The organism is Alkalibacillus almallahensis, from assembly GCF_011761495.1.
In the GTDB taxonomy this organism is placed as follows: domain Bacteria; phylum Bacillota; class Bacilli; order Bacillales; family Alkalibacillaceae; genus Alkalibacillus; species Alkalibacillus almallahensis.
Genome location: NZ_JAASRU010000003.1, coordinates 1 through 57,671, shown reverse-complemented (window position 1 = coordinate 57,671; position 57,671 = coordinate 1). Strand labels below are relative to the sequence as shown.

59 protein-coding genes and 1 riboswitch (1 of these 60 running past the window's edge) are annotated in these 57,671 nt (G+C 40.3%); of the genes, 28 read left to right on the top strand and 31 right to left on the bottom strand.

Annotated elements, in window-relative coordinates:
• The 3 genes from FHR85_RS03720 to FHR85_RS03710 all read right to left on the bottom strand — a co-directional run.
• Positions 1 to 370, bottom strand: partial view of a phytoene desaturase family protein gene (locus FHR85_RS03720; protein ID WP_167261239.1) — the start only. 1,088 nt of this gene lie to the left of the window's left edge; 370 of the gene's 1,458 nt are visible here — the first part of the coding sequence; it begins with the start codon at positions 368 to 370; its stop codon lies off the left edge, out of view.
• Positions 360 to 1,883 carry a phytoene desaturase family protein gene (locus FHR85_RS03715; protein WP_167261237.1) on the bottom strand — a complete coding sequence of 508 codons (1,524 nt, stop codon included), beginning with the start codon at positions 1,881 to 1,883 and terminating at the stop codon, positions 360 to 362. Before FHR85_RS03715 ends, FHR85_RS03720 begins: the two co-directional genes overlap by 11 nt.
• Before the next feature lie 332 nt (positions 1,884 to 2,215).
• On the bottom strand, positions 2,216 to 2,377 hold the full coding sequence (locus tag FHR85_RS03710) for a hypothetical protein (protein ID WP_167261235.1): 162 nt from the start codon (positions 2,375 to 2,377) through the stop codon (positions 2,216 to 2,218).
• A gap of 153 nt (positions 2,378 to 2,530) precedes the next feature.
• Here FHR85_RS03710 and FHR85_RS03705 point away from each other — a divergent pair, with 153 nt between their 5' ends.
• Entirely contained in the window at positions 2,531 to 3,478 is a 948-nt protein-coding gene (locus FHR85_RS03705; RefSeq protein WP_167261233.1) for a nucleoside hydrolase, read from the top strand.
• A gap of 101 nt (positions 3,479 to 3,579) precedes the next feature.
• Here FHR85_RS03705 and FHR85_RS03700 read toward each other — a convergent pair whose 3' ends face one another.
• The 3 genes from FHR85_RS03700 to FHR85_RS03690 form a co-directional block, all read right to left on the bottom strand.
• On the bottom strand, positions 3,580 to 4,428 hold the full coding sequence (locus FHR85_RS03700; RefSeq protein WP_167261231.1) for a VOC family protein: 849 nt from the start codon (positions 4,426 to 4,428) through the stop codon (positions 3,580 to 3,582).
• 96 nt (positions 4,429 to 4,524) lie between these two features.
• Complete coding sequence (locus tag FHR85_RS03695) at positions 4,525 to 6,978, bottom strand: DEAD/DEAH box helicase family protein (RefSeq protein WP_167261229.1); 2,454 nt, start codon at positions 6,976 to 6,978, stop codon at positions 4,525 to 4,527.
• A complete protein-coding gene (locus FHR85_RS03690; protein WP_167261227.1) occupies positions 6,978 to 7,301 on the bottom strand; it encodes a nucleoside triphosphate pyrophosphohydrolase in 324 nt (107 codons plus the stop codon). Before FHR85_RS03690 ends, FHR85_RS03695 begins: the two co-directional genes overlap by 1 nt.
• A gap of 136 nt (positions 7,302 to 7,437) precedes the next feature.
• Between FHR85_RS03690 and FHR85_RS03685 the strand changes: the two genes are divergently transcribed.
• From FHR85_RS03685 to FHR85_RS03675, 3 genes are all read left to right on the top strand, one after another.
• Positions 7,438 to 8,079, top strand: a complete 642-nt coding sequence (locus tag FHR85_RS03685; protein ID WP_167261225.1) for a YusW family protein — start codon at positions 7,438 to 7,440, stop codon at positions 8,077 to 8,079.
• Between the two features lie 108 nt (positions 8,080 to 8,187).
• Positions 8,188 to 8,706: a YusW family protein gene (locus FHR85_RS03680; protein WP_167261223.1), complete on the top strand. Its 519-nt coding sequence runs from the start codon at positions 8,188 to 8,190 to the stop codon at positions 8,704 to 8,706.
• A gap of 75 nt (positions 8,707 to 8,781) precedes the next feature.
• Positions 8,782 to 9,456, top strand: a complete 675-nt coding sequence (locus FHR85_RS03675; RefSeq protein WP_167261221.1) for an HAD family hydrolase — start codon at positions 8,782 to 8,784, stop codon at positions 9,454 to 9,456.
• Positions 9,457 to 9,497: 41 nt separating this feature from the next.
• Here the strand turns inward: FHR85_RS03675 and FHR85_RS03670 are convergent, their stop codons facing one another.
• From FHR85_RS03670 to FHR85_RS03650, 5 genes are all read right to left on the bottom strand, one after another.
• Positions 9,498 to 9,953, bottom strand: a complete 456-nt coding sequence (locus tag FHR85_RS03670) for a nucleoside deaminase (protein WP_167261219.1) — start codon at positions 9,951 to 9,953, stop codon at positions 9,498 to 9,500.
• Between the two features lie 197 nt (positions 9,954 to 10,150).
• Entirely contained in the window at positions 10,151 to 12,097 is a 1,947-nt protein-coding gene (locus FHR85_RS03665) for an ABC transporter permease (protein ID WP_167261217.1), read from the bottom strand.
• Positions 12,087 to 12,848 (bottom strand): ABC transporter ATP-binding protein, encoded by a 762-nt coding sequence (locus FHR85_RS03660; RefSeq protein WP_167261215.1) that lies wholly within the window; start codon positions 12,846 to 12,848, stop codon positions 12,087 to 12,089. The genes FHR85_RS03665 and FHR85_RS03660 overlap by 11 nt, the downstream gene beginning before the upstream one ends.
• A gap of 234 nt (positions 12,849 to 13,082) precedes the next feature.
• Complete coding sequence (locus FHR85_RS03655; protein WP_167261213.1) at positions 13,083 to 14,087, bottom strand: sensor histidine kinase; 1,005 nt, start codon at positions 14,085 to 14,087, stop codon at positions 13,083 to 13,085.
• Complete coding sequence (locus FHR85_RS03650; protein WP_167261211.1) at positions 14,084 to 14,773, bottom strand: response regulator transcription factor; 690 nt, start codon at positions 14,771 to 14,773, stop codon at positions 14,084 to 14,086. Before FHR85_RS03650 ends, FHR85_RS03655 begins: the two co-directional genes overlap by 4 nt.
• Positions 14,774 to 15,115: 342 nt before the next feature.
• On the opposite strand from FHR85_RS03650, the gene FHR85_RS03645 reads away from it, so the two are divergent.
• Both FHR85_RS03645 and FHR85_RS03640 read left to right on the top strand, forming a co-directional pair.
• Entirely contained in the window at positions 15,116 to 16,501 is a 1,386-nt protein-coding gene (locus FHR85_RS03645) for an aspartate aminotransferase family protein (RefSeq protein ID WP_167261209.1), read from the top strand.
• A gap of 16 nt (positions 16,502 to 16,517) precedes the next feature.
• Entirely contained in the window at positions 16,518 to 17,375 is an 858-nt protein-coding gene (locus FHR85_RS03640) for a MurR/RpiR family transcriptional regulator (protein WP_167261207.1), read from the top strand.
• A gap of 213 nt (positions 17,376 to 17,588) precedes the next feature.
• On the opposite strand, the gene FHR85_RS03635 is transcribed toward FHR85_RS03640, so the two are convergent.
• From FHR85_RS03635 to FHR85_RS03625, 3 genes are all read right to left on the bottom strand, one after another.
• A complete protein-coding gene (locus tag FHR85_RS03635) occupies positions 17,589 to 18,536 on the bottom strand; it encodes a glycine betaine ABC transporter substrate-binding protein (protein ID WP_167261205.1) in 948 nt (315 codons plus the stop codon).
• A 108-nt stretch (positions 18,537 to 18,644) separates the two neighbouring features.
• Positions 18,645 to 19,307: a cysteine hydrolase family protein gene (locus FHR85_RS03630; protein WP_167261203.1), complete on the bottom strand. Its 663-nt coding sequence runs from the start codon at positions 19,305 to 19,307 to the stop codon at positions 18,645 to 18,647.
• Positions 19,294 to 19,854 (bottom strand): GbsR/MarR family transcriptional regulator, encoded by a 561-nt coding sequence (locus tag FHR85_RS03625; protein ID WP_167261201.1) that lies wholly within the window; start codon positions 19,852 to 19,854, stop codon positions 19,294 to 19,296. Before FHR85_RS03625 ends, FHR85_RS03630 begins: the two co-directional genes overlap by 14 nt.
• A gap of 245 nt (positions 19,855 to 20,099) precedes the next feature.
• Between FHR85_RS03625 and FHR85_RS03620 the strand changes: the two genes are divergently transcribed.
• From FHR85_RS03620 to FHR85_RS03605, 4 genes are all read left to right on the top strand, one after another.
• Positions 20,100 to 21,806: a sigma-54-dependent Fis family transcriptional regulator gene (locus FHR85_RS03620; protein WP_167261199.1), complete on the top strand. Its 1,707-nt coding sequence runs from the start codon at positions 20,100 to 20,102 to the stop codon at positions 21,804 to 21,806.
• Between the two features lie 90 nt (positions 21,807 to 21,896).
• Complete coding sequence (locus FHR85_RS03615) at positions 21,897 to 23,291, top strand: sensor domain-containing phosphodiesterase (RefSeq protein ID WP_167261197.1); 1,395 nt, start codon at positions 21,897 to 21,899, stop codon at positions 23,289 to 23,291.
• A gap of 25 nt (positions 23,292 to 23,316) precedes the next feature.
• Positions 23,317 to 23,751 (top strand): SRPBCC family protein, encoded by a 435-nt coding sequence (locus FHR85_RS03610; RefSeq protein WP_167261195.1) that lies wholly within the window; start codon positions 23,317 to 23,319, stop codon positions 23,749 to 23,751.
• Between the two features lie 13 nt (positions 23,752 to 23,764).
• Entirely contained in the window at positions 23,765 to 24,052 is a 288-nt protein-coding gene (locus tag FHR85_RS03605) for a 4a-hydroxytetrahydrobiopterin dehydratase (protein WP_167261193.1), read from the top strand.
• A gap of 395 nt (positions 24,053 to 24,447) precedes the next feature.
• Here FHR85_RS03605 and FHR85_RS03600 read toward each other — a convergent pair whose 3' ends face one another.
• Positions 24,448 to 25,800 carry a hypothetical protein gene (locus FHR85_RS03600; RefSeq protein ID WP_167261191.1) on the bottom strand — a complete coding sequence of 451 codons (1,353 nt, stop codon included), beginning with the start codon at positions 25,798 to 25,800 and terminating at the stop codon, positions 24,448 to 24,450.
• 47 nt (positions 25,801 to 25,847) lie between these two features.
• Positions 25,848 to 26,315, bottom strand: a complete 468-nt coding sequence (locus FHR85_RS03595; protein WP_167261189.1) for an ASCH domain-containing protein — start codon at positions 26,313 to 26,315, stop codon at positions 25,848 to 25,850.
• A gap of 98 nt (positions 26,316 to 26,413) precedes the next feature.
• Between FHR85_RS03595 and FHR85_RS03590 the strand changes: the two genes are divergently transcribed.
• On the top strand, positions 26,414 to 26,797 hold the full coding sequence (locus tag FHR85_RS03590) for a hypothetical protein (RefSeq protein ID WP_167261187.1): 384 nt from the start codon (positions 26,414 to 26,416) through the stop codon (positions 26,795 to 26,797).
• Between the two features lie 44 nt (positions 26,798 to 26,841).
• On the opposite strand, the gene FHR85_RS03585 is transcribed toward FHR85_RS03590, so the two are convergent.
• Positions 26,842 to 27,675, bottom strand: a complete 834-nt coding sequence (locus tag FHR85_RS03585; RefSeq protein ID WP_167261185.1) for a methyltransferase domain-containing protein — start codon at positions 27,673 to 27,675, stop codon at positions 26,842 to 26,844.
• A 125-nt stretch (positions 27,676 to 27,800) separates the two neighbouring features.
• On the opposite strand from FHR85_RS03585, the gene FHR85_RS03580 reads away from it, so the two are divergent.
• From FHR85_RS03580 to FHR85_RS03565, 4 genes are all read left to right on the top strand, one after another.
• A complete protein-coding gene (locus FHR85_RS03580) occupies positions 27,801 to 28,088 on the top strand; it encodes a hypothetical protein (RefSeq protein WP_167261183.1) in 288 nt (95 codons plus the stop codon).
• Positions 28,089 to 28,103: 15 nt separating this feature from the next.
• Positions 28,104 to 29,417 (top strand): M20 family metallo-hydrolase, encoded by a 1,314-nt coding sequence (locus tag FHR85_RS03575; protein WP_167261180.1) that lies wholly within the window; start codon positions 28,104 to 28,106, stop codon positions 29,415 to 29,417.
• Positions 29,418 to 29,690: 273 nt separating this feature from the next.
• Positions 29,691 to 30,098 (top strand): preQ(1) synthase, encoded by a 408-nt coding sequence (gene queF, locus FHR85_RS03570; RefSeq protein WP_167261178.1) that lies wholly within the window; start codon positions 29,691 to 29,693, stop codon positions 30,096 to 30,098.
• On the top strand, positions 30,091 to 30,738 hold the full coding sequence (locus tag FHR85_RS03565; RefSeq protein ID WP_167261529.1) for a queuosine precursor transporter: 648 nt from the start codon (positions 30,091 to 30,093) through the stop codon (positions 30,736 to 30,738). The genes queF and FHR85_RS03565 overlap by 8 nt, the downstream gene beginning before the upstream one ends.
• A 477-nt stretch (positions 30,739 to 31,215) precedes the next feature.
• Here the strand turns inward: FHR85_RS03565 and FHR85_RS03560 are convergent, their stop codons facing one another.
• Together FHR85_RS03560 and FHR85_RS03555 are read right to left on the bottom strand one after the other, a co-directional pair.
• Positions 31,216 to 31,530: a DMT family transporter gene (locus FHR85_RS03560; protein ID WP_167261176.1), complete on the bottom strand. Its 315-nt coding sequence runs from the start codon at positions 31,528 to 31,530 to the stop codon at positions 31,216 to 31,218.
• Entirely contained in the window at positions 31,530 to 31,859 is a 330-nt protein-coding gene (locus tag FHR85_RS03555) for a DMT family transporter (RefSeq protein WP_167261174.1), read from the bottom strand. The genes FHR85_RS03560 and FHR85_RS03555 overlap by 1 nt, the downstream gene beginning before the upstream one ends.
• Before the next feature lie 68 nt (positions 31,860 to 31,927).
• Positions 31,928 to 32,034: riboswitch (guanidine-I (ykkC/yxkD leader) on the bottom strand.
• 166 nt (positions 32,035 to 32,200) lie between these two features.
• Between FHR85_RS03555 and FHR85_RS03550 the strand changes: the two genes are divergently transcribed.
• Positions 32,201 to 32,971 carry an ion transporter gene (locus FHR85_RS03550; RefSeq protein ID WP_341770923.1) on the top strand — a complete coding sequence of 257 codons (771 nt, stop codon included), beginning with the start codon at positions 32,201 to 32,203 and terminating at the stop codon, positions 32,969 to 32,971.
• 150 nt (positions 32,972 to 33,121) lie between these two features.
• Here FHR85_RS03550 and FHR85_RS03545 read toward each other — a convergent pair whose 3' ends face one another.
• The 7 genes from FHR85_RS03545 to FHR85_RS03515 form a co-directional block, all read right to left on the bottom strand.
• Complete coding sequence (locus tag FHR85_RS03545) at positions 33,122 to 33,742, bottom strand: spore coat protein (protein WP_167261172.1); 621 nt, start codon at positions 33,740 to 33,742, stop codon at positions 33,122 to 33,124.
• A gap of 82 nt (positions 33,743 to 33,824) precedes the next feature.
• Entirely contained in the window at positions 33,825 to 34,307 is a 483-nt protein-coding gene (locus tag FHR85_RS03540) for a GNAT family N-acetyltransferase (protein ID WP_167261170.1), read from the bottom strand.
• A gap of 138 nt (positions 34,308 to 34,445) precedes the next feature.
• The gene (locus FHR85_RS03535; protein WP_167261168.1) at positions 34,446 to 34,907 is read right to left on the bottom strand and encodes an S-ribosylhomocysteine lyase; all 462 of its coding nucleotides are present in this window, start codon (positions 34,905 to 34,907) and stop codon (positions 34,446 to 34,448) included.
• Positions 34,908 to 35,027: 120 nt separating this feature from the next.
• Positions 35,028 to 35,837 (bottom strand): bifunctional hydroxymethylpyrimidine kinase/phosphomethylpyrimidine kinase, encoded by an 810-nt coding sequence (gene thiD / locus FHR85_RS03530; protein ID WP_167261166.1) that lies wholly within the window; start codon positions 35,835 to 35,837, stop codon positions 35,028 to 35,030.
• A gap of 70 nt (positions 35,838 to 35,907) precedes the next feature.
• Entirely contained in the window at positions 35,908 to 37,116 is a 1,209-nt protein-coding gene (locus FHR85_RS03525; protein WP_167261526.1) for an MFS transporter, read from the bottom strand.
• A gap of 288 nt (positions 37,117 to 37,404) precedes the next feature.
• On the bottom strand, positions 37,405 to 38,346 hold the full coding sequence (gene cysK, locus FHR85_RS03520) for a cysteine synthase A (RefSeq protein WP_167261164.1): 942 nt from the start codon (positions 38,344 to 38,346) through the stop codon (positions 37,405 to 37,407).
• An 82-nt stretch (positions 38,347 to 38,428) separates the two neighbouring features.
• Complete coding sequence (locus FHR85_RS03515) at positions 38,429 to 40,417, bottom strand: PAS domain S-box protein (RefSeq protein WP_167261162.1); 1,989 nt, start codon at positions 40,415 to 40,417, stop codon at positions 38,429 to 38,431.
• A 137-nt stretch (positions 40,418 to 40,554) separates the two neighbouring features.
• On the opposite strand from FHR85_RS03515, the gene kynA reads away from it, so the two are divergent.
• On the top strand, positions 40,555 to 41,382 hold the full coding sequence (gene kynA / locus FHR85_RS03510; protein WP_208379596.1) for a tryptophan 2,3-dioxygenase: 828 nt from the start codon (positions 40,555 to 40,557) through the stop codon (positions 41,380 to 41,382).
• A gap of 237 nt (positions 41,383 to 41,619) precedes the next feature.
• Here kynA and FHR85_RS03505 read toward each other — a convergent pair whose 3' ends face one another.
• Positions 41,620 to 42,669, bottom strand: coding sequence for an NAD(P)/FAD-dependent oxidoreductase (locus tag FHR85_RS03505; protein ID WP_167261160.1), 1,050 nt, complete (start codon positions 42,667 to 42,669; stop codon positions 41,620 to 41,622).
• A 233-nt stretch (positions 42,670 to 42,902) separates the two neighbouring features.
• Between FHR85_RS03505 and FHR85_RS03500 the strand changes: the two genes are divergently transcribed.
• Genes FHR85_RS03500 through FHR85_RS03485 form a run of 4 tightly spaced genes read left to right on the top strand, consistent with a single transcriptional unit; the run spans position 42,903 to position 46,736 of the window.
• The gene (locus tag FHR85_RS03500; protein WP_167261159.1) at positions 42,903 to 43,751 is read left to right on the top strand and encodes an ATP-binding cassette domain-containing protein; all 849 of its coding nucleotides are present in this window, start codon (positions 42,903 to 42,905) and stop codon (positions 43,749 to 43,751) included.
• Entirely contained in the window at positions 43,696 to 44,685 is a 990-nt protein-coding gene (locus tag FHR85_RS03495) for an iron-hydroxamate ABC transporter substrate-binding protein (protein WP_208379595.1), read from the top strand. The genes FHR85_RS03500 and FHR85_RS03495 overlap by 56 nt, the downstream gene beginning before the upstream one ends.
• A 54-nt stretch (positions 44,686 to 44,739) precedes the next feature.
• Positions 44,740 to 45,732 carry a FecCD family ABC transporter permease gene (locus FHR85_RS03490; protein ID WP_167261157.1) on the top strand — a complete coding sequence of 331 codons (993 nt, stop codon included), beginning with the start codon at positions 44,740 to 44,742 and terminating at the stop codon, positions 45,730 to 45,732.
• The gene (locus FHR85_RS03485) at positions 45,729 to 46,736 is read left to right on the top strand and encodes a FecCD family ABC transporter permease (RefSeq protein ID WP_167261155.1); all 1,008 of its coding nucleotides are present in this window, start codon (positions 45,729 to 45,731) and stop codon (positions 46,734 to 46,736) included. Before FHR85_RS03490 ends, FHR85_RS03485 begins: the two co-directional genes overlap by 4 nt.
• A 215-nt stretch (positions 46,737 to 46,951) precedes the next feature.
• Here FHR85_RS03485 and kynB read toward each other — a convergent pair whose 3' ends face one another.
• Together kynB and kynU are read right to left on the bottom strand one after the other, a co-directional pair.
• Positions 46,952 to 47,566 (bottom strand): arylformamidase, encoded by a 615-nt coding sequence (gene kynB, locus FHR85_RS03480; RefSeq protein WP_167261153.1) that lies wholly within the window; start codon positions 47,564 to 47,566, stop codon positions 46,952 to 46,954.
• A gap of 14 nt (positions 47,567 to 47,580) precedes the next feature.
• Entirely contained in the window at positions 47,581 to 48,855 is a 1,275-nt protein-coding gene (kynU, locus tag FHR85_RS03475) for a kynureninase (RefSeq protein WP_167261151.1), read from the bottom strand.
• Positions 48,856 to 48,950: 95 nt separating this feature from the next.
• Here kynU and FHR85_RS03470 point away from each other — a divergent pair, with 95 nt between their 5' ends.
• Genes FHR85_RS03470 through FHR85_RS03460 form a run of 3 tightly spaced genes read left to right on the top strand, consistent with a single transcriptional unit; the run spans position 48,951 to position 51,404 of the window.
• Complete coding sequence (locus FHR85_RS03470; protein WP_167261149.1) at positions 48,951 to 49,520, top strand: flavin reductase family protein; 570 nt, start codon at positions 48,951 to 48,953, stop codon at positions 49,518 to 49,520.
• A gap of 21 nt (positions 49,521 to 49,541) precedes the next feature.
• Positions 49,542 to 50,567, top strand: coding sequence for a low-specificity L-threonine aldolase (ltaE, locus tag FHR85_RS03465; RefSeq protein WP_167261147.1), 1,026 nt, complete (start codon positions 49,542 to 49,544; stop codon positions 50,565 to 50,567).
• A gap of 42 nt (positions 50,568 to 50,609) precedes the next feature.
• On the top strand, positions 50,610 to 51,404 hold the full coding sequence (locus FHR85_RS03460) for a lytic transglycosylase domain-containing protein (RefSeq protein ID WP_243864144.1): 795 nt from the start codon (positions 50,610 to 50,612) through the stop codon (positions 51,402 to 51,404).
• Positions 51,405 to 51,620: 216 nt separating this feature from the next.
• On the opposite strand, the gene megL is transcribed toward FHR85_RS03460, so the two are convergent.
• Entirely contained in the window at positions 51,621 to 52,796 is a 1,176-nt protein-coding gene (megL, locus tag FHR85_RS03455) for a methionine gamma-lyase (protein WP_167261145.1), read from the bottom strand.
• 258 nt (positions 52,797 to 53,054) lie between these two features.
• On the opposite strand from megL, the gene FHR85_RS03450 reads away from it, so the two are divergent.
• Positions 53,055 to 53,399: a four-helix bundle copper-binding protein gene (locus FHR85_RS03450; protein WP_167261143.1), complete on the top strand. Its 345-nt coding sequence runs from the start codon at positions 53,055 to 53,057 to the stop codon at positions 53,397 to 53,399.
• 88 nt (positions 53,400 to 53,487) lie between these two features.
• On the opposite strand, the gene rarD is transcribed toward FHR85_RS03450, so the two are convergent.
• On the bottom strand, positions 53,488 to 54,378 hold the full coding sequence (rarD, locus tag FHR85_RS03445; protein WP_167261140.1) for an EamA family transporter RarD: 891 nt from the start codon (positions 54,376 to 54,378) through the stop codon (positions 53,488 to 53,490).
• Between the two features lie 151 nt (positions 54,379 to 54,529).
• Between rarD and FHR85_RS03440 the strand changes: the two genes are divergently transcribed.
• The 3 genes from FHR85_RS03440 to typA all read left to right on the top strand — a co-directional run bounded on the left by FHR85_RS03440 (position 54,530) and on the right by typA (position 57,474).
• Positions 54,530 to 54,820 (top strand): HesB/YadR/YfhF family protein, encoded by a 291-nt coding sequence (locus tag FHR85_RS03440; protein WP_167261138.1) that lies wholly within the window; start codon positions 54,530 to 54,532, stop codon positions 54,818 to 54,820.
• Positions 54,821 to 54,835: 15 nt separating this feature from the next.
• Positions 54,836 to 55,291: a hypothetical protein gene (locus FHR85_RS03435; RefSeq protein WP_167261136.1), complete on the top strand. Its 456-nt coding sequence runs from the start codon at positions 54,836 to 54,838 to the stop codon at positions 55,289 to 55,291.
• A gap of 353 nt (positions 55,292 to 55,644) precedes the next feature.
• On the top strand, positions 55,645 to 57,474 hold the full coding sequence (gene typA, locus FHR85_RS03430) for a translational GTPase TypA (RefSeq protein ID WP_167261134.1): 1,830 nt from the start codon (positions 55,645 to 55,647) through the stop codon (positions 57,472 to 57,474).
• The last annotated feature ends 197 nt before the right edge of the window (positions 57,475 to 57,671 follow it).

Here is a 57,671-nt window from a genome sequence, read left to right as displayed (position 1 = left end):
TTAGGTATCGTCTGAAGGCTTCTCCTGTCCCTGGATATGCTTGTTCTAACGCTTCTTCTTGTTTGTCAGGATCACGCCATTTCGTCATTTTCGTACCGTCAGCGAAGAATAGATCATAAAGTGGTTCACACGGAATCAATTCCAATTGATCACGGGCAATACCAGCTTCCTCTAAAATCTCTAATAGAAGCTCAGGTAGCAAGACAATCGTAGGTCCCTGTTCGATTGTATACTCACCGTCCGTTTCGTAGGTGAGCCGTCCGCCAAGATAATGATTCTTTTCATAGATTGTGACCTCATAGCCTTTGTTAGAAAGCAATAATGCACTGATCATTCCGCCAATGCCAGCACCGACAACACTAATACTCATGGGCAACACGTCCTTTTGAAGGTTTCTGCGATTGGTAACCTGGTTGTGATGTCAGCAAGTCCACACTAATCATGGCCGATTGGAAGATTGTTGGTAATCCACTACCTGGGTGTGTGCCACCGCCGACTAAAAAGCAATGATCGACATCTTCGAATTGATTATGAGGACGGAAAATCATCATTTGATCTAAACTATGGGCTAAGTTGAACGTCGCCCCCTCGTAAACATGATAGGTTTCTTCCCAATCAGATGGTGTGACAATATGCTCGACTTCGATTAAGTCTTCTAAATCGTGGAGGCCTGTTTCGTTGGCGATTTGTTGAACCATATAATCTCGTAGGCGTTGTTTTTCATCTTCCCAATCAATCCCAGCTGTTAGATTAGGGACTGGCATCAATAAATAGAGAGCCGTTTTCCCTTCTGGTGCAAGTGTCGAATCGAGTTTATTCGGGTTATGCACATAAATCGATGGATCGTCAGATAACACTTGGCGTTCCGTCATATCTTCAACATTCCGCTTATAATCTTCTGCGAATAGCACCATATGATGAGGCAAGTCTAGTTCTTGATCGATCCCTAGATAAACCATAAATGTCGAGCATGATAGTTTCTTCTTCTGAAGTTTTTCAGGTTTATATTTGGTTAAATCGTTTGGATCAAATAGATGATTCACCGCATAACCAAAATCGGCGTTAATCACGACATCATCGGCTTCTTGAATACGCCCGTCAGCTAATTCTACGCCAGTAGCACGACCGTTGTTGACGATGATTTGGTTGACGGGTGTTTCAAGATGAACGCGCCCACCCAATTCTAGAATCACATCTCTCATTGCCTCACAGACAGCATTCACCCCTCCAACGGGATGATACAAGCCGTAGCGATGTTCGATATAAGATAGAATCGTGAAAGTACCTGGACAATTCCAAGCCGACATGCCCAAATACTTCGCTTGGAAAGAGAAGGCCCATTTTAAGCGTTCATCTTGGAAATAATGACTCAAACGGCCATACACTGTGTCGAGTGCATTAAGCTTAGGTAAAGCAAGTGCCATATCTTTAGTGAGGAAATCCGTGTAAGAATTGAATGGTTGCCTTAATAGATTGATTACACGGTCAAATTTAGCCCCTTCTTTGTTTAAAAAACGACGATATCCGTCTTCATCACCGGGAAACAATTGACTAATTTGTTCGGCAGTCGCTTCAACATCACGGCTGGGAGTAAATGAAACATCCCCGAATTTTAATGTATAAAGAGGGTCCAATTCGATGAGGTCAACATAATCGTGTAATTGACGCCCAACCCGTTCAAATACTTCTTCTAAAACTTGTGGCATCATGAAAAATGTCGGCCCTAGATCAAATGCATAGTCTCCAAGTTGTAGCTTCGAGGTGCGTCCGCCAACTTGTGGTTGTTTTTCATAGAGATCGACTTGATAACCTTGATCAGCTAATTGCATCGCAGCGGCTAAGCCACCTGGTCCAGCTCCCACGACAATCGTTTGTTTAGTCATATCGATTTTCCCTTTCGGTGTAAATTCAAAAATAAATGTTTGGTAGTGGCTATTATATAACAATGTATAAATATTGTATAATTATGTGCTTGTTTATAGGGTTATACCCTAATTTTAAGGATTGAAACTTTTACATTAATTATATGAATGAAAGTTCGAAAGGTAATGGGTTGAGGGATGGGGAAGAGCTGATTATGGATGATATAATTTTTGATCAAACAATCTCTGGTCTATTAAATGTATCCATTAAAAGCAACCTTCTTCGTATGAGAAGGTTGCTAAGTTGATCACATTAATCATGTAGTGGCTGAAGACAAAAAATCTATTGGTCGTTATGAATTGGATCGTTTCTCAATCATGCCAAGGATCGGGCTTAGAATGAAACCTAAACCTAACCCTAGAATCACACCAGCACCTGCCTGGTCGAAAAACATTCCAATCCCTAAACCAACAAACATCCCACCTGGAATGACATAAGCTTGACGATAATCCATATGATGATCCTCCTTAAAAAGCTTTCTAATTCTATATATTCGACAAGTTAATCAAATATCCTTTGAAGGAATGTACCGAAAGAGTTTGTTGAGGTCCTAATCAAAACCTTCTATAATGATTAATAACTATCAGATGTAGAAAGGGTGAGAGGTATGTCCAAAATCATTGTTGATACAGATACAGCCGGTGATGATACGATTGCGCTACTTACAGCTATCCATCATTTTAAAGTAGAGGGTGTCACGATCACAGGGGGAAATGTTGATTTTGACCAAGAGGTGGAAAACGCACTCTACACGATCCAAGTAGCTAATCACGATCAGAAAATTCCTGTGTTCAAAGGGTATGAAGGGCCAATCTTAAATGTCGATACGACTTCACATACCACAGTCGAGGACGTACACGGGCGTGATGGCATGGGTGATTCGTTTTTTAATCAAGCCATACAGCGTCCAGAATCAGAACATGCAGTTGATTTCATCATCAAAACAGTAAAAGAAAACCCGGGTGACATATCGTTATTAGCGATTGCATCTCTCACTAATATTGCCATGGCAATCAAAAAGGATCCGACCATTGTGGAGGATTTAAACCATATTTATATCATGGGTGGTACGAATAACTCGCTAGGCAATATCACAGCAGCGGCAGAGTATAATTTCTATGTCGATCCTGAAGCGGCGCGGATTGTCTTGCATTCTGGCGTGCCCATCACGATGGTCGGGTGGGATATGTGTGTTGGATTCAGTGTATTAAATGATGATGAACATCGCGAAATCGAAGCATTAGAGACTTCTGGCTCCGAATTCTTTCGCCAGGTGAATCAAGTCGTTAAACGTTTTAACAAAGAAGTGCATCAATTAGATGGCACGACTCACCCTGATACTTTACTCGTAGCAATTGCAGCTGATGAATCTATCATGACTCAGTCTAGTCATTATTATGTTGATGTTGAAACAGAAGGTAAATTGACACGGGGCTATAGTTTGGTGGATATTAATAATCGAAGCGGCTATCAGCCAAATGTCCGAGTGTGTGAAGCCGTTGATCGAGAACGATTTAAATCAACATTGCACGACGTATTGCGTGCGATTACATAATAAAATCCCCCTTCAACCTAATGAATGCTAAGTGAGGATAAAACCTGACTTTAGCGAGTTCGTTACCTGTTGAAAGGGGGATTTGTTATATCGTGAGTTGATTAAACAACGAGACGAATGCGATTACCTGATGGATCAGTCGCGACTGCTTCACCATTTTCCTCAGTCATATCTGCGTTAATGTTATCTAATTGTTTAAGAACCGTTTGTTTCTGCTCATCACTACCTAATTGGATCGTATAGGATTTTAGGCCAGGTGAATCGTCAGCTGTTGGTGGTGCGCCGACACCATTCCAGACATTGATGCCAATATGGTGATGGTAATGGCCGTCAGCGATAAATAGTGCCTGATCGCCTAAGCGACAGACGACTTCCATACCTAACCCGTCTGTATAAAACTGTTTCGTTTGATTTAATTCAGCAACATGCAAATGAATATGTCCCATGGTGGTGTTTGCCGGAAGCCCTTGCCATCCAGAGTCACTCGCATGTTTCAAAATCTCCCCTGCATCAATTGGGTCGACCGCCATATCGACTTGACCATTTTGCCAATTCCATTCGGATGGATCGCGATCAGCATAAACTTCGATCCCGTTTCCATCTGGGTCGGAAAAATAGATAGACTCACTCACTAAGTGATCAGACGCCCCAATAGGAACATTTTGCGCTGATATATGTTTGATGAAATCCGCCAAATCCGAACGTGCAGGCAATAAAATCGCATAATGATATAACCCAGCTGTGCGACGCGACTTCTCGCTGGGCTGATCTAATGCATGTAACGTTAATAACGCCGTCTCTCCGTTAGCTGTTAACTGAGCAGTTGATGCCTCCTGATTCAATACTTGAAACCCTAAAATCTGTTTATAAAACGCAATCGCCCGCTGTAAATCAGTGACCTTCAAATCAACATGACTCACATGCGCGATCGGTGCTTGATGGAAATGCATGTGGAAAATCCCCTTCTGATTAATTACTTACTTTATGTAAGTTAGTTTAATATAGTAAGTAATAAAAGTCAATTTATTGGTTTGAAGGGACACATGCTATTCAATATTGCCAGCTCTTTTTTCAATATGGCGATGCAGTTTATATTCGCAAATTTGTTGTGTCATGCTAAAAAGACTCTCTTTATGACGATCGTTTGGATATAAATTAAAATAAAATGTATTATTTTCAAATATAGCTAATTGATCATTTCCAGTTGTCCATTTTGTCATTGGCATTGTAGCAATCAGTCGACTTAATTCAGATTGACTCATTTCCCATGGTTTTTGCCCCTTTTGATTAGGGAAGTCAGCATATTTTCGATAATCTTTCTCTAAATAAAAAGCACGGAAATAGGGCTCGACATCATCAGGTTTTATTGGCTGCAACCATTGATCTACACCTTTTGTTAATAAATAATTTAATACAATCATTTTATAGGACTTTTGCATTTGTTCCGATTCGAGTTTTTGTAACCAAGTTTGAAATTGATTAAATGTATTAATCTCATATTCAGTCAATTCATTATAGGCTTTTAAGAATGCAAAATATCCTCCGAATTTTGTTTTATATAACTTAGAATCGACCGCCCCGTATAAATGGGCTTCTTTATACGTTGGGCGTTTACCTAATAGCTTCTTTATTTGAATATAATCGTTATAAATCTTTTCTTTAATTGGACTGGATTTACGTTTTAATTCAGCTAGTAAGTCAATTACGTCAGTCTCTAAATTGATGAAGCAATCATTTGGTGCGACAGGTTCTATATTATTTTGTTTGTCATTAATATTTTGTTTGTCATTAATATTTTGTTGATTATCATTTAATAATTTTAATTTGGTTTCTGCGTAACGGTAATTACCAATTAAATCAATGATGACGCAATGATCTTTACCTGCAAATGTTCTTAACCCCCGTCCTATTTGCTGCGTGAAAACCACAAGAGATTCTGTTGGTCTGGCGAACAGTAATGTATCAACAGGAGGGATATCAATACCTTCATTAAAAAGATCTACTGTGAAAATGATATCAATTTCTCCACGTTCTAATTGATTAATCACTTGATGCCGTTCTTGCTTATTAGACTGCCCTGTTAAAACGGCTGCCTTACTGTTTTGATTGATAAAATAATTACAAAGAAACTTAGCTTGTTTGATAGTGGAGCAAAAAGCAATCGTTCGTGTTTGCCGCTTGTCTAACCATTCGTAGTATAAATGTTCAGCTCGGTCATTTTGTAGTTGTGCATTCATCAATTGTTCTTGGTCGTATTGAGTTCCTAGCCAACGTATTTGACTATAATCTATGTCATCTAACACACCATAATAATGAAATGGAGAAAGCCAACCTTTTCGAATAGCATCAATAAAACTAATATCGCACACAAGATTACCTTCACAGAGAGCTAAGATATCTTGGCCGTCAGTGCGCTCTGGTGTTGCTGTTAGTCCTAATAAAAAAGATGGATGAAAATAGTTGATGACTTTGCGATAAGTATTTGCTGCGGCGTGATGAAATTCATCAATAACGATAAGGTCGAACTCATCTACATCAAACTGTTCCAAATTATCTTGAATTGAAAGAGTTTGTATAGAAGCAAAGGTTAAGTTTGAATCTTTTTCTTTTGATGATCCATTATAAATACCAGCTGTTTCATTTAAGACGTGTTCAAATGATTTTTTTGATTGTTGTAAAATTTCTTCGCGGTGAGCGATGAATAGTACTTTTGAGTAACGTTGTGCAAAGAATGCTGAAACATACGTTTTTCCTAAACCTGTTGCTAGTGAAACCACACCTTTAGTATATCCTTCCTCTATGGTCTCATTTAATGCGTTGAGAGCGATTTGCTGAGCGGGCCTTGGCTCAGGTGTTTTACTCTCATAATTCAGGTTATCTTCAAGCATAGTCTGGTCTTGCGAATTATCGTTTGTTGGTAATGTTAATTCAATTTCTTCACGTTCTGTCCATTTTTGATTTAAATCAGGATGTTTGGCATGAAAAAGATCATACTCATATTTATAATCTTTAATCGTTTCCTCGTTAATGGATAGTGTCTGGTTATCATGAAAAAGAGCGATAAACTGATTCACTGCATCATCAAATACGTATTGGGAGGAATCATCTATCTTGATGTTCCATTCTAGGCCAGTTGTTAGGGCTGAATGAGACAAGTTAGAAGAGCCGATTACTAAGGTGCCATCCTCATTATGTTTGAATAGATATGTTTTGGGATGGAAAGAGTGTCCTGAACTTTGCCAAAGTTTCATATCAAAGTTTTCGTATTCTTGAAGTGAAATTAATTTTTTTAATGCTTTTGGTTGTGTAACATACAGATAATCTCCTGTGAGTATTTTTACATCTGCTCCAGATTGAACAGCATATTCTAAGTCATCGTATATTAATTTCACGCCTGAATCCATAATAAAAGAGCTTAAGATATAAATGGCAGACGATTCACGGAGGTATGATTGCATTTGTTGATAAAGATTTTGTGTTACAAGTGATAAATTAGACATTAGTCCTCAACCTCTTCTAAAAAGATCTTCTCATCAAACCCACCTCGTTCAGAAGCTTTCTTTTGACGTATTGCTTCGACATCGCTAATGTCAGCATCATGTACTTTGGCTAAAGCGTGGATCAATTCAAGTGCGTCGGCAAGTTCTTCTAATACCTCGTTTGTGTTTTCGGCCTCATGGATTTCATTAACTTCTTCATAGAGTTTCTTTTTTAAAGAATCAGTGTATTCTTCAGTATTTAATATGCGTGTAGAATAGGCCTTTCCAGTGTTTTCAATAATTTCAGGTATGTAATCGCGAACTAATTTCTGATAAACGGGCATTGTTATCGCTCCTTAGTATAATTTACAACCATTGTAAACAAATTGAGGATGCGATTCAATTTGCATTAAGCGTATAAATGATGGAGTTATGGACACCCCAATAAATAGAAGAACATAATCATAAGGGGTGGACTGAATGAAAAAGATTTTTGCTTTGATTTTAGGTATGGGATTGTTTTTAACAGCTTGCGGGACAACAGATGGGGCGGATCCTGACATGGGGATGACAGACCCTGATGAAGACAATGAGGAGTTAACGAGCGAGGACGAAGATGGAGTGGCTGATGGCGATCAGGCGACTGATATTAATGATGGGCCTGATGAATCGGGTGAGGATCCTGATAAGCCACAGGATCGTGATGGTGAAGAAGGGGCAGGAGTAACGGATCAAGATGCTGAATGGGATGACGATGTGAACGACATGAAGCGTGAAGCTGAAGGTGGTTTACGTCATGGCGTTGTTGATTTTGAGTTAGAGATTGATTTTCAAAATGATCAGGGTGAATGGCAGTTTGATTATGAAGTGAAGCAAGATGGTAAAAAGGCGAAGGTTGAAATCGATCAAGATCAAGAAACGGATCGTGAAGGAAGGTTAGCAGTTGAAGAAATTGAAGCGATGATTGAGAATATCAAGCCGAAACCGGATCTATCTAAGAAAAAGGCATTTCAACGGGTTTATAATCATTTAGAGCTTATGGAAGAAGAAGTGCTGGAGATTGAGTTGGATATTGATTTTGATGATGGTGATACGTTAGAGGTTTCTCATCATTATTCGTAGGTGAATTTATAAGGGGTTGATTATAGATATGAATTTGAGGACAAGTGGCTTAATAATGGAAAATACAGGGTATATAACCAGTAAATGAAGTTCATTGGGGTGAATGATATGAGATGGTCGTTTATTTTTATATTAAGTATCGTTTTAATTTTGGCTGCTTGTGGAGGCAGTGACACTGGTAATACGGGTGGAGATGCTTCTGGTGAAGAGAACAGCACGTCGACTAATCAAGAAGATAAAGCTAATTCGGATGATTCAAATACGGAGAATACACAAAGTGAAGATTCGAATTCAGATGAACGAGACTTATTTCAAGATGTCATTAGTTATGAATTAGAAATTGAATTTAGTAATGGTGACGAGTGGAGCTATGATTATGAAGTAGAAAATGACGGTAAGAATGCTGAGATTGAACGAGATGGTGAGTCAGACCTGGACGGAAGTGAAGCAATAGATGAAGTAGAAAATATGATTGAAGCGGTTCAGCCAGCGCCTGATTTATCATATGATGAAGCGCTACAACGAGTCTATAATCATTTAGATATCAACCAAGACGATGTTGAAGAGGTTGAATTGGATGTTGATTTTGAAAATGGTGACACATTAGAAATCGAGCGACCATCTTAATCGATTAGCTTTTGTATGTCTCTGTCGTTTTATGTGCTAGAATGGTAAAAAAGCATGCAAAACGGAGGCATAAACATGGCAGTCGTAACAGTCGATTTCGATGGTACATTATATCAAGGTGATTCGTTTAAAGTCATGTTTCAAGTGGCGAAGAAGGATTATGGAGTAAAAGAATGGTCCGTTGTGGGCGCAGGCTTAGTGAAAAGTTTTGTCTTAGGTGTTGTAAAAGGAAAAACAGCATTTAAGCATGAGTTTTTTAGAAGTTTTGCCAGGTCGTTTAAAGGAAAGACACAAGAAGAGTTAGCAGAGTTTTTTGATCAATTAGCACGTCATGACTTGGAACGTGTGAATTATGATTTAGTTGAGACGGTGAAACAGCATCAAAATAATGGTGATGATGTCGTTGTATTATCAGGTGCGCTAATGCCATTTTTAAAAGCGTTCACGCGAGAAGTTGGTCTAACTGATGTTGAAACGATTGGGACACAGTTAGTGTTCGATTCAGAGGGCGTGTGCCGTGGCCAAATTGGTCGTATTGTGAATGGGGATGAAAAAGTAGAACATTTACAAAATTGGCTGAAGTCAAATGGACGCGATCGAGAAACTGAAACCTTATATGCTTATGCCGATAGTGAAACAGATGAGCCACTATTTCAATTTGTCGATTATCCCTATGTGGTTAATCCAGACGAAAGGTTGAAACAAATGGCTGTTCAAAAGGGTTGGTTCTCGTACGAGCCGACTAAATAAGTAATCCGGGTGCTTGCATAGAGTGAGCACCCGGATTTTTATTATTGATGGCGTTTTTTATACATTTGCATCGGGTTATAAGTATCTTCATCTAATGCCATTTGTTTCATTGGGTGTGTGCGTTCTGCTGGATCTTTTTGTAGATCGTCAGCCACCTGTTTGGATTTGACGAGACCTGCATCAACTGCTTCGTCTGATGATTGAGCGTAGTAAGTTTCTTGGATACCTGCATATGCCATGGCAGAATAGCACATCGGACAAGGTTCACCGCTTGCGTACATGGTGACATTTGATAAATCATTCGTTTGTAGTAATTTTTGCGCTTGGCGGATGGCAACCATTTCAGCATGACCACTGACATCATAGCGATTGTGCAACTGATTAACACCTTCAGCGATGATTTCGCCATCTTGTACGAGAACAGCCCCGAACGGTTGGCCACCTTCTTTGATATTATTAGCAGCTAATTTAATCGCATGTTGCATAAATTCGTCCATTATTTGAGCCTCCTAGGATGAGTTAGCTTGTCTGATTTATTTTAACATATCATGTGTGCGTGAGTGAGTTATGAGATAAGTGCGTTTAGTTTTGAAATAAGTAGGTCTATTTATTTCAAAAATGGAGTGATTAATGAAATAACTAGGGGCAGTGATCCTAATAACTAATCTATAGTCATAAAAAAAGAAGCACTCGTTTAGAGAGCTTCTCGAATAACTTTCTTATAATATAAAACGGACAGAATTCCGAAGATGGAATACAGTGCGGTGTAGAGTCCCATCACAATTAACATAGGTGTCCAGACTTCTGAACCGAAGAAGAACCAGCCTGACTGTACGGCAAAGTAACTGTGCAATAGTCCAACAACTAAAGGAATACCAAAATTGAACATTTGTTTGATCTGAATCCCTTTAATTAAGTCTCCTTCTGTGAAACCTAACTTTCTTAAAATGGTATAGCTTGGTTTTTCGCTTTCACTTTCATCCATTTGTTTAAAGTAAAGGACACAACCTGATGTAACTAAGAATGTTAGACCTAGAAAGCCCACAATAAACATCATTAGTCCCATATTCATTTTCTGATCTCGACTTGATTGTAATTGTGATTCGTTGCCGCCCTTATCAAGGTTTTCTTGATGGAAGATGGTGTTGGCGCGTTCCAAGTTTGCGGCGTCACTAATATTAATGCCTGTGTAGACTAGTGAGCTTTTTTGGATATCTGGATTCATATTGTCTTTAAGTTTTTCATAAATGGATTGATCAACGACCCCTAACGGCATGCCACCACCGTTTGTGTAGTATGATGACACAAGGTAGTCACGGTTTAAGCCTGCAAAATCTTGCTTGATCACATTATCTTGGGCTTTTAGTTCAATTTCTCCTGAGTCTTCAATGGTCATATAAGTCTGCATTAAATCTGAATAGCCTGTTAATAATGTTTCGTCCTCTGATAGTTCAATATCGTCAAAATCTTCGTCACTTACGATTGGTAGTGGTAGTTCAGAGGTGTCGACGTTCGTATTGTCCATATTGACGTCGAGAATTTCACTAACATCTGAGGTGACTTGAAATACTTCGACTTGATTTTTGTCATAAGAAATCCCTTCATCATTCAATGCTTGCGTAAATGTTTCTATACTTTCTTCATTGACTAGCGCAAAGTCAGCGACTACGAAATCTTCTGCGGTCTGTTCAGCTGAATAATAAGCGATATAACTTAAGCTCAGAAGACCAATCGAAAGAGCTGAGACAGTAGTTATAATCGTGAGTAATAATGCATTCGACTTCATTCGGAACATAATAGATGACAATGATAACACTTTATTGATACTTAAATAGCCATTGTTTTGTTTACGAATGAGTTGGAATATGAAGGCTACTGACCCTTTGTAAAACAGGTAGGTCCCAATTATGACGGATCCTAAAATAAAAGCCATAGCTGAAAACAGTTGAGTGACAGTATTGAAATCACCATCAAACAGCTTTTGTGAAACATAGTAGCCAGAGCCAATCATTACAATTCCAAGAATGCCGATTATTATTTGCCAAATAGACATCTTTTTAACCTTAACTTCAGTTGATTGACGAACTTGGAATAATGCTAGGATGCTTTGTCTTTTAATAAAAATAGAGTTCATTAACATAATCAGTAAATAAATACCGATAAATACGAGCAAGGTTTGAATTAAGGCTTCAGATGAGAAGCGTAAGGTCGCCACAGCTTCTACACCAGTAATCTTAAAAACGATCATGACAATTAGTTTAGAGATTGAAAACCCAACTAGAATACCAATCGCAACTGATGAGAAATAAATAATGAAGTTTTCAATGCTAAGAATCTTAATGATTCGGTTCTTTGTCATGCCGATTAATTGGAAAAGCCCAATTTCACTGCTACGCCGTTTAATAAATAAGCTATTCGCATAGATGAGAAAGAATCCGACGATTGCTACTAATAAGATTGACCCGGCTTTTATTGCGGCTTCTCCCCGTACAGATCCTTTGGTGGCATCCATCGACGGATCATACTGCAACGTCACAAAGGCAAAGTAAATCGCGACACTAAAAATTAAAGCAAATACATAAAGGTAATAGTTGCTCAAATTTTTTCTGAGGTTACGGATCATCAGTTGATTAATGCTCATGTTGAACCCCGCCTAACACACCCTGTGTTTTCATAATGTCTTTAAAGAAGCTTTGTCGGTCTTCATGTCCTTTGTTAAGTTGTGAATAGATTTGCCCATCCTTAATGAAAATCACGCGACTACTATAGCTTGCTGCAACTGGATCATGTGTCACCATCATAATCGTGGATTCACGGTTGTTATTCAGTTCACTTAATTTGTCTAATAGGTTAGAGGCCGATTTAGAATCTAGTGCGCCCGTTGGTTCATCAGCAAAAATAATACTCGGTTCGTGAATAAATGCACGTGCGGCTGACGTTCGTTGCTTTTGTCCACCTGAAATTTCATTCGGATATTTATCTCGAGCGTCATAGATGCCTAGTTCATTAGCGACTGCTTCGAATCGCTCATTAGCTTGAGATCTCGACACTTTTTGAATTGAGAGTGGTAGAAGTATGTTTTCTTTAACCGTTAGTGTGTCTAGTAAGTTATACTCCTGAAAAATGAAGCCTAAGTTATATTTGCGAAACTCGGCTAGCTTTTTTGATTTCATGTTCGTGATCATGCTTCCATCAATCTTAATCGTGCCTTGGCTAACTTGATCGATGGAAGAAAGAACATTAAGTAGCGTCGTTTTCCCAGAACCAGATGCCCCCATAATACTGACAAATTCACCTTTTTCAATGTTGAGGTCAATGCCTTGTATAACTTCTTGTTTATTAAATTTGTTTCCGTAGCTTTTATGAATTTTTTGAGCCTCTAAAATGTTCATGGTTAGTACTCCTTTCAATGAATCTGAATTAATTGTATAAGGGGGACGGGTTTGTTTTCCTTCACTTCACCTAACAATTAAACGATGAATGTGACATTTTTGTCATTCGGCTTGTTGTTTAAAGGTAGTCGTGTTTTGGGTTAGTAGAATTTTTAACTTTCAATTGGAGGTTGATCGTAATCGGAGCCTAACTTTAATTTCATGAAACATGATGAATCATTAATAGATGTTTCATCATGTTTCCGTAATAGCCACGAAATCATTTCTTTTAGGGAAAATTAGCTTGATTGCTGTGCCTTCACCAAGTTCGGATTTGACCTGAATATTAATTTGTAAAGATTCTGAGACTTGTTTCGTCAGATAGAGCCCCATACCAGTTGCTGAGTTGTCTTGATGGGTGGCAGTTGATGTGAACCCTTTTTCAAAAATCCTTGGCATATCCTTAGCGTCAATTCCCCGGCCGTGGTCTTGAATGATTAAAATCGTTTGGTTGTTGTTTTGTTCACTACTAATTTCGATATCTGAGTTCTCACTGTATTTCACAGCATTAGATAGAATCTGCCTAATGATAAAAGCTAGCCATTTGCCGTCAGTTAACACGGTTTCAACTTCCAGATTAATGTCAAAACCGATCTTCTTATGGATACACCACGATTTTAATGCTTTAATTTCTTGATAGATTATGGGTTCAAGTTCTGTTTTTTCTATATAAAGGTCATTCTCGATAAAGGACATGCGTTTTTTATGTAATTGTTGATCGAGTAATAAATGGACACGGAGCCACTCATAATTGAGGTCAGCTTTTAACGCGTTGTCTTCAATTCGGTCGATGATGAGTTGCATGGCTGTAAGTGGCGTTTTAACTTCGTGAATCCATGAAAGGAGTTCATTTTTTTCTTGTTCTAACGATGTACGGTTCTGAGACTCTAATTGTTTTAGGTGTTCAGCTTGTTCAGATAAGTTATGGTAGACTATTTTTTCAAAGGGTGAAGCGGGCGCTGTTAACTCTGATTCATCAAATTCATTAATCCAAGTAGTTAGAGACTGATAAAACTTGGATTCTTTAACGAAGCGAACAGTAAGGAATAAAACAAAGATGGTGCTCGATAGGAAAACGTAATATGAAATCGAATCCATAGATATATTAGGGTCAATATAAGCTATGAACACCAGTAAGAGTTGTAAAAGTATAAATAACATAATCCAACTGCGACGCTCGATTAAAAACTTCCCAATCATGATGAAGGCACCTCTTTTGCTAAATATCCTTGTCCTACTTTGGTTTCGATGTTTTGTCCCAGACCAATCTCATCTAAACGTTTTCTAAGGCGATTGACGTTAACGGTTAGAGTATTATCGCTGATAAACCGTTCATCTTCCCATAATTGGTGAATCAATTCGTCGCGACTGACGATTTTGTTTTTATGTTCAATTAAAGTTTTTAAGATGTAAGTTTCATTTTTGGTGAGCTCAATTGTTCCATTGTCGTTTGACACGCTATTTTTTTCATAATCAACTGTAGCGCCGCACCATGTTTTAAGGTGGATCTGGTCATTATTGTAGTTGTACACACGACGCAGTGTCGCTTGAACCTTCGCAATTAAGACATCAAAGTGAAAAGGTTTCTGTATGTAATCATCAGCACCTAGTTGCATGGACATCACCATATCAGTTGGGTGGTCTCTGGATGATAGAAAAATAATGGGTACATTAGAATGATTGCGAATCATTCGGCACCAGTGAAACCCATCATACTTGGGAAGTTGGATATCGATGATGACAAGATCCGGTTTAACTTCACTGAATTCTTCCATTACTTTTTCAAAATTAGATATACCGTACACATCATAAGACCATTGAGTTAAACGCTCTCTAATCTCAGAAAAAAGTGACTCATCGTCTTCGATGACTAATAACTTAAACATGATGATCCCTCACAATCTAGAAATACTTGTTAACGTAAGTATAAATGGAGTTTATTGGCAAGACAAGGTGGAGCTAGACGGGCTGATGGGGGGGCTGTTTTTGAATTGTTAAACAATTGGATCCAATTGTTTAATAATTCAGATAGACTGTCTAATAATCTAAGTAGAGTGTTTAACAATTCAAGTCGATTATTTAATAAATGGGGGGAAATGTTGATTAATAATGAGCGGCATGAAATAAATTTTTCACACACCCTTGAAATGAAATGCTTTATGAAATAAAATTATCAATTAGATAAACAGGTGAAATAAATATTTCGTAATGTATAAAGGGTGACGAAAATGAATCGTGCACGTGTTGCGCAAGAGAATAGTTTTGAGAACAAAATAGCTGGTTCGGCTAAAGCGCATGAGCAAGCGAAGCAGGTGATTCCAGGTGGGGTGACGGCGAATATTAAACATTTTGCGCCGCATCCGATTGTGATGGATCATGCTTCTGGTAGTCGTTTAACAGATGTCGATGGGAATCAATATATCGACTATCTGCTAAGCTATGGGGCTATGATTTTAGGTCATGGGCATGAGCGTGTGAAAGAAGCGGTTTACCAGCAGATGGAGCAGTGTGGTTCGTTTGTATTTGGAACGCCACATCATTTGGAATATAAAATGGCACAAAAACTAGTCGATATTTTTCCGAGTATGGATCAAGTTCGATTTACAAATTCAGGACTTGAAGCGACATTGCTTGCGATTCGTTTAGCACAGGCTTATAACGATAAGCCGAAAATTGCGAAGTTTGAAGGCCATTATCATGGCGGATATGATCAGGTACTAGTGAGTGTGAATCCTAATATCGACAATGCGGGTGAGCAGGCGGAACCCAATTCTGTTGCAGAATCGAGTGGCATGTCGGAATCTGATTTGGATGACACCGTGATTATGCCATTCAATGATCTTGAAGCGACAGAAGCGATTTTACGGAAACGCCAAGATGAGATTTCAGCTGTGATTTTGGAGCCGGTTCAGAGTGGTTTTGTGCCAGCAGATGAATCATTTATGAAAGGGTTGCGTCAAATTACGGATGAGCTTGGTATTGTCTTGATTTTTGATGAAGTGAAAACAGGTTTTCGTTTAACAGTAGGTGGTGCTCAGCATCTTTATGGAATTGAACCTGACCTTACAGCACTTGGTAAAGTGTTAGGTGGTGGATTCCCAGTGGGAGCATTAGGTGGTAAGTTTGACCTGATGAACCTCATGTCGCCTGAACGTGGTGGTGACATTTTAACGTCAGGTGGTGGCCAGCAGGTGACGGACCGCGCCTTGTTCCATAGTGGGACTTATAATGGTCATCCGACTGTGTTAGCAGCAGGTTTAGCCACGATTGAACATTTAGAACAAGATGGTGTGATGAGTGACCTGTTGCGTAAAACGGAACAATTACGCCATGGTCTTGAAACGGTTTACCATCGCCATGGTCTTCCGATGCAAACAGTTGGCTTAGGGACTATATTTAATATAATATTGACTCAAAAGACAGTTCGGAATTATCGTGATTTATCCGAAGTCGATTTAGAAACGCGTAAACAAATCGATTATGAACTGCTCGATTCAGGTATTTATACAAAACCAGGTAATCGTTACTCGATGAGCACGGCTCATACCGATCAAGATATTCAAAAGACGATTGATGCCCATGAAGTGGCGATTAAACGTGTGTTAAATCAATAAAAAAGGTGGAGATCATATGGCTGATTTATATGAAGTGATTCAAAGCAAGCTTCAAAATATGAGTAAATCACAACGAGAGATAGCACGATACGTGATGAGCCATATGAATTCTGTCCCTTTTTTAACGGTTGGTGAATTAGCGAAACAAGTAGGAGTAGGTGAGGCGACAGTGTATCGCTTTGCTACTTATTTAGGCTATAGTGGTTATCCAGAGTTCCAAAAAGCATTGCAAGAAGCGATGAAAAAGCAATTGACGACAGTTGAGCAATTGCGAATCTCAGAAGATATGTATGACCAGGAAAGCCAAGCGACGATGGAAATGTTTGAAGAAGAGGTTGAGCGCATTCGTGAAATGTCTCAGCAGTTGAATATGGATGATTTTCAAAAAGTCGTGGATAAAATTGTTGGTGCGAAGCGGATTTTTATCGTGGCCAATCGTAGTGCTGTTGCGCTTGGATCGTTTTTAGAGTTTTATTTTGATGTGATGTTAGAAAATGCGGAGTTAATCAGGAATCCGCATGGTATTTCAGAGAAACTGTTTCGAATCGATGAAGATGATGTTGTGATTGGTTTGAGTTTTTCCCGTTATACGCGGAGCACGGTAGAGGCACTCTCGTTTGCACATGACCGAGGTACCCAAGTCGTGTCGATTACGGATAATCAATTATCGCCACTTGTGCCATATTCAGATATAGCATTATATGCTCGAAGCGATATGTCGTCCTTAATTGATTCATTTGTTGCGCCATTGAGTTTGATTAATGCGTTAATTACCGCAGTGGGACATGAGAAAAGCACTGAAATTCAACAACATTTAGAAGAGCTAGAAAGTGTTTGGGATCGATTTAATATTTTTAGTGACGACAAGATGTGAGTATTTCCCGGGAAATCCCCACATTGTTAGACACTTCGAGGTTATTGTTAAACAATGAGCGTAGATTGTTTAATAATTCATATAGAATGTTTCATAATCTAGGTCGAATGTTAAACAATTCAAGTAGATTGTTTAACAAAATAGAAAGCCCTCCGCGAAAACGGAGGGCTTTCCTTCAATATAATCAACAATTTAGGGGAATTGTTAATCGCTTTAGTTGTTGATCCATTCATCAACTGTGTCGCGGTTGTCTTCGATCCATTGTTGCGCAAGATCTTCGTAGCTTGCGTCTTCGTTTTCAGCTTTTTGGATCATGCTTTCAAGTTCATCAACGCTGATTTCCCAGTTTGATAGGATATCATACGCTTCTGAGTATTGTGGTTGATCTTGAATGCCTTGATAAGATAAGACATACACGTTGTCATATTGGAAGTGACCTTCAGTGTCTTCTAGGAATTTAAGGTCATGTTTAGCAAATACTGAGTGTGGTCTCCAACCAGTGAAGACAAATGGTTCTTCATCTTTCATTTTCTGATCGACAACACCTAGCATCGCTGCTTCACTACTTGGCTTAAGTTCGAAGCCGTCTAAGTTATAATTCTCATCGTTCATAACCTCTTTAGAAAGTTCAACAATGCCGGCACCTTCACCGATTGTTAGGATTTCACCATCGAATTCTTCTCCGCGACCTTCTAAATCACCGATTGTTTCAGCATCAACATACTCTGGAACAACCCAACCAAGTGGGACTTCTTCGTAACTTGTTGATACTTTTTGTAGTTCGTCTTTGTAGTCGGACCATAAGGCTTCTTCAGTGTATGGTAACCAAGCATCCATGAAGAAATGGATTTCTTCGTTTGCCATGCTTTCCCAAATAACTGGTTGATCTAGTAAAGTGACTTCAACTTCATACCCAACTTCTTCTAGAATGCTTTTCGCAATCTGAGTTGGAGGAGCTGTACTCGACCATGAAGTCTGGCCAATCACAATTTCACCTTTTTCAGCATCTTCGCTACTACCTTCTGAGCTACTGTTCTCATCTGTCTGTTCGCTACTATCTTGACCTTCTGATTCCCCGTTATTTCCCTCTTCTGAAGAACCGCCGCAAGCGGCTAGCACTAGCACTAAAATTAGTGCACTTATTGCTAAAAGCTTCTTCATGTTTAAAATCTCCCTTTCCTTTAATAGATTGTGTGATGTTACAAAGTGATTGAAATAAGTGATGTTAATATTTATATCAATCTACCGTGATTAAGCGGTAGTTGATCGCTATGGATTTGTGATTTCTTTAAATTTAGCTTCCATTGTGTCTGCTGTGAATTGCATCTGATCAACCTGATCGGCTTTGAAATAGTTGTATTCTTCGCCGTTTAATTTCTTAATCAGTTCATCAGTGCTAAATATGTTCAAGTTATACACCCAGTTCGTCATCGTCAGCATCGCTGCTTGATGTGCGCCTTCATTACTGGCTGTACATAAATCATGAATTAAATTAATTTGATAATCACGGAAATAAGCGTCAAATACAGATGTCATTAAGCATCCATCAGTGACGACACCACCAATGTACAAGTGGTCGACATCTAAACTTTTCAGCATTAAATCAAGGCTCGTATCAAAAAATGCACTCCAACGATACTTATCAATGACGACATCATCGTCTGCTGGCTTGATCTCATCGAAGATTTCAATTTGATCACTGGCTGCATTGTAAAAGTATGGCGTCCCATCTTCGTTTAATGGTTCCCCTTTGGATAGACCGACTGTATCTTCGCGGTTGATTTGGCGTGTGTAGATAATCGGAATATCTGCCTCGCGGAATGCTGGGATCATCTTTTTCGCGTTTTCTAAAACATCATTCATGTCGTCTAATCCGAAGTTAGATTCTTTTTGTAGGTCAATTAAAACTAAAGCTGATTTATGATTCGTCATTTGTGCTCTCCTTTTCTTCGTGTTTTGGTAGATGGTTAAATATATCGCCTGATTCGAGTGAATTAGCTAAACGCATGAGCCAATTTAAATAATTTTTGGCATCATCAATGAGTTCTAAATCGCGATTAGCGATTTGTTCGGCTTGGTCATCATTCGCATCTTTCGCCACTTCGTTAAAAATCGGTTCAGTTTGTTCAATGGCTTTATAGATCAGGTTTCGTTCAGTGCGTAATGTTTTAACGAAGTAAGTGAGGAAGTTTCTTAAGAAATCTTTTTCAGCGATAAAGTGATCCTTGCGCTCACCTTTCTTCCAAACCTTCGTCACCATTTCAGTTTCGATCAGCTCGCGAATGCCGTTACTGACACTGGCTTTGCTCATGGCAACTTGATCTTTTATATCATCTAATGTGAGCGGTTCGTCGGCAAAATATAAAACGCCATAGATACGTCCAACCGATGCGGACACGCCATATACCGTCATGGATTGCGCTATGGCGCTAATCATGACATCTTCTGACTCATGAACGCGATTTAAATCTTCGCTCATGTTGATCGCCACCTTCCGTAAAGGGAATCAATTAATTTAATTTATATAATATATTTTAAACGTATAATATAAAATGTCAACAACTTGGATCTTAGCTGAAAAATAAGAAAAAGCTCTAAGCCTATTCATTACTAGTGGTTTGAGTGATTGAAAAATTTAAAAATTATCGAAATTTATCTTCAAATGTTGTATATTGCAATATATAAGGTCATGTTTTACTAAATCGATAACGAGGTGTTGTTATTTTGAGCACATACATAAAATTTATTGCACCATATGCTTCTATGATTCCGGTGATTGAAGAGTGTAGTTCAGAGATTGAGGGGATTGAAGTGTCAATCGAAGTTGGAAATATGGATAAGGGTGCACAAATTGCGAAGCAAGCTGAACGCGAAAAGTATGACATCATTATTAGTCGGGGCGGAACAGCGCATTTACTTCGACATGTCACCCGAATTCCAGTGATTGATGTCACCATGTCCGGCTATGATATCCTGCGTGTATTAATGATGACACATGAATTTAGCGAAACGAAGGCACTGATTGGGTATCCTAATATGTTGAGTGGAGCACAGGCCGTCATTGATTTGCTTGATTTATCGGTTGATTTGTTTACGATCGATTCGATTGATGAAATTGAACAAACGGTCTACGAAGCTCGTGAATTGGGCTACCAAGTCGTCATTGGCGATGTTGGGACGGTAGAATCAGCTAAACGTCACGGGATGGAGGCATTTTTAATTCAATCTGGGCGTGAAACCATTATTTCAGCATTAGAAGAAGCAAGAGCGAGTGATATCTTTTTTAAGTGGAATTTCTCCCGAGCGGATATGTTGTCCAAAATTATTCAATATCAAGATCATGATGTGATGGTTATTGATGAAAATGGAGATGTTTTATTTGAAGTTTGGCATTCTTTTGATCATTGTCCATTGAGTGATTTAGAACTTGCACAGATTCCATCGAGTATTAACTTCAAATATTTAGTTAACTGGCGATATTATATTAAAGGCCACCAGCAAATTGATGTCAAAGTCGAACATTTCAACCATGAGGGTGTATTTTATTTCCTATTACATTTCACCCATCATGATGATATCTTGAATCAACTAGACTGGGTTGAGCAATTTAGTGTGAAACAAAAACCGACTGTCATTGCCGAAAGTGATGCGATGAAAGCTGTCATGCGAGTCATTCAGAATGGGACGGAGAATCATCAATTGTTCTTTTTAGTTGGTGAAACAGGGACAGGACGTGGTTTGTTAGCGCATTATATTCATTATTTAAGTTGGTCAGGAAAGACACTATTAGAGGTGGATTTAAGTCGTTGTCAATTTGAGTATTTAGATGAACTACTTTCTCCAGAAGTAGGAACCATTTATTTACGTCACCTGTCACAATTGCCAGCAGATCGGTACCATTTGCTTGGACGGTTCTTACGCAAGGCGATCAACCACAATAAACATATTGTAATATCCGTCAATGAGTCGGTCGTTGATCGGTTTGATACACAATTGATTGATCAGAGTATCGAAATATTTGTACCGCCATTAGAAGATCGACCTGAGGATTTCAAAGGGTTGGTGACCTTGTTCGCGGCTTATTTTCACCAACATTTCGGAACAAGTGTCATGAAAATCCAATCTGATGTGATTGAAGAATTGAAACGGTATGAATGGCGTGGTCATGCCCGTGAGTTGAAATCATTTTTGAAATCTGTCGTCCTAGCTGAAAACGGGTATGTATTGAAATATGAGCACGTCAAAAAGTATTTACAAGAGAAATATAGTACACAGTCGACTTCAGTTTATCAGTTAGAAGGTACATTAGAAGATATCGAATATCAGGTTATTCAATCGGTGTTAGAAGAAGAAAATTATAATCAATCTAAAGCAGCTAAACGTTTAGGCATTAATCGTTCGACATTATGGCGTAAATTAAAACAGAATTAGACACGGATATAGCGTTTTCATGAGCTTAGAAAAGCGATACAATAGTAGGAACAGGCTAGATACGAACAACTTTAGAGGAGGCTCTAATAAATGGGGGAATACGAAACACAATCCATTGGGATAGTCCCTGATGAGTTTGTGAAAGGGTATGAATACATAACGGAGCATATATGTGATGGCGCTCCACTGAAAGATAGTTTAAAAAAGCTTGTCAAATACTTTGAGGAACAGTTTGAATCGTCCAAGGCTTCGATTATGTTATTGAATGAAACAAGTGAGCATTTTATTGATGGCGTCACCTATAGTTTGCCTGAAGGATTGTTGAATCAGTATTATGGTGTGAAGATTCATGATCAAATGGGTGTGTGTGGTGAGGCGGTTTGCCATAAAACATTAGCTATTTCACCTAATGTTGCAGAAGACCCAGCTTGGGATGAATGGCGTCATACAGTTGATGAGCTACATATAAAATCGTGTTGGTCTTTGCCCATTTTGCGTCATGAAAGTGATGATGTAATTGGGGTATTAACTGTTTATTCTACAGATGAGAAAGAACCAACAGAGCGAGAGTTAGAAGTTGTTGAGGCCTATAAAGCTTTATTGAGTTTAATCATGAATGACTTTTTTGAGCGTCATAATGGTGAGGTGCTGAGTAAACAAACGGAGCCGACACTACCACCGAAATCGTTATCAGAGCGAGAGAAATACTTGTTCATGATTCGGCGCGGCCTTGAGGAAGGTCAAATCCGCCCGCATTATCAGCCAATTATGAATCAATATGGCGAAGTTTACGGTTTTGAAGTACTCGTCCGTTGGCCACATCCAGAGCAAGGCGTTATCCCGCCAAATCAATTTATTCCTTTTGCTGAGGAAGAAGGACTGATTGATGAGATTGATCAGTATGTGGCAGAGTATGCTTGTGGTGAAATGAAGTCATTAATTGATCAAACAGGTCAGCGCTTTATGTTAACGATTAATGTGTCTGCGAATCATATTACGAAGCGACATTTTATTGAGAAGTTAAAACGAACCTTGGAAAAGACGGGATTCCCGCCATCATTATTAGCAGTCGAATTAACGGAAACCACTTTATTAAATGATATGGATGATGCTATTTTTGTGATGGATCGGTTACGTGAATTAGGTGTCCAGTTATGGATTGATGACTTTGGAACGGTTTATTCATCGCTTAATTATTTAAAAAAGTTACCAGTCGATGTCGTGAAGTTAGATGGCTCATTTGTCCGTGAGATTCATCAGGAAATGGTTGATCGCACCATTTGTGAATCAATTGTACATTTAGCGCATAACCTTAACTTACAAGTGGTTGCTGAAGGGATTGAAGATGAGTCACAACTTAATGTGTTAAGTCATATGGGTTGTGAATGGTATCAAGGCTATTATTATCAAAAACCGATCCATTTCAGTGATTTGCAAGACTATGTGCAAACTGTCAATTGGGTGACGCATAAAGGCCTAGCCTAATGGTTGGGATAAGGAGGAACCGTGTTTGAGTTTTTCACGTGAAATAGTGATTCAAGCGCCTATTGATGATGTCTATCAAGTGGTGACGAAATATGAATATCTATCGGAAGTGAGCCACATTGTCGATGTGTCGATCGACCAAGTGGATGATTTAGCAGCGGGAGATCAGTTGGTTGAGACGAGACAAGTACGGAGTCGTAAAGTGGATTCAACATGGACGATTGATGAGATGAAGGAGAATCAACTTTTCGTCGTTTCCAGCGATCAGCATCAGTTACATTTAACATACATTTATACCTTCTCTGAAGTAGAAGAAGGGACGCATATTCGCTTGGATGTTATGATGAAAACGAAAGGTTTACGTAATAAATTAATGAAACCGTTCATTAAGAAGATTATTGAAGGCGAAGATGGGGAACAGTTACAATATATTAAAAATTATATTGAAAAGAGTTCATAAGGAGGAACTGAAGTTGGCACTATTGAGTGAAACTGAAGTGAAACAAACATTAGAACAATTACCTGAATGGAAATTAGATGATGGTATGCTTCGCCGTGACTTTCAATTTGATGAGTATTTAAAAGGCGTTGATTTTGTTAGACAGGTAGCGAACCAAGCGGAAGCAAAGGATCATCATCCATATGTCATCATTGATCATACCAAGGTGACGATTAAGTGGTTTAGTTTTGATCAAGGTGGTTTAACGGAGAAAGATACAGCGATGGCTGCTTACTGTGATGAATTATTTAATTTGAAATAATAGAGGATTAAGAGAGCCTGCGCATGGATCGATTCATGCGCAGGCTTTTTTAGGTTAGTGTGGGGGAGAAATGGAACTGAGATAAAATTTAAAAATGCAAAGGAAACCCGATCGACTTAATTGAAAAAGTAAATCGTTCGAGTTTTCTGCTTGAATGACGCTCCGTCAAAACACTTCGCTTGCCGCGGGCACGGCTCGAGCCTCCTCAGCCCAAAAGCGTGGCTTGCGGGGTCTCGAGACGCGTGCTGTTCCTGCAGGCGTCTACGTGTTTTGACTCCGCTTCATAAGTGATTAACTGTTATAACTTTCAAACATTCGCCTTTTGCACCATCCTCAATTCTCACTCGACTTATTTAATAAATAAGAGGATTGATCAAATAATTTCAATAGGCGACTCATACAAAGAGTAGCGCGATGCCCACGCCTATTGCACCAAATAATAGAGCGTAGCCGATATTCCAGAGGGTCAGCTGGTACGGATTGCGTTTAAAATATTGATTAAGCATCGTGATCGGAATATTAAATGTCCCAGTCATGTCATTTGCGACGACGGAGATGACCATCACGACTGACACACTCAGTGGGCTAATCGTATCGAGAAATGGCGTCACGACAATGCCTTGTAAGCTAAGTGTCACCAGCGGATGGAACCCTGCAAAGGCTAGAACGACTGCACTTAAGAAAATAAAGATAAATAACCAGAGCGGTTGCTCTTCTAACCACGATAGTTGACTTAATAATGGCTCGAACACGCCGGTGTCTTGCACAACTTCGTTAAAAAAGCCGATCGGTACTAAGAGCATGATGAAATTTTGCATCGTCCATAATTGTTGGTGCCAGACTTCGCGATTGTAATGGATAAAGGTGCGTAAACGATTGATCGCAAGCGCCCAGACTATGGTGAATGGAACGATCGTTAAAATAATCGCATCGAAAAATTCAAGAGCTAATAGGTTGTGCGTAATGGCAGCAGTTGCAACAAACAACACGAGAAATAACCCGAGTAAGCCTATGTGTTTCCATGACTGGCTTTGTGATCCAGGTTCATGAGTTGATTCATCTGTAAATTTGTACGATCTATAACGCGTATAACCTAGGCCTATATCAATCGCAGCCATAATTAGTGAGAATCCGAGTAAGACGGGAAGCAACTCTAAATAATAAGCCCCCGTAATCCCAACGACAAGCGCAATGTAAACTTCGATTGGGCTCCAAGCATTTGCGGTTGCAAGCGGACGCAAAATCGATCGAGTCGCGAATTCATGCGTTAAACGGTCATTGAATGAAGCTGTTTTATCTTTTACTAACTGATAGGATAACGGAACCATCGATAAGAAGATAAATAGTGTTAAGACGTAACTCGTTAAATAGGATTTCGCATAAAAGGACCCGAGATGATGAGTGTTCGACTGCAAAAGTTGATAGATTGATTGATCGAACTTCCCGACAATCATAAAATGGTTAATAAACGGAATCAAATACAGTAGCGAGATTAATAGCCCCATCGAAGTCATATAAGGTAATAGATTACTGGTCGGTAAATCATAGATGATAAACAAGCCTGCTCCGATACTAGCAAAAATGATACCAATTAATTGATATGTTCTACTCGCATTATGTATGGAAAAGAGTACAGCAACTAACCCGATGGCTCCTTGTATGTAGGTAAGCATCTCGCTTGTTGCAAACAAATTGATGATATATATCAAGACAAATGATGTATACAAATAAAATCGCATTCTAAGCATGGTGAATCGCATCCTTTGTTAAAGAAAATAACCATGCAGTCGCACGGTTATTGTTTGTAAACGAGATCAAATTGTTCAACAACGACGGGTAAATCATCCTCAAATGTTTCGCTGATCGAGTCCATTTCACGAGAAAAGAAGTTTTCGTGGGCTTCATACCAGTACTCATAACTTTGGTCGCCTTCACCTTCTTTTTCCGCAATATCTTCTGGGATTGAGCGGAACGGGATGATATCGATATCTGTAATTCTAATAATTGCTTCGGGATTGCCTTGATAGTCTGTGACGATGTTAAAGCTACCTTCATCAGCGACCTTTTCATCATGGTATTCATACATACGGTACAGTGAACAAGTGGCTGTTTTTTCGCCTGCTTTAATTAAATCGAGCAGTTCGCGTGCCATCGCTTCACCGTCACCAAAATATTCAACTTTATAAGGTGTATCTTCATTAGCAAGTTCTGGACGTTCACTTACAAATTGTTGCCAAAATTGTTTCACTAAATCTTCATTCATCATAATACCTCCGTGATGCTATGTATGTTACGTTATATATTAGCATAGCATGTTTATTAGTTATAGTAGAATTTTCCTTTTAAAGGGGGACAACCATTTTGTCTTATAACAAACTATTATTACGATTATCCGCATTATTCGCTGCAGTCGGTGCGTTTCTTGGTTCACACATGGCTGGAGCAGGAAGTCTCGAATTTAGTGCGATTCATGCCCACATTTTACTAGTCGGCTGGTTAACCCTATTTTCTTGGTCGATGTTTTATAAAGTGTACAACCCTATCCCGTCTTTATTGACGACGCTTCATGTATGGTCCGGGATCATCGGTGCGTTCGGATTAACGATTGGCATGTGGTTCTATTACATGAATCCATTAGGGTTACCCGAAGCATTCGTCACGGTATTCTTCATCGTGGGCGGAACCATATTACTCATCAGCTTTATTTTATTCGTTTTTGTGACATTTCGCAAAGTCGAAGATTAATGATTTATTGCCTACGCTTATTTAGCGTAGGCTTTTTTTGGATCTCAAGGCCTTTTTTGACCGACTAAGATGGTTAAATCGAGTGTCACGTGTTGTACAAAGTTTAGCTGGTTGAGATCTGCATCTTGGGTGAGTGGTGTCATTTGAATCAGATCTTGGAACATGGCTTCAATTAATTCTTGTTCTGCGAATACGCGGTGCTCGCGGATAATATCAAAAGATTCGCGGAACCGATCAACCACGTCATTATTTGAGTAGTCGGTTTGGTCTAGTTGTTGACGAATTTCTTTTAAATAAGCTTGATTAGGCACGACTTTGATGACGACACCATCTTCAGCTAATACCCGCTCAAATTCTGCGTAATTTGATGGGGATAAAATATTTAATATCACATCAACCGATTGATTGTTCATTGGGGTATTGGCGAGGTCTGCGACGATCCACTGAACATCTTCATCGTGCTTAGCCGCCTGTTGGACCCCTTCTTTAGCCAAGTCGATACCAATTGGAAAAGGAATGTGTCGTCGTGTATTTAGCTGCTGTAAATGAGATCCTTCCCCGCAACCAGCGTCTAAGACTATTTTGGGTGCTAAATTCGCTAATTCCTGATCGAGTTGATTGACTAGTGGGGTGTAAAACCCAGCTTCGTTCAAGCGTTGGCGTGCATTAAATAGTGATGTGTCATAGATCGTCGATTGTGATTGCTTGGCCATGTTGAGATAGCCTTGCTTGGCTAGATCAAAGACATGACGGTTGGAACAGGTTAAGTTTTGATCATCTATTAAAGTTAAGGCTTCATAACAAAACGGGCATCTTAACGTTCCTATATTTGCTTGTAAGCGCTCAGCTGCACGTTGCTTTTTGCTTAGCTTTCCCACATCCGACACTCCATAAATTCTGATGTTCCTACTATAACGTGAAAAGGCGAAAAAGTCACTTGTGCGAAAGTTTTGGCTATTTTGTCTTTAACAAGATGAATGTTTGTATTAGAGTGGTAAATAACATGAGACGTCGTGAGGTGACGATAATGTTTATTTGGCTCATGACCATATGGGTTTTGGTGCTTGGAATGCTGATCATTCAGGAAAAGTTCTTAAAAAAGTCTTATAGGCAAACGACGAAAAATTTGATTGCTAACATTGGTTTTACGGTTGTGATGTTTGTTGGCGTGCTTGATTTGCTAATGACAAATGGTTTGACGTGGGAAGCTTTGGTCATAGGATTAGCCATGATAATAGGGATTGTCATGACTGCCATGTCGTGGCAAAAACTTCGTGCTGAAGAGATATAAAAGGGAGTGTATAACATGGAAGATAAGATCAAACAGCAAGTAGACTTGTTTCGTAATCGATTGATGGAAGGATCTGATGAATCGCTTGATCACTCAGGCGTAAACAGCCGTCGCGTCGCTGAACGTTTAACGGCATTAGCTGAACTTGGCATGACAAAAGAAGGCGGATGTCGACGTATTTCATTTTCACAAGAAGAAAAGCAAGCGAAGGATCTTGTGAAACAGTGGATGGCAGAAGACGGATTGGATGTACATATTGATGGGGCTGGCAATGTGTTTGGCCGCGTGGAAGGTGAGACAGATGGACCAGCTGTTGTATCAGGTTCCCATTTAGATAGTGTCATGCATGGTGGTCATTTTGATGGACCTTTAGGAGTACTAAGTGCACTTGAAGTGGCTTCAGCTTGGAAAGATGCTGGCGTGAAGCCGGCAGTTCCGTATGAAGTCGTGGTTTTTACGGACGAAGAGGGCGCTCGATTTAATGGAGGCTTACTCGGCAGTCAGTCCGTTGTCGGTGAACTTGATATGGAGCAAGAAGTGAAGCGGGTCGACTTTAATGGTCGTCCGTTTACGGATGTTTTGGCTGATGTCGGCTTGACGCCGAATGGTTTTCGTGAGGCAAAACGTAATTTGGATGATGTGAAGGCTTTTGTCGAAGTTCATATTGAACAAGGGAAACAACTAGAGAAACGCGATTTACCCGTTGGTGTCGTGACAGGCATTGCTGGGCCGACGTGGTTAAGTATCACGTTTTCAGGTGTGGCTGGCCATGCTGGGAATACCCCGATGAATGATCGGACGGATGCGTTAGTCGCAGCGAGTGAATTTATGTTGAATGTGAAGGACTTCCCTGGTCAAGTGAGTGATTCTGGTGTTGCGACAGTTGGGAAATTGTCAGTTGAACCGAATGGCGTGAACGTGATTCCAGGCGAGGTCACTTTGTCAGTTGATATTCGTGACATTAAATTGGAGTGGAAAGAAGAATTATCGAAGCAGATTAAAGAATATGCTCAACAAGTAAGTGACGCACATGGGACAACCGTTTCGATCCAAGAGTCGATGAATGTGGCGCCAGTCGAAGTGCCTGCTGACATGCAGGCGCAAGCGGGTGAAGCTATGCGTGAAGCGCTTGATGTCGAACCATTTTATCTACCAAGTGGCGCTGGTCACGATGCGATGATCTTAGGTCGCTATGTACCGATGGCGATGCTGTTTACCCAAAGTTTAGATGGTGTGAGTCACAATCCAGCTGAATGGTCGTCGTTGAGTGACTGTGTTCAAACGATTCATGTGTTGAAGCGGTTTGTTGAGAAGGTGATGGAAGATTAAGAGGTAATTCGCTCGTGATAGAAAGGTTAATACAGCGAAAATAGATCCACATACAGCGAAAATGGTGGCCGATACAGCGAAAAAGCTTTCACATACAGCGAAATTTGCCAGGTATACAGCGAAAAAGCGGATGTGTTCGGCGAAAACCAGCTGTTATACGGCGAAAACCATTTTATTGTGAAGTGTAACAAAGTCTGATAGAATAACTATTTGTGCAAACGTTTAGAGCAGTTCGCGAAATCCTGCTTAATCAAAACTAAGGAGATGAGAAACATGTCAGAGAACTATTATTTACCTCGGTCTGGGCCGATGCCGAGGCCGGAGAGTGTGGAGCATGGGCGTGAGATTTTAAAAGAAGAAGCGTTCCCGGCTCCGAATGTTCAGACGGTTTCATTTAATGCATTGGAGTTTACGGCGGTTTGTCCGAAAACGGGTCAACCTGATTTCGGGCGGGTAGAAATTTCATATACACCGAACGAAAAGTGCATTGAATCGAAGTCGTTTAAGTTTTATTTATGGTCTTTCCGTGATCAAGGGGCATTTTGCGAGTCATTAGCTGCGCAAATTGCGGATGATTTCGTTTACGCGATTGATCCGTTGCACGTTGAAGTGACGGTGCATCAATCAGCACGCGGTGGTATCGAACTGTCGACTAAGGCGGTACGCGACCGTGATGAGTAGAGACCAGAAATTAATTTTATTAAATATTATTTTTGCGACATCCCTCGTGATTGCGAACGTATTAGCAGGGAAGTTGGTCGCATTTAGTGAGACCTTCGTTGTTCCAGCGGCAGTTGTCGTTTACGCGGTGTCATTTTTAATTACTGATGTGATTCACGAAGAGTACGGTAAACAACAAGCAAAACAAACGATTATATTCGGCTTTGTGGCACAAATTTTCGCAAGTATCATGATTTACTTCGGGCAACTATTACCCGTTGCGCCGTTTGCACAAGAGTCACAAGCCGCTTATGAGACATTGCTTGGCCAAAATGCTCGCTTCGTATTAGCATCCGGTGCGGCCTACTTAACATCACAATTTGTTGATGTGTATATTTTCTCCACAGTAAAGAAGATGACATCAAACCGTTTTAAGTGGATGCGTAATAATTTAAGTACGGCGTCATCTCAATTTATAGACACCACGATTTTTATTACGATTGCCTTTGCTGGAAGCGTTCCGAATTTGTGGATGATGATCCTGAGTCAATATGTGATTAAGCTATTGATTGCTGCAATCGATACGCCGATTTTCTATTGGCTGACACGTCAAAATAAACATGAACAATCGACTAAAGTCGAAGCGAAACAACCTGCCTGAGCGGTAGGTTGTTTTTAATTTATTAGATAAATAGGTGGATTAATTAGATAAGTGGATTCAGTTTTGAAATAAATAAGGCGATTTATTTCAAAACTGAGCAAGACAACAACCTTTCAAAACACAAAAAACCACCTAGCTAAGGGGGAAGCTAGGTGGTTAACCTATTTTAAAATCTATTAAAGGGGAAGGTTCACACAAGCAATTTGGCTTATAACTATATACTACAAGTTGATGATTCATTTGTCTGTGAAAGAGAAGTGACGTTTTGTTTACGACTATGTTACTAATATTACAACTTGTAATCTAACCTAAATTTATACAATCGGTACCAAACGAGAACCCCCTTATGAATCATTTGATCTCTCGAATGGTGACCGTCATTGTAATAGGTCTAGTTCAAGTTTAGCTCATGAAGGGCCGAATGTCTGTTAAGCGCAAGTAAAGGTTATGTGAAGTTTTTGTAAAGCTTCACGTGGATCATGTCACCAGTTTTAAACCGACCGTTGCGGCGATGATACAAAAAATAAAGAATAAGCGCAGACGGTTGGCTGGTTCGTCAAATAATAAAATCCCCATAATCGCACTGCCAGCAGCACCAATCCCTGTCCATATTGCATAGGCAACACTCATGGTAATGGCGTTCATGGCGACTGACAATAATGCAAAACTAATTGAAAAAGCTACGATCATAAACAAGACGGATTGCCAATTACGATAGCGATTAATCAAGTTAATTCCTAATACGCCTGTCATTTCAAATAGTCCTGCAAAAATTAACGCTGTCCAATACATTATGCTTCACCCTGTTCTTCCGTTACAAATTTTAATCCTATAATGCCGACGACAAGTATGCCGATAAACAACACTTTTAGAAGTTGAAAAGGCTCGCCAAAAAAGACCATATCGACAATGACGGTTCCAGCTGTTCCGAGACCAGCAAAGACTGCATATACAGTCCCAACAGGAAGGTGTTTAGCTGCTAATATTAAGAAGAAAAAGCTTAAGAAAATGGCAATGACAGTGCCTGACCAAGTGAGTAAACTGTTCGCGTGACTTAGTCCAATCACCCAAAATATTTCAAAAAAGGCACCAGCGACAACTTTTAACCAATGGATGGTCATGGGTACAACCTCCTTAAGGATCCACCATTCAAAACAAAAGTAAAAGCCCGGGAGATGTCAGATTCAACATCTCCCGGGCTTTTGTCCCTCCGTGTCACAGCGGAGTGCTGTGTGTTTTCTCTTGGACCAGGCCGACACAACTAAAATGTCTCGCGGAACCCTAGAAAACAAGTGTGTGGTTTTAATTAATTATTGTTCAATTGGCATTTTAACACGCTGGATTAAAAAAAGCTATGTATAGATTTTTTCTCATTAAATTATTTTGTGATAGAATTTATAAGGATGAAAGCAAAAGTGGGGGAGCGAACATGAACCAGTTGCAGTAAAAAAGTGCACAAATCGTGAATCATAAAGCGTTTCAACCAACGATTATTATATTAATTTTGATTAATGCCGTGATTGTTGGTTTAGAAAGTTATCGGGGATTATATGAATCATACGGTGAATGGTTCGTTCGAATCGATACATTTGTGTTAATCATTTTTACTTTGGAAATTATCTTGAAATTGATCGCAGCCAAACCAACAGTGAATTTCTTCAAAGATGGCTGGAATGTGTTTGACTTTGTGATCGTGTCATCAAGCTTTATTTTTATGGGATCGCCATTTGTGACCGTCTTACGTATTTTGCGTGTGTTACGTGTTTTCCGAACGATTTCTGTTATACCTTCGCTTAGGAAAATTGTGAATGCTTTAATTATGACGTTACCATCACTTGGAACCATCATGCTTTTACTAGGGATCATGTTCTATGTTTTTAGTGTGATGGGAACGTTCTTATTTCGTGATGTAGCGCCTGAATATTTCGGAACGATTGAAGACACATTATTGACCCTGTTCCAGATTATTACGCTCGAGTCATGGGCCAGTGCGATCATGCGCCCGATTATGGAGGAGGTATGGTGGGCATGGACATACTTTGTCGCCTTTATTCTGTCAGGGACATTTATTGTCTTGAACCTATTCGTTGGTGTGATTGTGAATAACTTTGAAAAAGTAGAGCAACTTGAGAATGGCGAGACACCCGAAGATGAGCAATTGAAAGAAGAAGTAACCCAAATGCGCCAAGAAATCCGTGAACTCAAGGAAATCATCCGCGATGAACGCGAATAATTTTGAGATTGTTAAACAATCTCACCCCTTTGTCTAATAATTGAACTGTATTGTTAAACATTGTCTAGACAATGTTTAACAATCAGGGGACTTTGTTAAATAATAAAAGCCGCTCTGGCCATACACGCCAGGGCGGCTTCATTTTAAATATTAGTGGGTTTGACCTGAGTTAGTCATAGGCGCGTAGCTGTTTAACAATTGATTTGTCGTGTCTTGATCGAATTGGGCGACTTGATAATAGCCTTTGTCATTCTGATACAAGAACATTTCGTAAGCCATTTCAGAAAAATTTGGTACGCTATCTTGTAACACACGACGCATAACAGGGTTTGTCGCCTCTAGAGCTGCATTATTAGCTGCTGTTGCGCAAGCTTTTAATTGACCAAGCATAAATCCAGAATAACACTCATCATTCAATTGTTGCGGGTTTTGCTCTGGCTGTTTTGGCTGGCTCGGTTGTAAGCCGTACGTGACATCATTTGAAATCTCCATATTGTAAACAGCAGTTGGTTGAGCTGGTTTCTGACCAGATGAATACGCATCAACCATCGTATTATACGTTTGCGTTAAGTAGTCGTACTGATTCGATAAAATGCCTTGTAACTGCTGGCACTGAATGTTCTGCTCGTACATCTTATAATGTTCCATCGCACCAATGACTGTCGAAATTGCTTCATGAGCGTCATAAATCGCGTGCCCACCATTGCTCATGTGCGTTGGTAATGTTTCTGATTCTTTCATTTGACTGTTCGGGTTTTGTTGTTGATCCATCAAAAAATCCTCCTTATAAACTGATTGACAGTTTTAGGGTCAGCCAAATAACAAGAATTATACATGTTTTTACCTGAGGATCTTAAGATGAAAAACGTTTTAAATACCACGCATCCATGGCGTTATGATCGGATCCTTCGATTGGCTTGTCTAATCGGTCAAAGCCAAGTTTTTCATATAATCTGTTGGCAACATCGAGTTTGGTAGAGGTTTCAAGGTAGCAAGCATCATAATGTTCACTTGCAAAAGTCAAAGCAACATTCATTAAGTCATAAGCTACGCCTTGTCCTTGAGCTTTTGGAGCTACATAAAGCTTTTGTAACTCACAAACATTATCTTCTACATGAAAGGGGCCAATGCCAACGCCGCCAACGATTTCACCGTCGTCATTCTCAGCGACCCAATACTTGGCATAAGGATCTCCTGCATAAAAATCAGCTAAATTATGTAAATGAGGGTCCACATAAGCCGTACCAGGAATATTAAGTCCGAAAGATTCCAATGAGCGTTTTATGATGGATTCAATCGCTTGATTATCTTTTGCTTCAATTTCGCGAATTTGCATCAAATCACCTCTTAGCGTTTACTTAGAAAAAAGACGTACCAATAAGACTGTCTTACTGGTACGTGGATTATTATTGATTATATTTTTCATGAAAAGTCGTTATATTTCAACCATTAATTTAAGCATGATTCGTTTTATTTAAAACACGATATGCCATTCATCTTTTTGACCCAGCATTTCACGGGCAAGTTCCTGAGCGCCTTCTAAGCTATGATTCGCTGCCCAACCACATTGTACCTCATTGCACGCTGGGACTTCTTCAGCTTCAAGCACATCTTCAAATGTTTTCTCTAAAGCGGCCATAATTGCTTTTTCGTCATCATTATTTAAAACAGATAAATAAAATCCTGTTTGGCAGCCCATTGGCCCAATGTCGATTACATTGTCGAGGTGATTGCGAATGTTTTCAGCCATGAGATGTTCAATCGAATGAAGCGCATCCATTGCCATATGGTCCTGGTTGGGTTGTTTAAATCGAATATCGTATTTACGGATGGTATCACCGTTTCCGCCTTCAGTTACACTTACAAGACGGACATAAGGTGCTTTTACCTTGGTATGGTCTAAGTTAAAGCTTTCGACGTTCATTTGTTCAGCCATGTTTTAGTCTCCTTTCAGTCATCACTATTTATTCTATGATAACGTAAACTCAATAAGTCTTTATATTATGAGCTTAAAAAATAACACCGCTCTAAGTTAGAACGGCGTTATCAATGAATCTTAAAGGTCAATATGCGCATTGCGGTTAGCGTATTGGTTAACAGGGCCAACGTATTGGTTTAATTTCCATGAAGCTTCGATTGCATTCGTAATAAATTGTTTAGCGAAATAAACTGCCTGTTCTGGCGTGTGTCCGTTGACAACAGCAGACGTAATCGCTGAGGCAAATGTGCAACCAGCTCCGTGATTATAAGGTGTGTCGATGGCATCATGTTCAAGTAGCGTAAATTCGTCACCTGCATAATAAACATCAACCGCACGATCCCCTTCGACTTCGGAACCGCCTTTCACGACAACATGTTTAGCACCTAGTTCATAAATGCGTTCAGCAGCTTCTTTCATCTCATCAATCGTTGTAATATTGTTCATATCTGCGAGTTGACCTGCTTCAAACAAGTTCGGTGTCGTAATTAACGCTTTTGGCACTAAAATATCTCGAAGTGCTTTAGCATTTTCCGGATAAACTGGTTCATCTTGTCCTTTACATGCTAAGACAGGGTCGACTACGGCATCGAGGTTGTATTGATCGATCGTATCTGCAGCAAATTGAATAATATCAGTGGATGGGAGCATGCCTGTTTTCATAATGTCGACACCGACCCCATCTAAAATAGTCGATGTTTGAGCTTTAACGGTCTCTAAATCAATCGGATAGACGTCATGTGCCCACTCGTTTTGAGGATTCTGGGCGACAATTGTCGTTAACGCTGTCATGCCATAAACGCCATTTTCTTGATACGTTTTAAGGTCAGCCTGAATCCCAGCGCCACCGCTTGTGTCAGAGCCAGCTAAGACAAAAACTTTCTTCATTGGAGAACCTCCGTTTTTCGTATTCGTTCCATTGATATTTTATCGTTATTTGTAGGCTTTGCCAACTGATTTATTGTGTTGACTTAACCGTTTGGTCGTTGATTGGATCCTTTTCTTCTAGCTCACTTTGTTTCGTTTTCGTTAGAAGTAATGCGATACCACTGGCGACTAATAAGGCACTGGTTACATAAAACACACTTGCAATTCCATAATAACCAGCGATGACACCACCCATGACTGGACCAATCACATTGCCTAAAAAGCGTAGGCTCGTGTTGTAACCAAGGACTTCACCTTGAATGGCGATCGGCGCTGCTTGGCGAATGTACGCCATACGGATAGGAATGATCCCACCAAGCGTTAATCCGAGCATGAAGCGGACAATTACGAGTTGCCAGACTTCTGTCACTAAGGCGCCAGGGAAGTAAACAATTCCCGCTAAAAACACAAGTAAAATGAGAATTTTATCATAGCCGACTTTATCGGCAATAATTCCCCAACGACGTGTCATTAACAAGTTACCGAGCCCTGTAATGGAAAAGGCGATTCCTGAGATAAACGCTAAGTTGGCAGGACCATTCAATTCTTCTACATACAACGCTAAAATCGGTTGAATAGAGAAGTGAGCGATTTGAATGAACATCGAAATGACGAGTACCGCTAGTAACATCGGGTGTCGTACAATGTGCAATAGGACTTCTTTTTTCGAATAGCTTTCTTTATCTTCAGGTGATGCTTCTAGTCGAACTTCTTTTAGGGCAAAGAAGACGAGGAGAGCCGCGATTAATAAAGCACCTGAAATGATTTGGAAAGCTTGGGCAAAACCAATCCAATCAGCCAAAACACCACCGAGTAAAGGTCCTGTTAAAGTCCCGGTAACCGTACCTGTCTGAAGGGTTCCCATCACACGACCAGAAATATGCTTCGGTGTTTGGGTAGAAATCAGTGCTTGGGATGTTGAGATAAATCCAGCGAAAATACCCATGACAAGACGTAGCATAAACAATTGGATAACTGAATCGACGAAGCCCATTGTAAATACCGAAGCTGTCAGACCAAATGCCATCACGACTAGGATTGGTTTACGGCCAAATCGATCGCCAACACGACCCCAAATAGGTGAGAAGATAATCGCCGTCATGAACGTTACGGCAAACGTCCACCCAGCCCAGTTTGTCACGTATTCTTCTGAAAAGTTGCCGAATGTATCTATATATAGCGATAAAAATGGCATCACCATAGTCATGCTGCCGGCAATAAAAAAGTTGGCAAACCACATGATTGCCAAGTTTCGTCTCGCTAATTGTTCTTGATCTGACGTCAAGGTACCCCTTCTTTCTAATTCTTTCGCAGTCCGATTATTTCGATACACTAAATATACCAAACATTTGGGCGCATGTCGACCAAATTACTTTATTTTTGTATACAATGAAAATAACTTATGATAACAAATTGAAAAGGTAATAACGTTATGTTTTTAACTTTATTAAACTCAAAAACGCTATGCCTGGGCATAGCGTTCGAAAGGTTTAACCATTCAATTCGTTCCAAAAAATTGTTATATTATTTAAACTTCTTTATCATGATCGAATAAATCGCCTGATAAATAACGTTCGCCAGAATCAGGGATAATCGCGACGACGACTTCGCCTGGTTGCTTGCGTTTAGCGACTTCAATGGCAGCATAAGCTGATGCTCCGGCTGATGTGCCGACTAAAATACCTTCTTCTCGTGCAAGGCCGCGCGCAACTTTATAGGCTTGATCATCTTCAATTTTGAAGATTTCATCATAGACGTCTTGGTTCAAAATATCTGGAACAAAGCCTGGGCTTGTGCCGACAAGCTTGTGCTTACCAGGTTTTCCACCTGATAAGACAGGCGATCCTGCAGGTTCAACCACATGGACCGATAAGTCTTCATATACTTTCTTTAATTCCTCGCCTGTTCCTGTAATCGTACCACCTGTACCAGCTGTTGCGACAAAAGCTGAAAGGGGCTTGCCGATTTGTTCCATCGCTTCAACAATTTCTTTTGCTGTTGTATGGCGGTGGGCATCGGAGTTTGCTTCATTTTCGAATTGCATCGGCATGAAGCTGTTTGGGATTTCGTCCATTAATTCTTTCGCACGGCGGATTGCACCAGGCATCTTTTCATCACCAGGTGTTAATTCAACACGTGCTCCGTAAGCTTGGAGTAATTTAATCCGTTCTTTCGTCATCGTATCAGGCATCACGAGGATCGCTTGATAACCACGTGCGGCAGCAGTCATCGCTAGACCAATACCAGTATTACCGCTTGTCGGTTCAATAATCGTTGAACCTGCTTTAAGTTCGCCAGCGTTTTCAGCTTCAATCATCATATTATAAGCAGCGCGGTCTTTAACGCTACCACTTGGGTTGAAGAATTCTAGTTTTAAATAGATATCAGCACCGTCTTCGGGACTTAATTTATTTAACTTAACGAGTGGGGTATCCCCAATTAAATCCGTTATATTATTTACAACACGCATGGTTCGTCACATCCTTTATTCGTCTTTCATCCAATACCTAGTTTAGCAATAGGGATTACAGCCATTCAAGTTTTTTGATTGCTTAATGTAACTTTAAACAAACAGCTGTTGTATCGTCAGGCACATTTTGCTGACCGGTTATATTGTATAGATAGGTATAGAACTGATTAAAGTCATTCGGTAGTTCATCTTTATTAATTCGTTCGTAAATACCGTCTGTCATGAGATAGAGGGCATCGCCTTGACTCAGTGTTAACGTATGTTCAGTGAATTCCATGTCTTCTTCAATCCCAATTAGTGCGCCAGGAACAGCACTTCCATGAGTTTCACCGTCTTTTTCATAAGCAAAGAAATTAATACCTGCAGCTACATAAGTAACATGCCCAGTATTTAAATCGATATCAGCACAAAAGGCGGTGGCAAAATAAGCATCAGGGAAGATACGGGTGCACGTGCGATTCACCCATGAGACCTTGTCTTTAACGCTCATATTTTCTCGAGCGATTTGGTTAAATAGGAGGTTGATTGTACTCGTTTGTAAAGCTGTAGCCACCCCGTGTCCCATAACATCGAGCAAGTAAATGAATAAGCGGTTTTCTTTCTCATTATAGTCATATCCGTAACTATCACCGCTTACATAGTTGCTAGCTTCATGTAAGAACTTGAGCGTAATCTTTTCATCCTCGATATTAGGTTGAAGTAATTCCTTTTGTAAATGCCCCGCATATTCCACGTCTTTCTGTAATTGGAGACGGTCACGAATATCTTCACCAATGGCGACAATGCTTGATTGAGTACCATCAGCACCTCGAAGCGCTAAGAAGTTCCATTGAAATGGCAAGTATTCTAAATCTTTGGTAACGAGAGCACCTTCAAAGGTGGAAGACCCTTTTTGAAAGGTGTTGTTAATGATTGTGGTCAGGTCATTGGTTTGAATTAGTTGTGTAATCGGTTGACTCATCAGTTCAGTAATCGAATAGCCTGTAAAAGGTAATAAACGACTATTGGCATTATGTACTTGACCATTTTGATCAAGCATAATGATTAATTCTGGTAGTGCATTAAATAAGCGATCTTTCTCAAATAAATTCTTCACAAGACCCTGTTCGATTTCTTTGCGGCGCGTAATGTCTTGTTGAATACCGATGAAGTACGGCACATCACCTTGGTCATCTGTAATAGGGTTAATGATTAATTCATTCCAAAAGGTAGAACCATCTTTGTGGTAGTTTAGAATTTCAGTTTGAGCTGGTTCTCGGTTTTCGATGCAAACTTTTATGTAATTAATCGTATCTTGATCCGTGTCTGGGCCTTGAAGGATGTTGCAATTATGGTCCATGACTTCATCTGATTCATACCCTGTTAATTCAGTGAAAGCTTGGTTGACATAAATGATCGGATTATTAGGTTGTTTGGCATCTGTAATCACAATGGAAGAAGAAGAGTGTTCAACGCCAGCTGTTAGATAGGCGTTTCGTTCAACCAGTTCATTGATTGCTTGTTGTTGCTCCGAAAGGTCTTGAAACTTTTGTTTGACTTCAATTTCGGTCATGGCCCAATTTGCCAGTTTCTCAAGCTGATCGAACTCTGCTTCAGTTAACTTATTTGGCTTGGAATCCAGTACGCATAATGACCCGATAATGTGGCCGTCACTTAACTTTAATGGTACGCCTGCATAGAACTTAATAAGTCCATTCGTTACAAGTGGATTATTTTTGAAGCGATCATCTAGGGTCGCATCCTCTACTTGAAAGGGTTGGTTTTCGACAAATAAATACTGGCAAAAGGATTGTTCACGAGGTGTTCTGCCATCTTGTTCTAGCTGTTCAGGCAAGCCAATACATGATTTAAACCATTGCCAATCCGAATCAACAATAGTAATTAAAGCCATTTCTACATTGAAGATACTTTTCGCGAGTTCTGTAATATTGTCAAATGACTCTTCTTGCTGACCGAATTCGATATTAAGCTGATGAATTGAACGCAAGCGCTCGATTTCCTGGTTGATGTTTGAATAAATAATTTGTGGCGATTGTAACTCTTGGTTCCATTTTGCGAAATGTTCATTCACACATGATTCCCCCATTAATTCTCTTACTCTATTTTATCATAAATTCATCTGTTTAAGGGTGGTTATGTTAAGATAAAAGAAACGGATCAATGGGATGAAATGTTTGTTTTAAGTTGATTAAAAAAGGGGTTAGAATCATGACGAATAAACATGAAGAGGATATTCATACTGATTTTAAAGATCGGATGACGTATAGTGATTATTTAGATTTGGATTCGATTTTAAATAGTCAGAATCGCTTGTCAGACCATCACGATGAAATGTTATTTATTGTCATTCATCAAGTCAGCGAACTATGGATTAAATTAACGTTGCACGAGTTAGAAGCGGCAGTGAAAGCGATACAAAATGAAGAGTATCAGCCAGCGTTTAAGATGCTTTCTCGTGTGTCGAGTATTCAAACACAGATTATTAAGGCGTGGGACGTATTATCAACGATGACACCGAGTGAGTATTTAGGTTTCCGCGATCAATTAGGCAACGCGTCAGGCTTTCAATCTTATCAATACCGTTTGGTCGAGTTTGCGCTGGGCTATAAAACTTCACATGCGTTGAAGATATATAAGAATGAACCAGAAATTTATGATCGCTTAAAAGAAGCCTATGAAGCACCAGGCTTGTATGATGTGGCTATTGAGGCGTTGGCTAAAGCAGGATTCGCAATTGATCAGTCTGTGTTGGAACGAGATTTAACAGAAACCTATCAAACGAATGCTAGTGTGGAACAAGCTTGGGTCGAAGTTTATCAAGACCCAGACCGCTACTGGAATTTGTATCAATTAGCTGAGAAACTAGTCGATATCGAAGACTGGATGCAACAATGGCGCTTCCGACATATGAAGACAGTTGAACGCATTATCGGACATAAAACAGGCACAGGTGGTTCTTCTGGCGTCGGTTATTTAAAACAAGTGCTTGACCATTACTTTTTCCCAGAATTATGGAATGTGCGGACTGCGTTGTGAGGAAGGTTTACTATCTATAATTGTGCGGTTAGCCGTTAAAATAGGTGATTTAACTGGGAACAGAGATATTTTATCAGCGAAATTGGGCTGTGATACAGCGAAAAAGAGTGCTCATACAGCGATAAAGCGTTCTGATACGGCGAAAAATTGCTGCGATACAGCGAAATTAAGCTTCCTTACAGCGAAAACTGCTCTTAATACAGCGAAATCCCTATTGAGGTAGGGATTTCGCTATCTTTAAGTGTCTAGCATTTGTTGTTTAAGTTGTTCGTTACGCTCTTTGAATACGTCATTGTGAGATGAAACCAGCGCTTGTCCGCTCGAATCGGGTGAAATAAACTGTTTCGCCTGGTTGACTGCATTGGCTGCGTCTTGGAATGTGCCTGCGATTAAGTTTAATTTCCCGTCGTGTTTTAATATGTCACCCGCTGCGAATACGCCTGGGACGGAGGTCTCGCTAGTTGCATTTCCTTCAATGAAATAATCATCCACCATATTTAAATTTAATTCGCTTTTTTGCAGGAGTTCGGCATCCATTTCATAGCCGTGATTGACGATTACCTCATCGACAGCCACTTGTTCGACTTCATTGGTTTCTTGATTCAACACTTCAACATACTCAATCATTTCTCGGTCAGGGCAAGGGACGAGGTTTGCGATACAAGAGTTAAATAAGCATGTCGCATTACTATTCATCAGTTGGTCGACTTGAGCTTCATGACCTGATAAATGATCTTTTCGACAGGTGACGAAAACTTTTTTAGCAATCGGTTCAAGTTCATTCGCCCAGTCGATTGCTGAATTACCGCCGCCTGAAATAATCACGGTTTTATCTTGGAAACGTTTTAAGGATTTAACTGTATAATTTAAATTCGATACTTCAAATCGATCAGCATTATCTATTTTTAATTTTTGAGGCTTCAAAATGCCACTTCCTACTGCCACAATCACCGTCTTCGTCCAATGTTTGTTGCCAGAATCGCCCGTTAAGTAAAAGAGCCCGTCCTCGTCTTGTTGCATGCTAACGACTTTTTCCCCGTAAATAACGGTGGGATCAAATGTTAAGCCTTGTTCGATTAGCTGGTTCATAAATGTCTCGCCTGTTACAGGAGGCTGTCCACCAACATCCCAAATCATTTTTTCAGGATAGACGTTTACTTTCCCGCCTAAAACATTCTGATATTCGATAATCTTTGTTTTCATGCCACGTAATCCACTATAAAAAGCCGAATACAATCCAGCTGGGCCACCACCGATAATCGTCACATCATATAGATCATGAGTCATAAGAAACTCACCTCGCTCAAAAATTGATAATCATTCTCAATAAATTCTAATCGATTTAGCGATTAATTTCAACCCTTTCGAATCCAGTTATCATCGTTAGGATCAACTATTAAGTATTAATTTATTAGAAACATTTAATTGAGAATAGGTGTTGACTTTCGTGATGTATGTGGTTTAATAGGGGATGTGATGACAGTGATAATCATTATCAATAAAGGCAGGAGGTATTTGCTGTGCGGATCAAAGGTGAGCAATTATTAGTTGGCTATGATGAGCATACCGTGTTGGATCATTTAAACGTCGATATTCCAGAAGGGCAAATAACAGCTATTATTGGCCCCAATGGTTGCGGAAAATCAACTTTGCTTAAAGGGTTAACTAGGATTCTGACGCCAGATTCAGGCCGAGTGTTGTTAGATGGTGAAGATATAGCTAAGCAGAAAACGAAAGACGTCGCTAAGAAGATGGCGATCTTACCACAAAGTAACGATTATGCTAACGGGCTTACAGTTGGTGAACTCGTTTCCTATGGACGTTTTCCGTATCAAAAAGGATTTGGTCGTTTAAGCGAGGAAGATGTGGAAGTGATTCACCAAGCGATGGAATCGACTGGGGTAGAGACATATAAACATCGTCCAGTTGATGAGTTATCGGGTGGCCAACAGCAGCGTGTGTGGATTGCGATGGCTCTAGCTCAAGATACGGAGATGATTTTCCTTGATGAACCAACAACTTATTTAGACCTTGCTCACCAGCTTGAAGTATTAGAATTACTTCAAAATCTTAACCAATCAGAAGGCCGAACGATCGTCATGGTCTTACATGATTTAAATCATGCAGCTCGTTTTGCTGATTACATTATTTCCATGCGTGAAGGTTCAATAATAAAAGAGGGCCATTATGAAGATGTCATGCAAGCTGACGTACTTCGCAGTGTGTTTGATATTGATGCCGTCATTGGGCAAGATCCGCGGACAGGAAGACCGATTTGCCTTACTTATAATTTAATTAAAGGGGAGAATGACAATGACAATAAAGCGGTTGATTCCTTTACTACTGATCGCCATGCTTATGCTAATTAGTGCCTGTGGTAATGGTGATGAATCAGAAAGTACCAATGCTGAGGGATCCAATGATTCCAATACAGAAGAAACGAATGAAGACGATAGCACTGAATCAGAAGAATCAGCTGATGGGGAGATGCGAACTTATGAATCAGAGAATGGTCCAGTAGAAGTTCCGGCCAACCCTGAACGTGTTGTCGTATTATCGACTTATACAGGGAATGTCCTTTCACTCGATACCAATGTCGTAGGCGCAGATTCGTATTCCATGAGCAACCCGCGCTATGAAGAGCATTTAGAAGGGGCTGAAACGGTTACGTCTGAGGATTTAGAGAAAATCATCGAATTAGATCCTGACCTTATTATTGGTTTAGACAGTGAGAAAAATCTTGATCGTCTACGTGAAATTGCTCCAACGGTTACGTATACGTATGGCAACTTAGGCTACTTAGAACAGCACCGTGAAATTGCTAAGCTATTGAACAAAGAAGAACAAGCTAATGAATGGATTGAAGACTTTAAAACACGAGCACAAGAAGCTGGAGAAGAAATTAAGGCCGAGATTGGCGAAGATGCAACGGTGACCGTGATCGAAAACTTTGATAAACAACTTTACGTATTTGGCGACAATTGGGCGCGTGGTACGGAAATCTTGTATCAAGAAATGGGCTTGAAGATGCCTGAAAAAGTTAAAGAAATGGCGCTTGAAGATGGTTTCTATGCGTTATCATTTGAAGCATTACCAGAGTATGCAGGCGACTATATCGTCTATAGTAAAAACAATGATTTAGATAACTCATTTGAAGAAACAGAAACCTATCAGAACATTCCAGCAGTAGAGAATGATCGTGTCTTTGAAGCAGATGCGAAAGAATTCTATTTCAATGATCCTATTTCGCTCGATTATCAATTACAGTTCTTTAAGGAACACTTTCTAGGAGAAGCAGAGTAATCTATTGAGGCGGGGTGCACCCGCCTTTTATTCATGAGATAAAGGTTGATCGTTATGAACACACGTTTTTCTTACATATTCATAAGCTCTATCATTCTATTAATCGTCATGCTAGGTGTGTCGATGGTCTTTGGAGCGATTGATACGACGGTCCATGATGTCTGGCTATCTATTACTCAAGCGAACCCAACTGGTGATGTGTTAATTTTGCGTGAAATACGCTTGCCACGAGAACTTGGAGCTTTATTGGTAGGCATGGCTTTATCTGTTGCGGGTGCTATTATGCAGGGGATGACGCGAAATCCTTTAGCAGACCCAGGACTACTTGGTTTAACAGCAGGAGCTAATGCAGCTTTAGCTTTGGCGATCGCCTTTATTCCGAATATGAATTATTTCGGGATTATGATCGCTTGTTTTATCGGTGCGGCAGTAGGGGCTGCGCTCGTTTTTGGTATCAGTGCACTGAACCCGCGTGGCTTTAATACGTTTCGTATTATTTTAGCTGGCGCTGCTGTGTCTGCTTTCCTCTATGCAGTAGCTGAAGGAACGGGGATTTTATTTCAAATTTCTAAAGATGTCTCGATGTGGACAGCGGGTGCTGTAATGGGAACATCCTGGGGGCAATTGGCTGTTTTAACACCGATTGTCGCCGCGGGAATTCTCATTGCCCTATTATTATCACGGCAATTAACGGTCATGAGCTTAAATGAAGAAATGTCTGTGGGCCTTGGGCAAAACGTAGCCCGTACGAAAACATTATTGTTTATTGTCATTATTTTATTAGCGGGTGGCGCCGTATCATTAGTCGGAAACTTAGCGTTTGTCGGCTTGATGGTGCCTCATATGGTGCGTCCAATTGTCGGAACGGATTATCGTTTGATCCTGCCGATGAGTGCAACAGTTGGCGGTATTTTTATGCTAGCGGCTGACACGATTGCGCGTACGATCAATGCCCCTTACGAAACCCCGCTGGCTGCGATTGTGTCTGTTGTAGGGTTGCCGTTCTTCCTTTATGTCTTGAATAAAGGGGGGCGAGCATTCTCATGATTCATTCAAGTGTGATACGAAAACAACGATTATTGGTTCTAGCGTTCAGTCTATTATTGCTGTTAACGATGATGGTTGGTCTGCAAATTGGTGATTCGACATTAGCATTTAACCGCATGATCGCGACACTTTTCGGTCAAGGAACGTTTGAAGAAGAATTTGTGCTGTGGTCCATCCGCATACCACGCATGTTGGTGACGCTATTGGCTGGTATGGTTCTAGCTCTATCAGGTGCGATTTTACAAGCGATGACGAAGAATGATTTAGCCGACCCAGGTATTATTGGGATTAATTCCGGAGCGGGCGTCGCTGTTGCGATCTACTTCTTGTTCTTCCCTATTGCAGCTGGTTCATTTGCATTTATGTTGCCGTTCGTAGCGTTTTTAGGTGCGTTTCTGACCGCAGCGATGATTTATCTGTTTTCTTATCGGAAACAGTCTGGTATTGAACCTATCCGATTGGTGCTCACAGGTGTCGGTTTTTCGATGGCCTTCTCTGGCTTAATGGTGGTCTTAATTAGTTCAGCCGAGCGGGAAAAAGTCGATTTTATTGTGCAGTGGATGGCTGGTGATATTTGGGGTACAGATTGGTCATTCGTCTGGATCTTATCACCGTGGTTGTTCGTGCTTGTGCCCGTTGTGTTTGCCATGGCTAATCAGATGAATATGTTAAGCTTGCAACAACAAGCCGCCGTTGGAATTGGGTTGCGGATTGAAAAAGTCCGAGTGGTATTGCTGATCATTGCTGTTGCCCTAGCTGCCTCTGCGGTATCTGTCACAGGTGGTATTTCATTTATTGGTTTACTCGCACCGCATATTGCGAAACAATTGATTGGACCGCGGACACAATTATATCTACCGATTTGCCTTTTGATCGGCGGTTGGTTACTGCTTGTCGCTGATTTAATCGGAATGAATTTACTATCAGTCGGTAATCTACCAGCAGGCATTGTGGTCGCGTTAATTGGTGCTCCGTATTTTATCTATTTATTGATGAGGAAATAAACTAAGATGAAGTTTTGAACGAAATAAAAGTTGAAATGGGGAAGAAATAGTACGTGATACGGCGAAAAGGGATGCTCATACAGCGAAAAAGCGCTCTGATACGGCGAAAAAGGATGCTCATACAGCGAAAATGTGTCAATATACAGCGATTTTCCTGAGTTATACGGCGAAAATACGTCTTGATACAGCGAAATCCCCACCGCGGTGGGGATTTTTTATAGGGATTGCAAAACTGCGCGAACGGGCGAACCATCTGCACCTTCTAGCTTGAGGGGCAATGCTGATAAGTAATAGTGACCAGCCTCAACACCATCTAGTGCGACCCCTTCTAAAATATGAATGTCGTTTTCCTCAAAGGCGTGGTGTGTGTCGAGCGTCTTGCTGTCCAATGGGTCGACAGACGGTAAATCAACGCCAACGAGCTCAACTCCGTGTTCGTGGAAAAATGCACCGAGCCGTGAATCTAGCTCAGGAATTTCAGTTGGAAATGGGTCGCCATTTGGCCAAGCATCGGTCTTTAAAATTACACGTCGTACGTCGGATAAATTAATAAAGTTTAAATCTTCAGGTGTAATCCGTTGTTTAGTTGTAAGATCAATCACTAAGACAGGGCCCATGTATAAATCAATCGGTAATTGATCGACAGTTAAGCCGCTATCATTAAAATGAAATGGCGCATCAATATGAGTTGCGGTGTGGCAACTTGTAGTGAATTGGCCAATATTGACTGAGTCTGTTTCGGCTTTTGAAGCGGTTAGATCATATGAAAAGGGTTCATCTTCAGGCCAAGTTGGTGTGTCTGCATTTAATGTTCGTGAAATATCGATCATTGTGGTCACTCTCCTTACGCAATGACGTCGCGTTCATTTTGGTATTGTTTATACGTTTCGTTCGTCATGATATCTTTTAAAATTTGCACCGTGCGGTATATGTCATGATAAGACACGTAAAAAGCGACGGGTGCCAAACGAATAACATTAGGAGCACGGAAGTCAGGCGTGATGTCACGCTCTTTTAGTGCTTTACAAATACTCGCGGCAGCATCATGTTCTAAGCAAATATGACCACCACGACGTTCGTCTTCGCGTGGGTTCCCGATTGTGAATCCGAACTCACTTAATTCGTGTTCGACTAAATACATAAAATAAGCTGTTGCTTGTAGGGATTTTTCACGAACGGCTTCGATTCCGACTTCTTCAAATAATGATAAAGACCCGATTAACGGTGCAGCGCTAAACACATGCGGCGTCCCGATTTGAAATGCGCCAGCGTCTTGAGCCTTTGTAAAAGTATGTTCCATATCGAATTGCTTATCCTTATCAGAACCGAACCAACCTGTTAAACCAGGCGTGCGGTCGAAATGGTTTTCATGAATGAATAAACCCGCGACACCACCAGGCCCGCTGTTAACGTATTTATAATGGCACCAATAGGCAAAATCAACACCGTCGTCATGAAAATTATGGGGGATTGCGCCAACTGAATGACAGCCGTCGAATCCAATCAAAATGCCTCTTTCATGGGCGGCTTCTGTTAGTTTTCGAATATTTAATAATTGACCGCTACGGTATAAAACAGTCGGAAGTACGATCAAAGCTACTTCGTCAGTCATCGCTTGAATAATATCATCCTCATCAATCGTCCGGCCATCACGGCTTTCGACTTGAATTAAATGTTCATCAGGATCATAGCCATGCAAGTTGAGTTGGCTTTGCAAGGCATAAATATCAGATGGAAAATTAAGTTCATCAGCTAAAATTTTCGTGCGTTTACCCTCTGGTTGATAAAAGGTGCTCACGAGTTGGTGAAGATTCGTCGTCGTTGAACCTGTGACAATCACTTCCTCTGGCTTGCCACCTACTAGAGGCGCTACACGCTCACCTAAGTTCTCCGATAAATAAAACCACGGATGTTCACTACTCATCCACCCGCCAATCGCTTCTTCTTTCCAAGTGTTCATCACTTGTTGTAATGATTCTTCTGCTCGCTTAGGCATCAGGCCGAGCGAATTACCGTCTAAATAAATATGGTCGTCACTTATATAAAATTCTTGTTTATATTGATTGAATGGGTCGTTTGCATCAAGCTCTCGCGCAAATGCTTCTGTCGGTTTAAACATGTTTATCCCTCCTTTGTTCAATATATCATAAATGCCGTTCAGGTGAGCGAATTTTCTGTTAAAATAGAGTGAAATACGAAAGTAGGTGGCAACTAATGAGACAACCAACAGATAAAACCGTCATGCATAGTTATCCGGGCATGGTCGCAATCGTCACCGCGAGTCACAATGGTGAAGACAATGTCATGGCTGCTGGGTGGCATTCGTATATTTCATTCGATCCGCCGATTTATGGCGTGGCGATCGGACGCGAACGGTATACATATGAGTTGATTAAACAGTCAGGTGAATTTGCGGTTCATTTTTTACCGATGGAACGGGCAGAATTCATTCAACAATCAGGTAGTTTTAGCGGAAGTGATGTGAATAAATTTGAAGTAGGTGGCATGGAATTTGATCGAGGCCAGACAATTAATGCTCCTATTTTACACGATGCGTATGTGGCTTACGAATGTCGAGTGATTGATGTGAATACATATGGTGATCATGATTGGTTTGTCGGTGATATCACTCAGTTTTATCGTGATGATGAGTTATTTTTGGCAAATGGATTGCCTGATGATCATCAATTAGAAATTCCATTATATCTAGGTCGCTCGATGTACACGACAACAGGTGAACGAGTGGAAAAACGAGTAGATAGAAACAATTCATTCAATCGGTAAATAAAAAGGAGAGATTGGATCATGATCGATTTAAGAAGCGATACAGTAACAAAACCAACGCAGGCGATGCGAGAAGCTAGTTTTCATGCTGAGGTAGGCGACGATGTTTATGAAGAAGATCCGACTGTCACGAAACTAGAGGAAAAAGCGGCTGACATGTTAGGCAAAGAAGCGGCGCTATTCGTGACTAGTGGCGTGCAAGGGAATCAGATTGCGGTCTTAACGCACACACAGCCTGGGCAAGAAATCTTGCTTGAAGAAGAAGCGCATGTGTTTTACTACGAAGGGGCTGCGATTTCTGCTTTTGCGGGTGTACAACCACGGACGATTAAGGGAGCACGTGGCGTGATGGCCCCGGCTGATGTGGCGGCAGCGATTCGCCCAGAAGATGTTCATTTGCCTGAAACTGGACTTATTTTGCTCGAAAACACGCATAACCGAGCAGGTGGTGCGGTGTTGCCGTTAGAGACGATGGAAGCGACCTATCAGATGGCACAAGCGAACAATATTCCAGTTCACTTAGACGGAGCGCGGTTATTTAATGCTCAAGCAGCAACTGGGATTTCAGTCAAAACATACGCTAGCCAAGCCGACACGGTTCAGATTTGTTTATCAAAAGGACTTGGTGCACCAGTCGGGTCGATTATTGCAGGTTCGCATCAATTTATTAAACAAGCCCGGAAATGGCGTAAACGCTTAGGTGGTGGCTTGCGTCAAGTTGGCGTGATTGCAGCACCAGCCATGATTGCTTTAACGGAAATGTCAAAACGATTAGATGAGGATCACAAACACGCTGCGAAACTAGCAAACGGAATTAAAGAAGCGGGGTTTGAACTGGCTTATCCAGTCGAAACAAACATTGTCATTATGGACGTAGCGTCAGCCGGGATAAGTGGCGCTGATATGATGACAAGACTTGCTGATGATGGTATTCAAGCCGTTCAGTTCGGGCCGACACTCGTCCGTTTTGTGACCCATTACGACGTAAGTGAAGAAGAGATCGATGAAACGATTCTAGTGCTGAAAAAAATCAAATCTATGCTATAATAGCGTTAGAGATTTGTCGACAAAGTAAGAGGAGTGACCAATATGGTCGATTCACGTATGTTTGAAGCGGTATTAGGCTATCAACGTGCCATGCAAAATAGCCCGTTTCAGACGAGTCAACAAAATAATCAATCAAATCAAGTGATGAATGGTGATTCGTTTCAACAGCTATTAATGGCTAATATGATGCCTAGTTTTTCGAGTGGTAGTAGTTCGAGTAGTGGATCAATGGCTGGTGCGCTCATGCCGATGGGTGGCTCTGGTTCATCATTTGGTGGTCTAGGGTCTATGTCTAGTTTAATGATGCCGAATGCTATGTCTGGCAGTGGTTCGATGGCTAGTATGATGCCAAGCAACTCTAGTAATCAAGGCATGATGACAGACCTGTTTTCATCCCAAACGAATCAAATTAAACAAGCCTTAGCGCAAGCTGGTGAAGGCAACCTATCAGTTGATACGAGTGATGTTGAACCATCACAGTTTGACGACATGATTCAAAATGTTGCTGAGCGTTTTAATTTGGATCAAGATTTACTTAAATCTGTGATCAATGCAGAATCTAATTTTAATCCAGAGGCTATCAGCAATGCAGGTGCTCAAGGACTCATGCAATTAATGCCACAAACAGCTGAAGCCTTAGGTGTGACGAACCCATTCGATCCCCAGCAAAATATTGAAGGTGGTGCACGTTATTTGCGTGACATGCTCAATCGTTATGACGGGAATCTAGAAAACGCCTTAGCAGCTTATAATGCTGGCCCAGGCAATGTCGATCAATATGGTGGAGTGCCACCGTTTGCTGAGACACAAAACTATGTTTCTAAGATTTTAGGGTAATTAAAAAAGTGGACTGATTTATGAGTTTACTATAAGTGGAAGTAAAACGAGTCCTAATAAATGCATACAATATTAAAAACCGACCCCCATCAAGAGGGGCTAGGTAGCTTAAGGCAAAAATAATCCCTCAGCGCCAGTCAAACGCATATGAGGGATTATTTTTTATGCCTAAATTGTAGCTATAACGTTATCATTCTACATTGTTCATTTTCTGACTCACACCTGTTCTAACGCCTGATTCAAGTCTTCCCAAATATCTTCCCATGCTTCTAAGCCGCATGACATTCGAATTAGTGAATCTGTAATGCCCATGTGTTCTCGACTTTCTTCAGGGACAACTGAATGAGTCATCGTTGCTGGGTGTTGAATAAGTGATTCCGCATCACCTAAACTTACGGCGAGTTTAATAAACGATAGTTTGTTTAAGAAAGCTTGTGCTTCTGCTTTGCTGCCTTCTAATTCAAATGAAATCACGCCAGCCCCTAGCTTCATTTGTTTTTGAGCGATGTGATAGTGCTCGTGATCAGGGTCGAATGGATAATAGACACTTTTAATTTTTGGATGCGCTTTTAGTTTGTCGACGATTTTTTCAGCATTATCGGAATGACGATCCATCCGTAATGGTAAAGTTTTTAAACCTCGCAATAGTAACCACGCATCAAATGGTGCCATAATGCCGCCGATATCTTTTTGAGTGGTCATGGCAACTTCTGAAATAAACTCTTCTTTACCGACTAGTAAACCGCCTACGACATCGCCGTGTCCGCCGATATATTTCGTCGCGCTGTGTAAGACAATATCACAGCCTAAATCGATGGGACGCTGTAAATACGGCGATGAGAACGTGTTATCGACGACAACTGGAATGTCGTATTCTTTTGCAACACGCGCAATCATCTCAAGATCAATCATTTTCATCGTCGGGTTAATCGGTGTTTCGATATAAATCACTGCTGTATTGTCTTGAATCATTTGGCGGACCACATTTTCTGATTCCATAAAGCTGAAATCGGATTGAATATTATATTTGTCACGCATGATATCGAGTAATCCAAAAGTACAACCATAGATCCCTCGCGAGCATAAAATATGATCATTTGCTTTCGTTAAGGCGATCAATGTTGCTGATACAGCTGCCATACCTGATGCGAAGGCAAGCCCAGCTTCTGCATTTTCTAACTTAGCAATTCGCTCTTCTAGGTGTCTAACGGTCGGATTGCCGAGACGCGAATAAATAAAGCCGTTATCCTCTCCTGCAAATCTTGCTTCTCCTTGTTCAGCATTCGCGAACGTATACGTTGATGTTTGGTAGATGGGTGTCGCTAAACTGTCGTAATGGTCCTTTGAGTCATATGCATGATGAATCACATCTGTTTCAAATCGATTTGACATTGTGTAACTCCCCTTTAATCCCTTTTGATAAAAGTATAACATAAAATATGAAAGCGCTTTCTAAATTTTGGATAAAAAATTTTGAAAATATGAGTCAGCATGAACTTTTGCAATAAGTATATCTAGTTATTAATCAAAATTATGAACTATTAGGATAATTGAGGATGATTATTTAAAAAGTAGTGTGTAACCCTTATTTTATAAATCAAATATAAACGGGCATGATAAAGGACGATCATTCAAAGAGGAGTGTTGTTTATGGGTGTATTATCAACATCACCAACGAATATGGATGCGTGTATTGAAGCGTGTCAAAAATGTTTGAGAGCTTGTGAGGAGTGTATGACGGCTTGCTTGCAAGAGCCAGACGTTCAAGCGCGGATCAATTGTATTCAGACGTTGCATGATTGTGCGGATATTTGTGGTCAAGCAACAGAGTATATGGCGCGAAACAGTTCATTTTCAGTTACGCTTTGCGGCGTATGTGCGCAAGTGTGTGAACAATGTGCTGTTGAGTGTGAGAAGATGCAAGATGATCATTGTCAAGAATGTGCGCAAATCTGTCGTGAATGTGCCCAAGCATGCCGGCAAATGGCAGGTTAGTCTGAATGTAAAAAGGCGAAGAGCGTTAAAGGTCGTGCCCTGACGCATCTTCGCCTTTTTAATATTAATTTTGACTCTACTATAACCATCAACCAACTTGCCGTAAATGTTTCACGCGTTCGTATGTGTATAAAATAAGCCCGATCCAAATCAATATAAACGTCACGGCATGAACGGATGTGAATGGTTCGTTGTATAAAAACACCCCAATCAAAAGCATAAGTGTTGGTGCGATGTATTGTAGGAACCCAATCAACGACAATGGAATTCGTTTCGCCCCTTGTGCGAATAATAGCAGTGGAATTGCTGTTGCGACACCTGCTCCAATTAAAATCAATGTTGTTCCCCATGACGCACCTAAAGCACCTCCGCCGGAAAATTTTAATCCTGCAATATAAATAAACGCAATGGGTGCCACAACCATTGTTTCGATTGCTAAGCCGAAAATGGCATTCAACTGAACGACCTTTTTCAATAATCCATATATACCGAATGTCATAGCGAGTGCTAAAGCAGCCCATGGAAACGATCCTAAATTAATCGTCATGTAACTAACGCCAATAAATGCCAGGGCAATGGCTACCCATTGAATCGAACTAAAGCGTTCTTTAAGGAAGATAAGGCCAAATAAAATACTAATTAATGGGTTAATATAGTAACCAAGGCTTGCATCGAGGACGTGATCAGAGTTGACAGCCCATATGTAAATTACCCAGTTTAAACTGATCACGATACCTGCGGCGCTAATACCAAGCGCAGTTTTAGCGTTAGTAAATAATGATTTAACTTCAGCTACTAGTAAGTGCCAACGTCGGATCACCAAAATAAATATAATCATAAAAGCGAGCGACCAGAAAATTCGGTGTGCTAGAATCTCCCAAGCTGGTACATGCTCGATTAATTTCCAGTAAAGAGGGAGTAGTCCCCACAATAAATAAGCGAACGTTGCATATAGAATTCCGATCCGTTCCTCCGTCATGTTGTCACCTCATTCAATGTTTTAGCGCGTTAAGGCGTTCATGAAATTTTACGATACCCGAAACAATTTTGCAATGGCTAAAGTGGAATAATTTGTTGTTTAAGCATGTTTTCGGTACACTAACAGTAAGAGACTAGAAGGGGGTTTTAGCATGAATATTAACATAACAGATGAAGCGGTTAACTGGTTCAAAGATGAGATGGATTTAGAAGATGGCGATGCGATTCAATTTTATCCAAAATACGGAGGCGACAGTGCGTTTCAGTCAGGTCTTTCGATCGGGATGGCCATTGGAAGTGCTAACGAACCACAGGTCACGACGGAGAAACAAGGCATTTCTTTTCAGATTGATCAAAAAGATGTTTGGTTTTTTAACGATAAAGATTTGCATGTCGGTTTGAAAGATGGCGAGGTCGCTTATTCCGACGAACCATTGAATTAAGAAAGGGAGAGTTACATGACTTGGACACGCGAACAAGCGTATGATTTATTGAAAACCGTGTACACCGATGATGTCATGCAACAAGAGAAACGACGTGTCTTTAAATTATTGTACAATCAATTGTATGAACGTTTGGATGATTTGGCCATTAACCAAGCTATTTCAGAACAAGCAGAAAAACAGTTATATTTATTCAAAAATTTTACCTTTATGCCTGGGGATAATATTTTTCAATCGATGCGTTATATGTTCTTGATCGCAAGAGGTGAAAAGGAACTAGACCGACAGACAACTCGAGATCATCTTGATCGGATTTATAAATCACTCTATCAGCCAGCAGGCCTTAAAAATCCTGTGATTCCCGACCATTTTTGGGAAACGCCAATCGGGATCGCATGCCACATTGCTGAAGAAGGCGTAGAAGCGGTATATCCATTACTAGATGATATTAATGAAGCAAGCACTCCTTAATGTTAAGGGGTGTTTTTTGTATCATGATGAATGGTTAATGGGTGAAATTAATTGACTAATAACCATGATTAAACGTTGTATACCGTTCGTTCTGTTATCCTTTGTATAATTTAGTTGAACAAATGGGGATTATATTGTTAAGGTGGCAAATGGTTTCATTAAAAAGTTCTTATGTATAGGTCATTTAAATTTAAACGGGAACTACAAATTGATTGGAATGGCGAGCACCTATGTGTCACGCCACTACAGACAGTCAACTAATCAATCGTTAAAGTTTAAAGCTATACAGATAACGGGAACTGATATATAATGACAAAGGCAGGAAATTTATCGAAAAGAAATGGAGCGTTTTTATGCAAGAGCAAAAAGATATTCGTAACATCGCGATTATCGCGCACGTCGACCACGGGAAGACAACATTAGTAGACCAGATGTTGCACTATTCAGGTACGTTTCGTGATAATGAGAACATTGATGAGCGTGCGATGGATACGGATGATTTAGAAAAAGAGCGTGGAATTACAATTCTCGCTAAAAATACCGCGATTAATTATGGTAACACTCGGGTTAATATTTTAGATACACCTGGTCACGCAGACTTCGGCGGTGAAGTTGAGCGTATTATGACAATGGTAGACGGGGTTATGCTCGTTGTTGATGCTTACGAAGGGTGCATGCCACAGACGCGTTTCGTACTCAAGAAAGCATTAGAACAAAACTTGAAGCCAATGGTCGTACTCAATAAAATTGACCGCCCGAGTGCTCGCCCACAAGAGGTCATTGATGAAGTATTAGACTTATTTATCGAGCTTGGTGCTGACGATGAGCAATTAGAATTCCCTGTTGCTTATGCATCAGCATTACAAGGAACTTCTGGTTATGAAGCTGATGATCAGCAAGAGACAATGGAGCCGGTTTTCGAAACGATCTTAGACTATATTCCAGCACCAACTCCACTTGCAGATGAACCGTTACAATTCCAAGTAACATTACTTGATTATAACGATTTCGTCGGTCGTATTGGTGTCGGTCGTGTCTACCGTGGTCGTATGAAAGTAGGCGATCATGTCGCAGTCATGAAGAAAGACGGTTCTGTGAAAAATCAGCGCATTAACAAATTATTCGGCTTTATTGGCTTAAAACGAATTGAAATTGAAGAAGCGGTAGCGGGTGACATTGTCGCAATCGCTGGCTTAGAAGATATCAACGTCGGTGAAACAGTCTGTGATATGAACCATCACGATCAATTACCGATTCTACGTATTGATGAGCCAACGCTACAAATGAAGTTTGTCACTAACAATAGTCCGTTTGCAGGTAAGGAAGGTAAGCATATTACCTCTCGTAAAATCGAAGAACGTCTATTAACTCAACTTGAAACAGACGTGAGTTTACGTGTTGAAGAGACAGAATCACCAGATGCTTGGATTGTATCAGGACGCGGTGAACTTCACTTATCGATTTTAATCGAGAATATGCGTCGTGAAGGTTATGAACTGCAGATTTCTAAACCACAAGTTATCATTCAGGAAATTGATGGCGTGAAATGTGAACCTTATGAGCACGTACAAGTTGATGTTCCTGAAGATTATACAGGTCCGGTTATGGAATCACTTGGAGAGCGTAAAGGTGAAATGGTCGACATGATCAATCAAGGTAATGGCCAAGTTCGAATTGAATTTAAAGTGCCATCCCGTGGTTTGATCGGCTATTCAACTGAATTTATGTCACAAACACGTGGTTACGGTATTCTGAACCACTCATTCGATTCTTATGAGCCTGTTGCTCAAGGATCAGTTGGTGGCCGCCGTCAAGGTGTGCTTGTCTCACAAGAAAAAGGTAAAGCAACGCCATATAGTATTATGAACTTAGAAGATCGTGGTACAATTTTTGTTGAACCAAATACGGAAGTCTATGAAGGTATGGTTGTCGGTGAGCATAACCGTGATAATGATTTAACAGTTAATATTACGAAAGCAAAAGAACTGACTAACGTTCGTTCCGCAACAAAAGATAACACCGTAACTTTAAAAGGTACTCGTAAATTAACCCTAGAAGAAGCAATTGAGTATTTAGATGACGATGAATACTGCGAAGTAACACCTGAATCGATTCGCCTACGTAAGAAGATCCTGCATAAAGGCGAACGTGAACGCGAAGAAAAACGTAAAACAGGTAAATAGAAGTTAAGTATAAAGCACCGATGAGGACTCACTTTATTGAGTTCACATCGGTGCTTATTTATGGTGGTGGATAAGTATGACGATGAGGGTTTCTTAAGGCATAAAAAAGGTTCTAAGTCAAATGTTGGGGTGCTCTCTTAAGAGCACTCCTTACTTATGCCATTTGGCCTTGTATATCCTTATATTTATGATGCAAT

Excerpts from the sequence above, each read along its gene's own strand:
- FHR85_RS03580 (WP_167261183.1), top strand. The coding sequence starts at position 27,801 with ATGAGACGTCGTGAGGTGACGATAATGTTTATTTGGCTCATGACCATA.
- FHR85_RS03615 (WP_167261197.1), top strand. The coding sequence starts at position 21,897 with ATGGGGGAATACGAAACACAATCCATTGGGATAGTCCCTGATGAGTTT.
- FHR85_RS03505 (WP_167261160.1), bottom strand. The coding sequence starts at position 42,669 with ATGACTCATGATCTATATGATGTGACGATTATCGGTGGTGGCCCAGCT.
- FHR85_RS03565 (WP_167261529.1), top strand. The coding sequence starts at position 30,091 with ATGAGTAGAGACCAGAAATTAATTTTATTAAATATTATTTTTGCGACA.
- FHR85_RS03595 (WP_167261189.1), bottom strand. The coding sequence starts at position 26,315 with ATGAATGAAGATTTAGTGAAACAATTTTGGCAACAATTTGTAAGTGAA.
- FHR85_RS03650 (WP_167261211.1), bottom strand. The coding sequence starts at position 14,773 with ATGTTTAAGTTATTAGTCATCGAAGACGATGAGTCACTTTTTTCTGAG.
- FHR85_RS03525 (WP_167261526.1), bottom strand. The coding sequence starts at position 37,116 with ATGTGGTTTGCCAACTTTTTTATTGCCGGCAGCATGACTATGGTGATG.
- FHR85_RS03680 (WP_167261223.1), top strand. The coding sequence starts at position 8,188 with ATGAGATGGTCGTTTATTTTTATATTAAGTATCGTTTTAATTTTGGCT.
- FHR85_RS03665 (WP_167261217.1), bottom strand. The coding sequence starts at position 12,097 with ATGAGCATTAATCAACTGATGATCCGTAACCTCAGAAAAAATTTGAGC.
- FHR85_RS03685 (WP_167261225.1), top strand. The coding sequence starts at position 7,438 with ATGAAAAAGATTTTTGCTTTGATTTTAGGTATGGGATTGTTTTTAACA.
- FHR85_RS03435 (WP_167261136.1), top strand. The coding sequence starts at position 54,836 with ATGACTTGGACACGCGAACAAGCGTATGATTTATTGAAAACCGTGTAC.
- FHR85_RS03450 (WP_167261143.1), top strand. The coding sequence starts at position 53,055 with ATGGGTGTATTATCAACATCACCAACGAATATGGATGCGTGTATTGAA.
- megL (WP_167261145.1), bottom strand. The coding sequence starts at position 52,796 with ATGTCAAATCGATTTGAAACAGATGTGATTCATCATGCATATGACTCA.
- FHR85_RS03705 (WP_167261233.1), top strand. The coding sequence starts at position 2,531 with ATGTCCAAAATCATTGTTGATACAGATACAGCCGGTGATGATACGATT.
- FHR85_RS03540 (WP_167261170.1), bottom strand. The coding sequence starts at position 34,307 with ATGCAAATTCGCGAAATTGAAGCAAAAGATAATCAAGCGATTGAATCC.
- FHR85_RS03625 (WP_167261201.1), bottom strand. The coding sequence starts at position 19,854 with ATGAGCGAAGATTTAAATCGCGTTCATGAGTCAGAAGATGTCATGATT.
- FHR85_RS03670 (WP_167261219.1), bottom strand. The coding sequence starts at position 9,953 with ATGGACGAATTTATGCAACATGCGATTAAATTAGCTGCTAATAATATC.
- FHR85_RS03545 (WP_167261172.1), bottom strand. The coding sequence starts at position 33,742 with ATGGATCAACAACAAAACCCGAACAGTCAAATGAAAGAATCAGAAACA.
- FHR85_RS03575 (WP_167261180.1), top strand. The coding sequence starts at position 28,104 with ATGGAAGATAAGATCAAACAGCAAGTAGACTTGTTTCGTAATCGATTG.
- FHR85_RS03715 (WP_167261237.1), bottom strand. The coding sequence starts at position 1,883 with ATGACTAAACAAACGATTGTCGTGGGAGCTGGACCAGGTGGCTTAGCC.
- kynB (WP_167261153.1), bottom strand. The coding sequence starts at position 47,566 with ATGATCGATATTTCACGAACATTAAATGCAGACACACCAACTTGGCCT.
- rarD (WP_167261140.1), bottom strand. The coding sequence starts at position 54,378 with ATGACGGAGGAACGGATCGGAATTCTATATGCAACGTTCGCTTATTTA.
- queF (WP_167261178.1), top strand. The coding sequence starts at position 29,691 with ATGTCAGAGAACTATTATTTACCTCGGTCTGGGCCGATGCCGAGGCCG.
- FHR85_RS03635 (WP_167261205.1), bottom strand. The coding sequence starts at position 18,536 with ATGAAGAAGCTTTTAGCAATAAGTGCACTAATTTTAGTGCTAGTGCTA.
- thiD (WP_167261166.1), bottom strand. The coding sequence starts at position 35,837 with ATGAAGAAAGTTTTTGTCTTAGCTGGCTCTGACACAAGCGGTGGCGCT.
- FHR85_RS03460 (WP_243864144.1), top strand. The coding sequence starts at position 50,610 with ATGGTCGATTCACGTATGTTTGAAGCGGTATTAGGCTATCAACGTGCC.
- FHR85_RS03495 (WP_208379595.1), top strand. The coding sequence starts at position 43,696 with ATGACAATAAAGCGGTTGATTCCTTTACTACTGATCGCCATGCTTATG.
- FHR85_RS03440 (WP_167261138.1), top strand. The coding sequence starts at position 54,530 with ATGAATATTAACATAACAGATGAAGCGGTTAACTGGTTCAAAGATGAG.
- FHR85_RS03655 (WP_167261213.1), bottom strand. The coding sequence starts at position 14,087 with ATGATTGGGAAGTTTTTAATCGAGCGTCGCAGTTGGATTATGTTATTT.
- FHR85_RS03640 (WP_167261207.1), top strand. The coding sequence starts at position 16,518 with ATGGCTGATTTATATGAAGTGATTCAAAGCAAGCTTCAAAATATGAGT.
- FHR85_RS03600 (WP_167261191.1), bottom strand. The coding sequence starts at position 25,800 with ATGCTTAGAATGCGATTTTATTTGTATACATCATTTGTCTTGATATAT.
- FHR85_RS03560 (WP_167261176.1), bottom strand. The coding sequence starts at position 31,530 with ATGTATTGGACAGCGTTAATTTTTGCAGGACTATTTGAAATGACAGGC.
- FHR85_RS03690 (WP_167261227.1), bottom strand. The coding sequence starts at position 7,301 with ATGCCCGTTTATCAGAAATTAGTTCGCGATTACATACCTGAAATTATT.
- cysK (WP_167261164.1), bottom strand. The coding sequence starts at position 38,346 with ATGCGTGTTGTAAATAATATAACGGATTTAATTGGGGATACCCCACTC.
- kynA (WP_208379596.1), top strand. The coding sequence starts at position 40,555 with ATGACGAATAAACATGAAGAGGATATTCATACTGATTTTAAAGATCGG.
- FHR85_RS03470 (WP_167261149.1), top strand. The coding sequence starts at position 48,951 with ATGAGACAACCAACAGATAAAACCGTCATGCATAGTTATCCGGGCATG.
- ltaE (WP_167261147.1), top strand. The coding sequence starts at position 49,542 with ATGATCGATTTAAGAAGCGATACAGTAACAAAACCAACGCAGGCGATG.
- FHR85_RS03490 (WP_167261157.1), top strand. The coding sequence starts at position 44,740 with ATGAACACACGTTTTTCTTACATATTCATAAGCTCTATCATTCTATTA.
- FHR85_RS03660 (WP_167261215.1), bottom strand. The coding sequence starts at position 12,848 with ATGAACATTTTAGAGGCTCAAAAAATTCATAAAAGCTACGGAAACAAA.
- kynU (WP_167261151.1), bottom strand. The coding sequence starts at position 48,855 with ATGTTTAAACCGACAGAAGCATTTGCGCGAGAGCTTGATGCAAACGAC.
- FHR85_RS03485 (WP_167261155.1), top strand. The coding sequence starts at position 45,729 with ATGATTCATTCAAGTGTGATACGAAAACAACGATTATTGGTTCTAGCG.
- FHR85_RS03535 (WP_167261168.1), bottom strand. The coding sequence starts at position 34,907 with ATGGCTGAACAAATGAACGTCGAAAGCTTTAACTTAGACCATACCAAG.
- FHR85_RS03675 (WP_167261221.1), top strand. The coding sequence starts at position 8,782 with ATGGCAGTCGTAACAGTCGATTTCGATGGTACATTATATCAAGGTGAT.
- FHR85_RS03710 (WP_167261235.1), bottom strand. The coding sequence starts at position 2,377 with ATGGATTATCGTCAAGCTTATGTCATTCCAGGTGGGATGTTTGTTGGT.
- FHR85_RS03645 (WP_167261209.1), top strand. The coding sequence starts at position 15,116 with ATGAATCGTGCACGTGTTGCGCAAGAGAATAGTTTTGAGAACAAAATA.
- typA (WP_167261134.1), top strand. The coding sequence starts at position 55,645 with ATGCAAGAGCAAAAAGATATTCGTAACATCGCGATTATCGCGCACGTC.
- FHR85_RS03555 (WP_167261174.1), bottom strand. The coding sequence starts at position 31,859 with ATGACCATCCATTGGTTAAAAGTTGTCGCTGGTGCCTTTTTTGAAATA.
- FHR85_RS03695 (WP_167261229.1), bottom strand. The coding sequence starts at position 6,978 with ATGTCTAATTTATCACTTGTAACACAAAATCTTTATCAACAAATGCAA.
- FHR85_RS03700 (WP_167261231.1), bottom strand. The coding sequence starts at position 4,428 with ATGCATTTCCATCAAGCACCGATCGCGCATGTGAGTCATGTTGATTTG.
- FHR85_RS03630 (WP_167261203.1), bottom strand. The coding sequence starts at position 19,307 with ATGACGAATCATAAATCAGCTTTAGTTTTAATTGACCTACAAAAAGAA.